This is a genomic window from Aromatoleum sp. (assembly GCF_036675785.1).
In the GTDB taxonomy this organism is placed as follows: domain Bacteria; phylum Pseudomonadota; class Gammaproteobacteria; order Burkholderiales; family Rhodocyclaceae; genus Aromatoleum.
The window spans coordinates 55,909-113,579 of sequence record NZ_JAKFEF010000077.1 but is presented as its reverse complement, the minus strand read 5'-3'; the positions used below and the strand labels follow the sequence as shown (position 1 = coordinate 113,579).

General features: G+C 68.6%; 47 protein-coding genes and 2 tRNA genes (1 of these 49 running past the window's edge). 21 read left to right on the top strand and 28 right to left on the bottom strand.

Annotated features, from left to right (window positions below):
- The 12 genes from V6M37_RS16855 to V6M37_RS16800 form a co-directional block, all read left to right on the top strand.
- A protein-coding gene (locus tag V6M37_RS16855; RefSeq protein ID WP_332675268.1) for a D-hexose-6-phosphate mutarotase crosses the window boundary here: on the top strand, positions 1–673 show its 3' portion. Its footprint begins 176 nt before the window's first position; only the last 673 of its 849 coding nucleotides appear in the window; the start codon falls outside the window, past its left edge; its stop codon occupies positions 671–673.
- A gap of 206 nt (positions 674–879) precedes the next feature.
- A complete protein-coding gene (locus V6M37_RS16850; protein WP_332675266.1) occupies positions 880–3,225 on the top strand; it encodes a Tex family protein in 2,346 nt (781 codons plus the stop codon).
- Between the two features lie 12 nt (positions 3,226–3,237).
- The gene (locus V6M37_RS16845) at positions 3,238–3,606 is read left to right on the top strand and encodes an ArsC family reductase (RefSeq protein ID WP_332675263.1); all 369 of its coding nucleotides are present in this window, start codon (positions 3,238–3,240) and stop codon (positions 3,604–3,606) included.
- Complete coding sequence (hslO, locus tag V6M37_RS16840; protein WP_332675261.1) at positions 3,603–4,493, top strand: Hsp33 family molecular chaperone HslO; 891 nt, start codon at positions 3,603–3,605, stop codon at positions 4,491–4,493. The genes V6M37_RS16845 and hslO overlap by 4 nt, the downstream gene beginning before the upstream one ends.
- 144 nt (positions 4,494–4,637) lie before the next feature.
- Positions 4,638–5,408: a septum site-determining protein MinC gene (gene minC, locus V6M37_RS16835; RefSeq protein ID WP_332675259.1), complete on the top strand. Its 771-nt coding sequence runs from the start codon at positions 4,638–4,640 to the stop codon at positions 5,406–5,408.
- 34 nt (positions 5,409–5,442) lie between these two features.
- Positions 5,443–6,258, top strand: coding sequence for a septum site-determining protein MinD (gene minD / locus V6M37_RS16830; RefSeq protein ID WP_332675257.1), 816 nt, complete (start codon positions 5,443–5,445; stop codon positions 6,256–6,258).
- 1 nt (position 6,259) lies between these two features.
- Complete coding sequence (gene minE, locus V6M37_RS16825) at positions 6,260–6,520, top strand: cell division topological specificity factor MinE (RefSeq protein WP_332675255.1); 261 nt, start codon at positions 6,260–6,262, stop codon at positions 6,518–6,520.
- Positions 6,521–6,643: 123 nt separating this feature from the next.
- A complete protein-coding gene (gene lysS, locus V6M37_RS16820) occupies positions 6,644–8,152 on the top strand; it encodes a lysine--tRNA ligase (protein WP_332675253.1) in 1,509 nt (502 codons plus the stop codon).
- Between the two features lie 66 nt (positions 8,153–8,218).
- Positions 8,219–10,138 (top strand): bifunctional tRNA (5-methylaminomethyl-2-thiouridine)(34)-methyltransferase MnmD/FAD-dependent 5-carboxymethylaminomethyl-2-thiouridine(34) oxidoreductase MnmC, encoded by a 1,920-nt coding sequence (mnmC, locus tag V6M37_RS16815; protein WP_332675251.1) that lies wholly within the window; start codon positions 8,219–8,221, stop codon positions 10,136–10,138.
- A 497-nt stretch (positions 10,139–10,635) separates the two neighbouring features.
- Complete coding sequence (locus V6M37_RS16810) at positions 10,636–13,062, top strand: PAS domain-containing protein (RefSeq protein ID WP_332675249.1); 2,427 nt, start codon at positions 10,636–10,638, stop codon at positions 13,060–13,062.
- Complete coding sequence (locus tag V6M37_RS16805) at positions 13,059–13,706, top strand: response regulator transcription factor (RefSeq protein WP_332675247.1); 648 nt, start codon at positions 13,059–13,061, stop codon at positions 13,704–13,706. The genes V6M37_RS16810 and V6M37_RS16805 overlap by 4 nt, the downstream gene beginning before the upstream one ends.
- Positions 13,707–13,909: 203 nt before the next feature.
- Positions 13,910–14,524: a phasin family protein gene (locus V6M37_RS16800; RefSeq protein ID WP_332675245.1), complete on the top strand. Its 615-nt coding sequence runs from the start codon at positions 13,910–13,912 to the stop codon at positions 14,522–14,524.
- A 57-nt stretch (positions 14,525–14,581) separates the two neighbouring features.
- On the opposite strand, the gene gltX is transcribed toward V6M37_RS16800, so the two are convergent.
- The 6 genes from gltX to V6M37_RS16770 all read right to left on the bottom strand — a co-directional run bounded on the left by gltX (position 14,582) and on the right by V6M37_RS16770 (position 18,754).
- Complete coding sequence (gene gltX, locus V6M37_RS16795; RefSeq protein ID WP_332675243.1) at positions 14,582–15,979, bottom strand: glutamate--tRNA ligase; 1,398 nt, start codon at positions 15,977–15,979, stop codon at positions 14,582–14,584.
- 135 nt (positions 15,980–16,114) lie between these two features.
- Positions 16,115–16,189: transfer RNA gene (locus V6M37_RS16790), tRNA-Val, on the bottom strand.
- A 25-nt stretch (positions 16,190–16,214) separates the two neighbouring features.
- A tRNA-Val gene (locus V6M37_RS16785) sits at positions 16,215–16,289 on the bottom strand.
- Positions 16,290–16,409: 120 nt separating this feature from the next.
- Complete coding sequence (locus tag V6M37_RS16780; RefSeq protein ID WP_332675241.1) at positions 16,410–16,880, bottom strand: hemerythrin domain-containing protein; 471 nt, start codon at positions 16,878–16,880, stop codon at positions 16,410–16,412.
- Between the two features lie 117 nt (positions 16,881–16,997).
- On the bottom strand, positions 16,998–17,462 hold the full coding sequence (locus V6M37_RS16775; RefSeq protein WP_332675239.1) for a DUF2269 family protein: 465 nt from the start codon (positions 17,460–17,462) through the stop codon (positions 16,998–17,000).
- Positions 17,450–18,754, bottom strand: a complete 1,305-nt coding sequence (locus V6M37_RS16770; RefSeq protein WP_332675238.1) for an NAD(P)H-binding protein — start codon at positions 18,752–18,754, stop codon at positions 17,450–17,452. The genes V6M37_RS16775 and V6M37_RS16770 overlap by 13 nt, the downstream gene beginning before the upstream one ends.
- A gap of 100 nt (positions 18,755–18,854) precedes the next feature.
- Here V6M37_RS16770 and V6M37_RS16765 point away from each other — a divergent pair, with 100 nt between their 5' ends.
- The 3 genes from V6M37_RS16765 to serA all read left to right on the top strand — a co-directional run bounded on the left by V6M37_RS16765 (position 18,855) and on the right by serA (position 21,333).
- Positions 18,855–19,322 carry a hypothetical protein gene (locus tag V6M37_RS16765; RefSeq protein WP_332675236.1) on the top strand — a complete coding sequence of 156 codons (468 nt, stop codon included), beginning with the start codon at positions 18,855–18,857 and terminating at the stop codon, positions 19,320–19,322.
- A gap of 214 nt (positions 19,323–19,536) precedes the next feature.
- A complete protein-coding gene (locus V6M37_RS16760) occupies positions 19,537–20,046 on the top strand; it encodes a CinA family protein (RefSeq protein ID WP_332675234.1) in 510 nt (169 codons plus the stop codon).
- Between the two features lie 60 nt (positions 20,047–20,106).
- On the top strand, positions 20,107–21,333 hold the full coding sequence (gene serA / locus V6M37_RS16755) for a phosphoglycerate dehydrogenase (protein WP_332675232.1): 1,227 nt from the start codon (positions 20,107–20,109) through the stop codon (positions 21,331–21,333).
- Between the two features lie 246 nt (positions 21,334–21,579).
- On the opposite strand, the gene V6M37_RS16750 is transcribed toward serA, so the two are convergent.
- The 12 genes from V6M37_RS16750 to V6M37_RS16695 all read right to left on the bottom strand — a co-directional run bounded on the left by V6M37_RS16750 (position 21,580) and on the right by V6M37_RS16695 (position 34,408).
- Entirely contained in the window at positions 21,580–21,804 is a 225-nt protein-coding gene (locus V6M37_RS16750; protein WP_332675230.1) for a hypothetical protein, read from the bottom strand.
- Between the two features lie 66 nt (positions 21,805–21,870).
- On the bottom strand, positions 21,871–22,353 hold the full coding sequence (locus tag V6M37_RS16745; protein WP_332675229.1) for an MgtC/SapB family protein: 483 nt from the start codon (positions 22,351–22,353) through the stop codon (positions 21,871–21,873).
- Between the two features lie 96 nt (positions 22,354–22,449).
- Positions 22,450–22,980: a hypothetical protein gene (locus tag V6M37_RS16740; RefSeq protein ID WP_332675227.1), complete on the bottom strand. Its 531-nt coding sequence runs from the start codon at positions 22,978–22,980 to the stop codon at positions 22,450–22,452.
- A 72-nt stretch (positions 22,981–23,052) separates the two neighbouring features.
- The gene (locus tag V6M37_RS16735; RefSeq protein WP_332675397.1) at positions 23,053–25,749 is read right to left on the bottom strand and encodes an ABC transporter transmembrane domain-containing protein; all 2,697 of its coding nucleotides are present in this window, start codon (positions 25,747–25,749) and stop codon (positions 23,053–23,055) included.
- 248 nt (positions 25,750–25,997) lie between these two features.
- Positions 25,998–26,447: a PRC-barrel domain-containing protein gene (locus tag V6M37_RS16730; RefSeq protein ID WP_332675224.1), complete on the bottom strand. Its 450-nt coding sequence runs from the start codon at positions 26,445–26,447 to the stop codon at positions 25,998–26,000.
- 72 nt (positions 26,448–26,519) lie between these two features.
- Entirely contained in the window at positions 26,520–27,824 is a 1,305-nt protein-coding gene (locus tag V6M37_RS16725) for a BON domain-containing protein (RefSeq protein WP_332675222.1), read from the bottom strand.
- Positions 27,825–28,057: 233 nt separating this feature from the next.
- Positions 28,058–31,018, bottom strand: a complete 2,961-nt coding sequence (locus tag V6M37_RS16720; protein WP_332675221.1) for a hybrid sensor histidine kinase/response regulator — start codon at positions 31,016–31,018, stop codon at positions 28,058–28,060.
- 186 nt (positions 31,019–31,204) lie between these two features.
- Entirely contained in the window at positions 31,205–31,645 is a 441-nt protein-coding gene (locus tag V6M37_RS16715) for a hypothetical protein (RefSeq protein ID WP_332675219.1), read from the bottom strand.
- On the bottom strand, positions 31,642–32,061 hold the full coding sequence (locus V6M37_RS16710; protein ID WP_332675217.1) for a phage holin family protein: 420 nt from the start codon (positions 32,059–32,061) through the stop codon (positions 31,642–31,644). Before V6M37_RS16710 ends, V6M37_RS16715 begins: the two co-directional genes overlap by 4 nt.
- A gap of 18 nt (positions 32,062–32,079) precedes the next feature.
- Positions 32,080–32,358 (bottom strand): hypothetical protein, encoded by a 279-nt coding sequence (locus V6M37_RS16705; protein WP_332675215.1) that lies wholly within the window; start codon positions 32,356–32,358, stop codon positions 32,080–32,082.
- A 130-nt stretch (positions 32,359–32,488) separates the two neighbouring features.
- Entirely contained in the window at positions 32,489–32,845 is a 357-nt protein-coding gene (locus V6M37_RS16700; protein WP_332675213.1) for a hypothetical protein, read from the bottom strand.
- Positions 32,846–32,974: 129 nt separating this feature from the next.
- Positions 32,975–34,408 carry a sigma-54-dependent transcriptional regulator gene (locus V6M37_RS16695; RefSeq protein WP_332675211.1) on the bottom strand — a complete coding sequence of 478 codons (1,434 nt, stop codon included), beginning with the start codon at positions 34,406–34,408 and terminating at the stop codon, positions 32,975–32,977.
- 226 nt (positions 34,409–34,634) lie between these two features.
- Here V6M37_RS16695 and V6M37_RS16690 point away from each other — a divergent pair, with 226 nt between their 5' ends.
- The 6 genes from V6M37_RS16690 (at position 34,635) to V6M37_RS16665 (ending at position 40,113) form a co-directional block, all read left to right on the top strand.
- Entirely contained in the window at positions 34,635–35,165 is a 531-nt protein-coding gene (locus V6M37_RS16690) for a DUF421 domain-containing protein (RefSeq protein ID WP_332675209.1), read from the top strand.
- Between the two features lie 199 nt (positions 35,166–35,364).
- The gene (locus V6M37_RS16685) at positions 35,365–36,624 is read left to right on the top strand and encodes a glycosyltransferase (RefSeq protein WP_332675207.1); all 1,260 of its coding nucleotides are present in this window, start codon (positions 35,365–35,367) and stop codon (positions 36,622–36,624) included.
- Complete coding sequence (locus V6M37_RS16680; RefSeq protein ID WP_332675205.1) at positions 36,621–37,361, top strand: SDR family oxidoreductase; 741 nt, start codon at positions 36,621–36,623, stop codon at positions 37,359–37,361. Before V6M37_RS16685 ends, V6M37_RS16680 begins: the two co-directional genes overlap by 4 nt.
- Positions 37,352–37,969 carry a D-glycero-alpha-D-manno-heptose-1,7-bisphosphate 7-phosphatase gene (locus tag V6M37_RS16675; protein ID WP_332675203.1) on the top strand — a complete coding sequence of 206 codons (618 nt, stop codon included), beginning with the start codon at positions 37,352–37,354 and terminating at the stop codon, positions 37,967–37,969. Before V6M37_RS16680 ends, V6M37_RS16675 begins: the two co-directional genes overlap by 10 nt.
- Complete coding sequence (locus V6M37_RS16670) at positions 37,957–39,105, top strand: glycosyltransferase family 9 protein (protein ID WP_332675202.1); 1,149 nt, start codon at positions 37,957–37,959, stop codon at positions 39,103–39,105. The genes V6M37_RS16675 and V6M37_RS16670 overlap by 13 nt, the downstream gene beginning before the upstream one ends.
- Positions 39,106–39,159: 54 nt before the next feature.
- A complete protein-coding gene (locus tag V6M37_RS16665; protein ID WP_332675200.1) occupies positions 39,160–40,113 on the top strand; it encodes a glycosyltransferase in 954 nt (317 codons plus the stop codon).
- A gap of 46 nt (positions 40,114–40,159) precedes the next feature.
- Here V6M37_RS16665 and V6M37_RS16660 read toward each other — a convergent pair whose 3' ends face one another.
- The 10 genes from V6M37_RS16660 to V6M37_RS16615 all read right to left on the bottom strand — a co-directional run bounded on the left by V6M37_RS16660 (position 40,160) and on the right by V6M37_RS16615 (position 57,649).
- Entirely contained in the window at positions 40,160–42,250 is a 2,091-nt protein-coding gene (locus V6M37_RS16660) for a catalase (protein ID WP_332675199.1), read from the bottom strand.
- 85 nt (positions 42,251–42,335) lie between these two features.
- On the bottom strand, positions 42,336–42,581 hold the full coding sequence (locus tag V6M37_RS16655) for a hypothetical protein (protein ID WP_332675198.1): 246 nt from the start codon (positions 42,579–42,581) through the stop codon (positions 42,336–42,338).
- Positions 42,582–42,609: 28 nt separating this feature from the next.
- Positions 42,610–44,070, bottom strand: a complete 1,461-nt coding sequence (gene glgA, locus V6M37_RS16650; RefSeq protein WP_332675197.1) for a glycogen synthase GlgA — start codon at positions 44,068–44,070, stop codon at positions 42,610–42,612.
- Entirely contained in the window at positions 44,067–49,361 is a 5,295-nt protein-coding gene (locus tag V6M37_RS16645; RefSeq protein ID WP_332675196.1) for a malto-oligosyltrehalose synthase, read from the bottom strand. The genes glgA and V6M37_RS16645 overlap by 4 nt, the downstream gene beginning before the upstream one ends.
- Before the next feature lie 22 nt (positions 49,362–49,383).
- The gene (treZ, locus tag V6M37_RS16640; protein WP_332675195.1) at positions 49,384–51,393 is read right to left on the bottom strand and encodes a malto-oligosyltrehalose trehalohydrolase; all 2,010 of its coding nucleotides are present in this window, start codon (positions 51,391–51,393) and stop codon (positions 49,384–49,386) included.
- On the bottom strand, positions 51,390–52,607 hold the full coding sequence (locus tag V6M37_RS16635) for a glucose-1-phosphate adenylyltransferase (protein ID WP_332675193.1): 1,218 nt from the start codon (positions 52,605–52,607) through the stop codon (positions 51,390–51,392). The genes treZ and V6M37_RS16635 overlap by 4 nt, the downstream gene beginning before the upstream one ends.
- Before the next feature lie 3 nt (positions 52,608–52,610).
- The gene (locus V6M37_RS16630) at positions 52,611–53,747 is read right to left on the bottom strand and encodes a DNA topoisomerase IB (protein WP_332675191.1); all 1,137 of its coding nucleotides are present in this window, start codon (positions 53,745–53,747) and stop codon (positions 52,611–52,613) included.
- Positions 53,731–55,986 (bottom strand): glycogen debranching protein GlgX, encoded by a 2,256-nt coding sequence (gene glgX / locus V6M37_RS16625; protein WP_332675189.1) that lies wholly within the window; start codon positions 55,984–55,986, stop codon positions 53,731–53,733. The genes V6M37_RS16630 and glgX overlap by 17 nt, the downstream gene beginning before the upstream one ends.
- Entirely contained in the window at positions 55,983–57,269 is a 1,287-nt protein-coding gene (locus V6M37_RS16620; protein ID WP_332675187.1) for a zinc-binding metallopeptidase family protein, read from the bottom strand. Before V6M37_RS16620 ends, glgX begins: the two co-directional genes overlap by 4 nt.
- Positions 57,266–57,649 (bottom strand): mechanosensitive ion channel family protein, encoded by a 384-nt coding sequence (locus V6M37_RS16615; RefSeq protein ID WP_332675186.1) that lies wholly within the window; start codon positions 57,647–57,649, stop codon positions 57,266–57,268. Before V6M37_RS16615 ends, V6M37_RS16620 begins: the two co-directional genes overlap by 4 nt.
- Positions 57,650–57,671 lie beyond the last annotated feature (22 nt).

Genomic DNA, 57,671 nt, shown 5'->3' with positions numbered 1-57,671 from the left:
CCCGATCCGCGGCGGCATTCCGGTTTGCTTTCCGCAGTTCGGCTCGCTCGGGCGGCTGCCGAAGCACGGCATCGCGCGTACGCGGAGCTGGTCGGTGGCCGAGCATCGCGCCGAAGACGACTATGCGCTCGCGACGCTGCGGCTCACCGAAGACGACGACACCTGGGCGATCTGGCCGCAGAATTTCGCCGCCGAACTCACGGTCGTCATCGAAGGCGATCGCCTCGACGTCGAGTTCGAAGTCACGAACACCGGCCACGCGCCGTTCGCCTTCACGGCCGCGCTGCACACCTACCTGCGCGTGCATGAGGTCGAAAACGCGCGCCTCGAAGGCCTGTACGGGCACGAGTACCGCGACGCGGCAGACCATGACCGCATCAAGCACGACAGCGGGGACGTCCTCGTCGTCGGCGGGGAAACCGACCGCGTCTATCACGACGTGAAGCGGCCGCTGCTGTTGCGCGACGGCAGCCGCAGCCTCGGCATCAATGCGGAAGGCTTTCCCGACGTCGTCGTGTGGAACCCGTGGGAGCAGCGCTGCGCCGAACTGCCGGACATGCCGGCGAACGGATTCCGCCACATGCTCTGCGTCGAGGCCGCGGCGGTGCGACATCGCATCGAACTCGACGCGGGCGAGGACTGGGTCGGACGGCAGAGCCTGATCGCACTCTGACCCGTAGGCGTCGTCGCGCTCGACGCCGGCCCGCTGCTCGGAGTTTTCTCGCCGATCGCGAACGCGAGGACGCGTATCCGAACATCCGCCCCGCTTCCCGCCGACCGCGCTGTCCGCGAAACCCGCCCTTGCCCGTGCCTCCCCGATTAATGCACCATCCGGACCTTTTCCCAGCCCTGCCGGATTCCGCGCCGCAGCCATCGCCCATGCTCCCCCCGATCGAACACCGCATCGCCACCGAACTCGCCGCCCAACCCCGCCAGGTCGTCGCCGCGATCCAGCTCCTCGATGAAGGCGCGACCGTCCCGTTCATCGCCCGCTACCGCAAGGAAGCGACCGGCGGCCTCGACGACACGCAGTTGCGCAACCTCGAAGAGCGGCTCGGCTACCTGCGCGAACTCGAGAACCGCCGCGCCGCGGTGCTCGAATCGATCGCAGAGCAAGGCAAACTCACCGACGCTTTGAAGGCCGAAGTCCTTACGGCCGAGACGAAGCAGCGCCTCGAAGACCTCTACTTGCCGTACAAGCCCAAACGGCGGACGAAAGCCCAGATCGCCCGCGAGGCCGGCATCGAACCGCTCGCGACCGCCCTCCTCGCCGACGCGACGCTGAACCCGGAGGCCGAGGCGGCGGCATACCTCAACGCCGACGCCGGCTTCGCCGACACGAAAAGCGTGCTCGACGGCGCGCGCCAGATCCTCATCGAGCGCTTCGCCGAGGACGCCGAATTGCTCGGCGAGCTGCGCGAGTGGCTGCACGACAAGGGCGTCGTCGCCTCCACCGTCGTCGAAGGCAAGGAAACTGAGGGCGCGAAATTCCGCGACTGGTTCGACTTCCGCGAGCCGATCGCGACCCTGCCATCGCATCGTGCGCTGGCGCTGCTGCGCGGTCGCAACGAAGGCGTGCTGCGGCTCGCTCTGACCGTCGACCAGCCGGACCCCGACGCCCCCCACCCGTGCGAGACACGGATCGCCGCCCGTTTCCGTGTGCGCGACGAAGGCCGTCCGGCGGACCGCTGGCTGCGCGAGAGCGTCCGCTGGGCGTGGAACGTCAAGATCTCGCTGCACCTCGAGCTCGAACTGATGAACGAGCTGCGCGAGCGTGCCGAGGAGGAGGCGATCCGCGTGTTCGCGCGCAACCTCAAGGACCTGCTGCTCGCGGCCCCGGCCGGCGCGCGCTGCACGATGGGACTCGACCCCGGCATCCGCACCGGCGTGAAAGCCGCGGTGATCGACCCGACCGGCAAACTCGTCGAGACCGCGACGATCTATCCGTTCGAGCCTCGCCGCGACGTCGAGGGATCGCTCGCGACGCTCGCAGCGCTCGCGAAGAAGCACGGCGTCGATCTCGTCGCGATCGGCAACGGCACGGCGTCGCGCGAGACCGACAAGCTCGTCGCGGACCTGATGCAGGCCTTGCCGCAACTGCGGCTCACGCGCGTGACCGTGTCCGAGGCCGGTGCGTCGGTCTATTCTGCGTCCGAGCTCGCGGCCCGCGAATTCCCGGATCTCGACGTGTCGCTGCGCGGCGCGGTCTCGATCGCCCGGCGCCTGCAGGACCCGCTCGCCGAACTCGTGAAGATCGACCCGAAGTCGATCGGCGTCGGCCAGTACCAGCACGACGTCAACCAGTCGCGCCTCGCAAAGAGCCTCGACGCCGTCGTCGAGGACTGCGTGAACGCGGTCGGCGTCGACGTAAATACCGCGTCGGCGGCGCTGCTCGCGCGGATTTCCGGCCTGAATACGACGCTCGCGGGCAATATCGTCGAATTCCGCAACGCCAATGGCCCGTTCCGCAGCCGTGACGCGCTGAAGGCCGTTCCGCGCCTCGGCGCGAAGACCTTCGAACAGGCCGCGGGTTTCCTGCGCATCCCCAACAGCGACAACCCGCTCGACGCCTCGTCGGTGCACCCGGAAGCCTATCCGGTCGTCGAGCGGATTCTCGCAAAGGTCGCGCGCAACGTGCGCGAACTGATGGGCAACGCGACCTTCCTGAAGTCGCTCCGCCCCGAGGAGTTCACCGACGAACGCTTCGGCGTGCCGACCGTGCAGGACATCCTCGCGGAACTCGAAAAGCCGGGCCGCGACCCGCGGCCCGAGTTTCGCACCGCGACGTTCCGCGAAGGCGTCGAAACGCTGAAAGACCTCGCGCCGGGCATGATGCTCGAAGGCACGGTGACGAACGTCACGAACTTCGGGGCATTCGTCGATATCGGCGTCCACCAGGACGGCCTGGTCCATATCTCGGCGCTCGCCGACCGCTTCGTCAAGGACCCGCACAGCGTCGTCAAGGCCGGACAGGTCGTGAAGGTCAAGGTGCTGGAAGTCGATCTTCCGCGCAAGCGTATCGCCCTGACGATGCGGATGGGCGACGAACCGGCCCACGCTACGAGCGCTGCGCCGAGCGACGGCGCCCGCCGGCGGAACGATCCGAGGGCGGCATCGCAACCGCGACGCAACGGCGCCGACGCGCGCCGCGACAGCCGCGACAGCCGCAGCAACACGGCCGGCGGCGCGATGGCCGACGCGCTCGCACGCGCCCTGCGCAAATAGGACGGAAACGCGATGAACGCGACGATCTACGGAATCAGGAATTGCGACATGATGAAGAAGACGTTCACCTGGCTCGATGCGAACGGTGTCGCCTATTCGTTTCACGATTACCGCAAGTCCGGCGTCTCGCCCGAACTCCTCGCCCGCTGGTGCGACAAACTCGGGTGGCAGGCGCTGGTCAATACCCGCGGGACGACGTGGCGCAAGCTCGACCCGGCCGAACAGGCGGTGTCCGACACGGATGAAGCCATCGCCCTGATGGCGGCGCATCCGAGTCTGATCCGCCGCCCGGTCATCGAGACCGCGTCGGGCGAAATCCTCGCCGGCTTCGACCCCGCGCGACTCGGGACGGTTTTTGGCATTTCCGGAGCATCGGCATGAAAGCAGACCCCAGCTACGTTCGCCGCTTCCTGCTCGAAGACCTCGACATTCGCGGCGCCGTCGTGCGCCTCGCCGACGTCTGGCAGGCGCTGCAAGCGGGCCGGGACTATCCGGCCGAAGTGGCCCATCTGCTCGGCCAGATGAGCGCGGTGTCGGCGCTGATCGCGGCGAACCTGAAGCAGAACGGCCGGCTGACGTTCCAGATCCAGGGCCACGGCCCGGTCCGGCTGCTGGTCGTCGACTGCAACGAGGCGCTGAACCTGCGCGGTTTTGCCGGCCTCGGCGAAGACGCGCCGCTCCCCGCCGGCGGCGGCCTGTCGAATCTGGTCGGCGACGGCATCCTGCAGCTGACGCTCGACGTTGCGGGCATGGAGCAGCCGTACCGCAGCCTCGTGCCGCTCGACGGCGACAGCATCACCGCGACCTTCGAGCATTATCTGGCCCAGTCCGAACAGCAGCCCGCCGGCTTGTGGCTCGCCTGCGACGAGCGCAGCGCAGCCGGCCTGTTCCTGCAGAAACTCCCCGGAGCCGACGCCCGCGACGAGGACGGCTGGTCGCGCGTACACCAGCTCGCACACACGGTGCGCGCCGACGAGCTCCTCGAGCTTCCGCCGGAGATCCTGCTCGGCCGTCTCTTCGCGGAAGAAAAGGTGCGCCTGTTCGACCCGCGCCCGGTGACCCACGACTTCCCGCCCGACCGCGACAAGGTCATCGGCATGCTGCGCAGCCTCGGCGAGGCCGAAGTGCGACGCATCTACGCCGAGCACGGCGAACTCGTCGTGCGCGACGACCTCTCGAACCACGACTACCGTTTCGAACCCGACGAGATCGACGCGCTGTTCGCCTCCCATCCCGACCTCGGCACGCCGCCGCGTTCCGTTCACTGAATATTTTCGCGCGCGTTCCGCCCCCCTTCGGGGCGTCGACATTCGGGCAGCGCCGCGCCGCGCGGCACGGCGGCGGGGCAAACCGAGCCTTGCCCGAATTCCTCTGCGTCATTAGACTTCGTGCCTTTTAGGGTTGCCCCGTCCATGTCCGCCGTTCCGCCCGCTGCTCGCCCGATCGAGTTCCGCAATGCAACACTCGACGCGACCATCGCGGTGCTGCGCGAAACCGAGCCACCGAAGCTTGCGGACGCCTTGCATATGATGCTCGGCGGCATGCCCGACTTTTTCGCCGGCGAAGCGGCGGTCCTCGATTTCGGCGCGCTCGCCGAATTCCCGTCGCGCATCGACTGGCCCGGTCTGACGAGCCTCCTGCGCCGCTACCGGCTACAGCCGATGGGCGTGCGCAACCTGCCGCCGGAGCTCGCGGCGATGGCGCGCCAGGCCGGACTCGCGATTCTCGACGGCGCCGAACTCGGCGAACGTCAGGACGCGCCGCGGCCGGCGCCACAGCCCGTTCCCGAAGTCTGCGCGGAGCCAGCGCCGGTCGCGACGCCCGCGTTCCAGGCCGACACGCTCTTCATCGATCGCCCACTGCGCTCGGGCCAGCAGGTGTACGCCCGCGGCGGCGACATCGTGCTGCTCGCCGGCATGAGCAACGGCGCCGAAGTGATCGCGGACGGCAGCATCCACTGTTACGGGCCCCTGCGTGGACGGGCGCTCGCCGGTGCGCAGGGCAACGTCGCCGCCCGCATCGTCTCGACGAATTTCGGCCCGGAGATCGTCTCGATCGCGGGCGTCTATCGCACCTTCGAACAAGGCATTTCCCCCGCGGTCGCCGGCCGCACCGCGCACGTCCGCCTGCTCGCTGCCGGCACCGAACACAAACTTGACATCGAACCGCTGCAGCTCGACTGAGCGCGGCACAATCTTCAGAAAAAAAGGGCAAACCGTGACTCGAGTCGTCGTCGTGACATCAGGCAAAGGTGGCGTGGGCAAGACCACCACCAGTGCGGCATTTTCTTCCGGGCTCGCACTGCGCGGCTTCAAGACCGCGGTAATCGACTTCGATGTCGGGCTGCGCAACCTCGACCTGATCATGGGCTGCGAGCGCCGTGTCGTGTATGACCTCGTCAACGTCATCAACGGCGAAGCGAAGCTGAACCAGGCGCTGATCAAGGACAAGCACTGCGACAACCTCTTCGTGCTGCCCGCGTCGCAGACGCGCGACAAGGATGCGCTCACCGAGGAAGGCGTCGAGAAAGTGCTCGCGGAGCTCGCCCACATGGGCTTCGACTACGTCGTCTGCGACTCGCCGGCCGGAATCGAGCGCGGCGCCGTGCTCGCGCTGACCTTCGCCGACGAAGCGATCGTGACGACGAACCCCGAAGTCTCCTCGGTGCGCGACTCCGACCGCATCCTCGGCATCCTGCAGTCGAAGTCGCGGCGTGCGGCCGAGGGCAAGGAAGCGGTCAAGGAGCATCTGCTCGTGACCCGCTATTCGCCGAAGCGGGTCGACGATGGTGAGATGCTGTCGTACAAGGACGTGCAGGAACTGCTCCGTGTGCCGCTGATCGGCGTGATCCCTGAATCCGAATCCGTCCTGCAGGCGTCGAACCAGGGTACGCCGGCGATCCACCTCAAGGGCACCGACGTCGCCGAAGCGTATTCCGATGTCGTCGCGCGCTTCCTCGGCGAGGAGCGCAGCTTGCGCTTCGTCAATTACGAAAAGCCGGGGCTGATCAAGCGCCTCTTCGGAGGCAAGTGACATGTCGTTTCTTGCCCGCCTCTTCGGCGAGAAGAAGAAGACCGCCGAGATAGCCAAGAACCGCCTGTCACTGCTGATCGCACATGAGCGCAGCGGCGGAGGACCGACAGCGGATTTCCTGCCCGCCCTTCAGCGCGAGCTGATCGAAGTGATCTCGAAATACGTGTCGGTCAATGCCGACGACATCAAAGTGCATCTCGACAAGCAGGACAACGTCGAAGTCCTCGAAGTCAATATCGTTCTGCCCGAGCAGAACAGATAGCTCCCGGACCGGCGCCGACCGCGCGCGAACCCGCCTCCCGCAAGGCGGTCGGCGCGCGACCCGCATTTGCCGGTCTCACCTGCGCATGCCACAATTATTCCTTTCCTTTCCCCTGACCGAGCCATGAGCGACCAGAACAATAGCCACGCCGCCCCGCAGGACGAGAACCACATCATGGCCGAGCGGCGCGAGAAACTGGCGGCTTGGCGCGCGTCGGGTCGTGCGTTTCCGAACGATTTCTCGCGCGAGAACACCGCCGGCAAGCTCGACGAACTCTACGGCGACAAGGAAGGGGAAGAGCTCGAAGCGACGGCGATCGAAGTGAAGGTCGCCGGCCGCGTCATGCTCAAGCGCGTCATGGGCAAGGCGAGCTTCGTGACGATCCAAGACCTGTCCGGCCAGATCCAGTTGTACGTCACGCGCGACGCGGTCGGCGACGAGGTCTATGCCGACTTCAAGCACTGGGATATCGGCGACATCGTCGGCGCGGTCGGCACGCTGTTCAAGACGCGAACCGGCGAACTGTCCGTCAAGACGAACGAAATCCGGCTGCTGACGAAGAGCCTGCGGCCACTGCCCGACAAGTTTCACGGGCTGACCGACGTCGAGCAAAAGTACCGCCAGCGGCACGTAGACCTGATCATGAACGAGCAGGCGCGCTTCACCTTCGTCGCGCGCAGCCGCATGGTCCAGTCGATCCGCAACTACATGGTCGGCCACGGCTTCCTCGAAGTCGAAACGCCGATGATGCATCCGATCCCCGGGGGCGCGGCGGCGAAGCCTTTCACGACGCATCACAACGCGCTCGACATGGAGCTCTTCCTGCGCATCGCGCCGGAGCTCTACCTCAAGCGCCTCGTCGTCGGCGGCTTCGAGAAGGTTTTCGAGGTGAACCGCAACTTCCGCAACGAAGGGCTGAGTCCGCGGCACAACCCCGAGTTCACGATGATGGAGTTCTACGAGGCGTACGCAAACTACAAGAGCCTGATGAACTTCACCGAAGGGCTGCTGCGCCAGGCCGCGCGCGAAGCGCTTGGCACCGAGGTGTTCGTATACCAGGGACGCGAACTCGACCTCTCGAAGCCGTTCGCGCGGCTGACGATCGTCGAGGCGATCCACAAGTACCAGCCCGGTTTCTCGGTCGCGCAACTGAACGACGCCGACTGGCTGCGGGCGAAGCTCGCCGACCTGAAGGTCGCCCCGCGCGCCGGCGCCGGGCTCGGCTCGCTGCAACTCATGCTGTTCGAGGAAACGACCGAGGCCGAGTTGTGGGAGCCGACCTTCATCGTGGACTACCCTGCCGAAGTGTCGCCGCTCGCGCGCCGTAACGACGCGAACCCGGAGATCACCGAACGGTTCGAACTCTTCATCGTCGGCCGCGAGATCGCGAACGGCTTTTCCGAGCTGAACGACCCGGAAGACCAGGCGGCGCGCTTCCTCGATCAGGTCAAGGCGAAGGAAGCCGGCGACGAGGAAGCGATGTTCTTCGACGCCGACTACATCCGCGCGCTCGAATACGGGTTGCCGCCGACCGGCGGCTGCGGCATCGGCATCGACCGCCTCGTGATGCTGCTGACCGACAGCCCGAGCATCCGCGACGTAATCCTGTTCCCGCAGATGCGGATGGAGTGACATCGCGCCACCGCTGCTGTGATCGAGGCGCCGCAAGGCGCCTCGTCGTTTCCGGAGCCTCCCGCCGTGCCGATCGAACCCGCCCGCCTTTCCTTCGCCGATGACGGCACGCCGCGCTCCGAAGCCTTCGGCGACGTGTACCACACGCGCTACGGCGGCCTCGACCAGGCGCGCTTCGTGTTCCTTGCCGGCAACGGGCTGCCCGAGCGGTGGCGCCGGCGCGGGCGCTTCACGATCGTCGAGACCGGCTTCGGCCTCGGGCTGAACTTCCTCGCGACGTGGTCGGCGTGGCGCGCGGATCCCGAGCGGTGCGAACGCCTGCATTTCGTCTCCGCGGAGCTCCATCCTTTCACACGCGACGACCTCGCGACGCTGCACGCGCGCTGGCCCGAGTTCGGAGCGCTCGCGGAGGAACTGCGCGCGCAGTGGCCGCCGCTGACGCCGGGCGTCCACCGCCTGCATCTCGACGGCGGCCACATTATCCTGACGCTGCTCTTCGGCGATGCGCGCGACCTGCTGCCGCAACTTTGCTGCCGCGCCGACGCGTTCTATCTCGACGGCTTCTCGCCCGCGCGCAATCCCGAACTGTGGTCCGACGCGTTGCTCGCGGAACTCGACCGGCTCGCGTCGCCAGACGCGACGCTGGCGACCTGGTCGGTCTCCGGCGCGGTGCGCCGCGGACTCGCGCAGGCCGGCTTCGACTGCGAAAAGGTGGAGGGTTTCGGCGGCAAACGAGAGATGTGCCGCGCCCGACGCGCGAAATCCGCCGGCCCACAACCCGACGTCACGTCCACGCGTGCCGCCCGTCATGCGATCGTCATCGGCGCGGGGCTCGCCGGCACGAGCGTCGCCGAACGTCTCGCCGCGCGAGGGTGGCGCGTCGACGTCATCGACGAGGCGAACGCGCCCGGGCAAGGGGCCTCGGGGAACCTCACCGGCGTGCTTCGGCCGCTGCCGAGCCTCGATGACAACCGGCTCGCGCGAATCACCCGGGCCGGTGCACTGTACGGACTGCGTCACCTGCGGCACCTGAGCGATCTCGGCCTGCCCGTGCGGTGGGACGCCTGCGGCGTGCTGCATCTCGCCCGCGACCCGATCCATGAAGGCAAGCAGCGACGCGTCGTCGAAGTCCAGCAGCCGCCCGCCGACTACCTGTGCTTCGTCGACCGCGACGAGGCCTCGGCGCTCGCCCGCTGGCCGCTGGCCGTCGGCGGCTGGTGGTTTCCGCAAGGCGCCTGGGTCAGCCCACCGACCCTGTGCGCGGCCAACCTCGTCGCCTGGCCGGAGCGCATCAGGAGCCATTTCGGACGGCGGATGCAGCGCATCGAACCGACCGGCGACGGGTGGACGGCCTTCGACGATCAGGGGAATCCGATCGCGAACGCGCCCGTCGCGATCCTCGCGAACGGCGCGGCGATCACCTCCGTCCCCGAAGCCCGCGCATTGCCCGTTCGCAGCGCACGCGGCCAGGTCACCCATCTCGCCGCCGCAAGCGGAAGCGCGCCGAGCATCGTCGTTTGCCGGCTCGGCTACGTGAGTCCGTCCGTCGACGGCGTTCGCTGCGCCGGTGCGACCTTCGCGATAAACGACGACGAACCGGCGCTGCGCGGCGAGGACCATCGCGAGAATCTTGCGAAGCTCGACTTCATCCTTCCCGGCTACGCCGCGGATCTCGTGCACGGCGAGATCGGCGGCCGGGTCGGCTTCCGCCCCGCGTCTCCCGACCGGCTGCCGATGATCGGCGCGATTCCTGCGGGTTCGCCCGTGAGCGGCGATACGCCGCTGGCCGCGATCCCCCGGCTTCCGGGCCTTTACGCAATCAGCGGCTTCGGTGCGCGCGGGCTCGTCTGGGCGAGTCTCGCCGGCGAGCTTCTCGCGAGCCGGCTCGAAGGCGATCCGCTGCCGCTCGAACGCGACCTGGTCGACGCGCTCGACCCGGCCCGCTTCCTCCTCAAACCGGTACGCCGCTTCGATACCGGAAACTGAGCAGCCGCGTTGCCGAAATACCCTGGTCACGGATTCTTGTACAGAGATCATGGTATTTTCGCCCTCGGTTGCCATCGGTATGATTCTCCGCAGTTCAATAACGCGCGAATCGCAGAAGACGAGCAAGCGCGACAGGGACGGCAAAAAAAACCGGCAGAGAGTCGTCGTCCAACAAGAATGTGGTCCGCGACGATACGGGTCTGATGGATCGAAAAGCGGGTCGGAGGAGACAGCCCTATTCCGCGAACGGCGCGTATCGGCAATGCCGGACGCGCCTTCGAATTTGTCAGCCGGCTAGCCCTGCCTACTGGACAGTTGCTTACGGACCTTGCATATTGCGGTTGTCTGGCCATCCTGGCACGGGTCCGGTTTTCGTGAGCCACGCACGGCGCACGACAAGTGGGGATTTAATGACTTACGAGAGGGAGCGAGTCGCACCGGCGCGACCCGATGAACCGTCCCCGCGTGGCGCATCGTCGAACCCGGTAGTCGACTCGATGCTCGTCGAAAGCAACGACGAACTGCTCGCCCTGCTCGACACGGCGGGGACCGTGCTCCGTATCAATGTGTCGCAGGCGGCGCTCTTCGGTCTTCCGGCATCCGCCCTCGTCGGAAAACCGTTCTGGTCCGAGCCGCTTTGGCACGATTGCTGCAATCTCGGCACTGAAAGCATTCGGCATGCGATCCAGGACGCCGAACGCGACGGCAAAGCCCGGCTCCGCGGACAACTGACGGGCACGACGGGCCAGGAGCGCAGCATCGAGCTGACCTTCAAGCGCATACCCGCACCGGGCGGCGACGCCTGGATAACGGTGACCGGCCTTGTCGATGTCGTCGCGTGCGATGTTGCCGACGCGCGTGTGTGTCGTCTGTCGCGACTCTATGCCGCGATCTCCGAAACCAACGCCGCGATGCTGCGAAGCGCCGGCCCGGAAGACGTTTACCGCACGGTCTGCGCGGCATGCGTCAAGCATTGCGGCTACTGGCTCGCGTGGATCGGCATCTGCGACCCGGTCAGCAATCGCATCGTTCCGGTCGAGTCCGCCGGTCGCGCGGCCGCCTGGCTCGAAGGCGCCCTCGTCACCACCGACGTCAGCTGCACCGAAGGCCAGAGCCCGTGCAGCACCGCTTATCACGAGCAGCGGGTGTGCCGGGTCTCGGACCTGCGCACCGCGCCCGACCTCGCCCCGTGGCAGCGCACGCTGGTCGCCCGCGGCCTGACCTATGCGATCGCGCTTCCGCTGCGGCGCGGCGGAGCGCCGTTCGGAACGCTCGCCGTGTATGGCGACGACGATCAGTTTGTCGACGACGAAGCGGTCAAATTGCTCGAGGAGATGGCCGACAACATTTCGTTCGCGCTCGACCACTTCGATCGCGAAGCGCTGCGGCAGCAGGCCGAACTGGCGCTGCGCGAAAGCGAGGCCCGCTTGCATGAGGCGCAGGCGGTCGGCCGCATCGGTGACTGGGAGCTCGACCGCGACGTCGGCGGCATGACCTGGTCGCCTCAGCTGTTCCATCTTTTCGAACGGCCTCTCGCGCTGGGTGCCCCCGACCTCGAGGAGGCGCTCGCGTACTACGGCGCCGAATGCGTCGAGCAAACGCGCAAGCAATTTCAGCACGCGATCGACAGCGGCGAGCGCTGCAAGCTCGAGCAGGTCGTGCACCTCGCCTCGGGCTCGACCCGCTATCACGTCACCGAAATCGTCCCGCTCAAGGATGACGCGGGGCGTGTATTCAAGCTTTTCGGCACCGTCCAGGACATCACCGAGCGCAAGCTCGCCGAGCAGGAATTGCTGAAGAAGACCCGCGAAATCGAGGACCTGTACCAAAACGCGCCCTGCGGCTACCACTCTCTCGACTCCGAGGGACGCATCATCCAGATCAACGACACGGAGTTGAACTGGCTGGGCTACACGCGCGAGGAAGTCGTCGGCAAGATCGCCCTGCCCGATATCCTGGCACCCGAATCCCGGGCGGCTTTCGAAGGAAATTTCTCGCTCTTCAAACGCGGCGGGGTTCTCAACAACCTCGAACTCGACTTCCTCCGCAAGGACGGAAGCACCTTCCCGGTGCTGCTGACCTCGACCGCCGTGTTCGATCCCGGCGGCAACTTCCTCGCGAGCCGCACCATGCTGTCCGACAACTCGGCACGAAAGCAGCTCGAGCGCGAGCGCAGCACGCATTCGGCGCGCCTCGCGGACCTGTCCCGGCACATGGTCGATGTGCAGGAGAACGAGCGCCGCAAGCTCGCCGGCGAGCTCCACGACCGCGCCAGCCCGAACCTCGCCGCGCTGCAGCTGACCCTGTCGAATATCGCGCGGGCGCTGCCGTCCAACGTGCTGAACGAAGTCGAAGCGCTGCTCGACGACGCGCAGGCCCTGCTGCTCGACACGACGACCGGCATTCGCGACATCTGCACGGACCTGCGCCCCGCGACCCTCGATTACGCGGGCCTGATTCCGGCGCTGCACGACTACGCGCAGCAGTTCGGCCACCGCACGGGGATCGCGGTCCATATGAGGACGGATTCGTTCAACGCGCAACTGCCCCCCAATATCCAGTCCCTGCTCTTCCGCATCGTGCAGGAAGCGCTGACGAACTGCGCGAAGCACGCGCAAGCCGGCACGATCCGCGTCGAGTTGACGAACAGCCCGGCGCGGGTCGAGATGACGATCATCGACGACGGCATCGGCTTCGAACTCCAACAACTCGGCGAAAGCGGAAACACGCCCGGGCTCGGCCTGATCACGATGAAGGAACGGGCGGAATTCGCGGGCGGACGCTTCACCATCAAATCGCACCCCAGCAGCGGGACGGAAATCACAGTGACCTTCGACAACTACACGGTAAATGCACAGTGGACAGCTACACCCTTGCGTCGCGCCACGGATCGCGCGGGACTGATCGGGACGGGATCACGATGACCACGCGCCTCGTACTCGCCGACGACCATCAGATGTTCCGGCACGCGCTGCGCGCGATGCTCGAAAAACAACCCGGCATGAAGATCGTCGGCGAAGCCAGCAACGGCGACGAGCTGATCGACATCGTCACCCACCAGCCGGTCGACATCGTCTGCGTCGACATCGGCATGCCCGGAATGAACGGCATCGAAGCGACGCGGCGCCTGATGGCGCTCAGGCCGCAGATCAAGGTCATCGGCCTGTCGGCGTTTTCGGACCGCCAGTTCGTGCTCGACCTGCTCAACGCCGGCGCGACCGGCTACGTGACCAAGGCCGAAGCCGGCGAAGAACTGCTGCGCGCGATCCAGACCGTGCAGCTCGGAAAGACCTACCTGTGCCCCGACGTCGCGGCCACGGTGACGAGCGCCCTGCTCGACAACTCGCCGAACGACATCTCGGCACCGCGGATCACGGCGCGCGAGCGCCAGGTGCTGCAGCTGATCGCGGAAGGTCACACGTCGGCGCGCATCGCCGATCGCCTGCATCTCGCCCCGTCGACCGTCGAGGTCCACCGCCGGAACATCATGCGGAAACTCGATCTGCATAGCGTCGCCGAATTGACGAAATATGCCATTCGCAGCGGCATCACTTCGATTACCGGCTGATATGACAATTCTGCGTTTGAATACCCCATTTTGGGGAATTAAAACACGCTAAAGGATGTATGGGCGGACGCGATCAGGACACGTAGCATTCCGTCACCCCGGGAGCACGTGGAACTGCCCGATCGGGTCGCGTAGCTCGAGCGAATACGAACCCGATGGAGGCGAGAGGGAGAGGGGACCTGCCGCGGACTCAGCAAGATCGAATGGAGAAAATCCAGGGGGACAGCTCGTTTCGACGAGACTTACGCACTTCTGCCATTAGGGAATCAAAGATGAATACTCTGCCTTCCGTACAGAAAATGACCCAGGCCGCCGCTGACAACATGCAGATGTTCCAGTCGTATGCGGACATCATGCTGAATGCCTCCGAGCGGCTGGTTTCGCTCAACATCGAGGCCGCCCGTGCGGCGTGCTCGCTCGCTTCCTCGAACGTCCCCGTCTCGGGCGACGATTTCCGCGACCAGCTCGCCTCCCGCACCGACATGCAAAACAAGGGGCTCGAGCAGGCCACCGACTACTTCCGCAACCTGAACGAACTCTGCATCCAGACCCAGTCGGAAGTCTCGGAACTCAACACCCGCCGTCTGAACCAGATGACCGAATCGATCCAGGCGCAGCTCGACAACCTCGCCAAGTCCGGCCCGACCGGCACGGCGGACTTCGTCTCCGCGATGAAAACGGCGATGAGCAACGCCGCCGCGGCTTACGAGAGTTTTGTCCGGACGTCCCGCGACGTCGCTGAAAACAACCTCGCGGCTGCGAGCAATGCTCTGCAACCGATGGTCGCCGCCAGCAAGGCATCGCGCAAGGCGGCCTGATCGAAGTCGTACCGGCTCAGTGCGAAGCCCCGGGACTCCCCCGGGGCTTTTTTTCGTTCACACGTAGCGTCCCACGCGCGCGAGCACGCGGTCCCGCCCGAGCACTTCGAGTACCGCATCGATTGACGGCGTCTGCGGCACGCCGAGCGTCGCGACGCGCAGCGGGATCGCCACCTGCGGCATCTTCAGTCCGCATTCGGCCATCGTGTCCTTGATTGCTTGGCTGATCGCCGCCTTTTCCCACGCAGCAGTGGCGAGCCGCGCCTTCAGGCTGGCGAGCGCCGCCTTCGCCGAGTCCGTGAGGTGCTGGGCGACGAGCTCCGCCGCCGGGTGGACCTCCGTGCAGTACAGTTCCGCGGCGTCGGCGAGTTCGTTGAGGTTCGCGACGCGCTCCTTGTAGAGCGCGACGATCGATTCCAGCGCGGGCCCCGCCTCGGGGTCGACGCCGCGTTTCGCCAGCCGGTTCGCGACGTCGGCCGCGAGGCGCGCGTCGTCGGCCTGCTTGATGTAGTGCGCGTTGAGCCAGTTCAGCTTTTCGGTGTTGAACTGGGCCGCCGACGGCGTGATGTGATCGAGGTCGAACCACTCGACGAACTGCTCGCGCGAGAAGATCTCGTCGTCGCCGTGGCTCCAGCCGAGGCGCGCGAGGTAGTTGATGACCGCCTCCGGCAGGTAGCCGTCGTCGAAGTACTGCATCACGCTGACCGCACCGTGGCGCTTCGACAGCTTCGTGCCGTCGTCGCCGAGGATCATCGACAGGTGCGCGTAGAGCGGCACGTCCGCGCCGAGCGCTTTCAGGATGTTGATCTGGCGCGGCGTGTTGTTGACGTGGTCGTCGCCGCGGATCACGTGCGTGATTCCCATGTCGCGGTCGTCGACGACGACGCAGAAGTTGTACGTCGGAGTGCCGTCGGCGCGTGCGATCACGAGGTCGTCGAGTTCCGCGTTCGCGATCTCGATGCGCCCCTTCACGAGGTCGTCCCACGCGACGACGCCGTCGACGGGGTTGCGGAAGCGAACGACCGGCGCCACGCCTTCGGGCGGGACGGGCACCACCTTGCCCGGCTCGGGACGCCAGCGTCCGTCGTAGCGCGGCTTTTCACCGCGCGCGCGCTGCTCCTCGCGCATGCGTTCGAGTTCGTCGGGCGCCGTGTAGCACAGATAGGCGGTACCGGCGGCGAGCATTTCCTGGATCACCGCCTTGTAGCGATCCATCCGCTGCATCTGGTAGAACGGCCCCTCGTCCGCGTCGAGCCCGAGCCAGCTCATGCCGTCGAGGATGGCCTGCACCGCCTCGGGCGTCGAACGCGCGACATCGGTGTCCTCGATGCGCAGGATGAAAGTCCCTTCGTGCCGGCGCGCGTACGCCCACGAAAACAGCGCGGTGCGGGCGCCGCCGATATGAAGGTAGCCGGTCGGGCTCGGAGCGAAACGTGTACGGACGTTGGAAGCCATCGGATACGGGACTGGGAAGGTTCGAAAGCGGCGGATTTTACGCCATCGTCCCGCCCTTCCCTACCCCGCCGCGGTCCTGACATGGAAGCGCGCAAACAAAAAACCCCGAAGCGCGAACGTTCGGGGTTTCGGACCTGGTGGGCGGTACTGGGATCGAACCAGTGACCCCTGCCGTGTGAAGGCAGTGCTCTACCGCTGAGCTAACCGCCCTGGGGCTGATATCTTCGACGCTGACTGGTGGGCGGTACTGGGATCGAACCAGTGACCCCTGCCGTGTGAAGGCAGTGCTCTACCGCTGAGCTAACCGCCCCCCGGGCGAAGAGGCCGAATTGTAGAAGGAGGTCGATTCGCTCGTCAAGGCGGCAAACATTACTGCCCTGGTTCGATGCGGGGCGATCGGGCAGTCGCCGCGCGCGCCCCGGGTCGGCCCTCATGCGGCCTTCGACAGCTCGGGCCGCCGCTCTTCCATCTGCTTCGCGACGGGCCGCAGGTCGCATTTTTCGTCGATGATCTTCGGAAACAGTTCCTCCTCTTCCTCTTTCACGTGATGCCGGACGTACTCGCCGAGCACGATGACCTTGGCGTCGAAAAGCTCGTCCTCGGGCGCCATCTCCGCGATCTGCGCGATCAGGTCTTTCGCGCTCGCGTGCTCGACCGTGGCTTCATCGAGGAGCTTGCCGAACTTCTCCGGCGAGATCTCGCGCACCGCCGGATAGAACAGTTCCTCCTCGAGCGCCGCGTGCACCGCGAGTTCGTTGCAGACGGTGATCGCGATCCGCTGCTTCTCTTCCGACGACTTCGCCTTCTCGAAATCCTTGAAGAGCTTGTCGACCTTGCGGTGGTCCTCGAGCAGCGCGCCGAGCGCCTCCTTCTGTCCGGTGGGCAAACTTGACTTGTTCATCTGCGACTCCATCGAAGTTGAGTAATCGGGCGGCCGCGGTAACGGCCGGTGAAGCGACGGGTCGGTTTTAGCAAGGGCAGTGCCCGCGGCGGCAGCCATGCCCGGCGCACGATGACGTCATTGGAGCTTCGTCACCATGAGGTAAAAGATACCGACGAATGCAAGAAATGCCGGTATGCCGAGCGCAAACCACATGCGGAACAGCCGCCAGTAGCGCGGCGGCAGAGGATGGCCGTTGCGGGCCGCTTCGTCCGCGACGTCGCGCAGGCGGATCTGGAGATGGACGACGGGCAGCCAGCAGGCGATCGCGACGACATACAGCGCGATCGACCACTTCAGCCAGAAGCTCGACAGCGACAGGCCGCCGAGATGGATCAACCAGAAGCCGGTGAGCGGCTGCAGCACCACGGTCGTGGATGTGAAGAGCCAATCGGCGATGACGACGTTGCGCGCGACCGCGGCGACAACGACCGGGTCGCGCCCGAGGGTCGACGTGAGAAGGTAGAACGCGCTGCCGATCCCCGTCCCGAACAGGATCGTCGACGTCAGGACATGCAGCCATTTCACGATCACGTATTCCATCTGCGCGACTCCAGTTCGTACAGCAGCCAGATCACGGCGAGCATGGGCACGTTCTTGGAAATCGGCCCGTACGGATGCAGCCAGAATTCGGGCAGCTTCAACGTGATGATCAGCATGTAGCCGACGATCAGCGCGACCTGCGCCTGCCACACCAAGCCCCGGCGATACGAGAACAGCGTCAGCGCGCCGAGCACGAGATCGAGCACGGCCGCGCCATAGAGGGCAGCAGGACGCAGCGCCGCGGGAACGCCGGCCTCGGCGAGCAGCGCGTAGCTCGCTTCGACCGGATAGACGCCGAGCGACACGATCGCGGTCAGGATCCAGACGAATGCGATGCTCAGGCGCAGTACCGGCAGCAGCCACCCGAGCTGCGCCCGCAGGCGGAGCGGCTCGGCGAGCGCGGGCGGAACGAAGTCGGCGACGGGCCGCGGATCGCGGCCGAGCACGTCGCGCATTGCGCGCGCGTCGGCGGTGTTGCCGCGCCGGAGCATCTGCAGCGTTTCGGTGTCGAGGAACGCACCCGGCAGATGTCCGGCGAGTGTCGCGCCGAGTGTCGTCAGGCTGTCGGGAACCGGCAGGAAGCGCGGCGCGCGGCGAATCCCGATCGCCGTCCGCAGCGACGCCAGAAACGATCGCAAGGTCAGCGCGTGCGGGCCGACCACGGCGAGGCGCACACCCGATTCGGCAAGCGTGTCGGTCGCGCCGACGAGACGGGCGACCGCGTCGGCGACGTCATCGACATGCACCGGCTGCACGCACTGGTCGCCGCGCCCGGGCAGCGGAATCAGCGGTAGCGACGCCATCGTGCCGAACATCCGCGCGCTCGCGCCGTCCAGGCCGAACACCAGCGACGGCTGCACGATCGTCGAACGCACCGGCAGGCTCCTGAGGTGGTCGTCCGCCGTGCGCTTGCTGAGGTGATAGCGGCTTTGCGCCGCCTCGTCGGCGCCGAGCGCGGAAATCTGGATCACGTGCCGCACTCCGGCCGTCGCGCACGCCGAAAACAGCGCCGATGGCGCGCGCGTATGCAGGACGTCGAAACTCTGTCCGGGCGCTTCCCTCAGGATGCCGACCGCGTTGATGACGACATCGATGCCGGCGAGCAGCGGCAGCCAGCGTTCGGGCTCGGTCGCACGGTTGAAGTCGATCGCCGCATAGTCGAACGCCGGGCGGCGCTCGCGGGCGGAATCGGGATTGCGTACCGCGCAGGTCAACCGGTGCCCGTCGGCGGCCAGCCGGTCGGCGATGTGGCCGCCGAGGAAGCCGGTCGCGCCAGTGATCAAAATCTTCATGGCCTATCCCAAACTTTTCGACCGGCCGCCGCTTCTTACGTACACCGATTTCGAATGCGCGCATCGCGGCGCGGGCAAGCCGTTCCGAATGGAGTTCCGGATGACGCACTGGTTACAGACGCTCCGCCGCGCGGCCCTCTCCGGCACCACCGCGAGCACGTTGTCGCTCGCGGCGCTGACCGTCTGCGGCGTCCGCGACTGTCGCAGCGCCTTTGCGCCGGTCAACGCGGTCAGCCACTGGATCTGGGCCCGGCGCGCGCTGCGCCAGGCGGACGGCTCCCTGCGATATACGCTCCCGGGCTACGCGATCCACCACGCGGCGTCGGTGTTCTGGGCGCTGTTCTACGAAGAAGGCGTCGCGTGGCTGCGCCCCGTCCGTGTCGCGCAGCACGTCGGCGCCGGCGCGGCCGTCGCGGCAATCGCCTGCTTCGTGGACTTGCGCATGACGCCGGAACGACTGACGCCCGGCTTCGAGCGCCGGCTCAGCAACCGGTCCCTCGCCTGGGTGTATCTCGCCTTCGGCGCCGGCCTCGCGCTGCCCGCAGTGTTGAAGGCGACACGCCGATGAGCACCCGTCCGCCGACCTTCGCATCCGGCTTCGAACATCCCGCGCGTTCCGCCGGCCTCCTCCCCGCGGCGGCGAGAGCTTTGCGAGCGCCGCCCGACGCGACGAACCGCTGCAAATCGACCGGCATGGCAATTGCTGCTACGCCGTCGAGCGGGAGCGTTCATTCCCTGCAAGGAGAGGCCGGCATCCCCGGCCGCGACGAGGAAACGCAATCATGGGATCCATTGGAGAAATTGCATCGTTCATGAAGAAGCACGAGCTGATGCTCGTGACCGCCGAATCCTGCACCGCCGGCCTGATCGCCGCGCGGCTCGCTGACATACCCGGCGCGGGCTCGCTGCTCGACTCCGCGTTCGTCGTGTACTCGCGCGACGCAAAAGAGCACTGCCTCGACGTACGCAAGGAAACGATCAACCGCTTCAACCTGACGAGCGAGGAAGTCGCGCGGGAGATGGCGGAAGGGGCGCTCGCGCGCAGCCATGCGAACCTCGCGATCGCGAACACCGGCATCACCGACGCGGTCGACAACGATATTCCGGCCGGCACGCAGTGCTTCGCGTGGATCTTCCGCCACGCGGTGCCCGACGGAAAGACGAAGATATTCACGACGACGCGGCGCTTCGCGGGCAGCCGCAACGCGATCCGCAACGCCGCCGCGGAATACGCGCTGCGCCGGATTCCGCATTATTTCGGGCTCCTGCACAACGGCGGCGGCGAAACCTGAGAAACCGGCGAGGAGTTCCGCCCGGCACGCTCGCGCCGGGCACGACCGGAGAACCACGAGATGACGATTTCACAGATGCACCGCTCGCAATTCCGCACAGTGCTGCTCGAAGGCATCCACCAGACGGCGATCGACGCGTTCGGCGACGCCGGCTGGCCCGTTGCGACGCAGACGGGGGCGCTCGTCGGCGACGCGTTGGCCGACGCGATCGCCGAGGCCGAGTTCGTCGGCATCCGCTCGCGCACGCGCCTGACGCGGGAAATCCTCGAGCGCGCGCCGAAGCTCATCGGCATCGGCGCGTTCTGCATCGGCACGAACCAGATCGACCTCGACTTCGCCGCAAAACGGGGCATACCGGTCTTCAACGCACCATTCTCGAACACGCGCAGCGTCGCCGAGCTGGTAATCGCCGAGATCATCATGCTGATGCGCGGGATCCCGGAGAAGAACGCGCTGCAGCATCGCGGCGGCTGGATGAAGAGTGCCGCGAACTCGTGGGAGATCCGTGGCAAGACGCTCGGCATCGTCGGCTACGGCCATATTGGCACGCAGGTCGGCGTGCTGGCGGAACAGCTCGGCATGCACGTCGTGTTCCAGGACATCGAGGCGAAACTCGCGCTCGGCAATGCGCGTCCGTTCGCGACGCTCGACGAGTTGCTGGCGGTCTCCGACGTCGTGAGCCTGCACGTGCCGGCGACACCGCAGACGGCGAATCTCTTCGGCGCGCGGCGCATCGCGATGATGAAACCGGGCAGCTTCCTGATCAACGCGTCGCGCGGCAACGTCGTCGACATCGACTCGCTCGCCGAGGCACTCGAGTCCAAGCGTGTCCTCGGCGCGGCGATCGACGTGTTCCCGGTCGAGCCGAAGAGCAACGACGACGTGTTCACGTCGCCGCTGACCCGTTTCGAGAACGTGCTGCTCACCCCGCATATCGGCGGTTCGACCGCGGAAGCGCAGGAGAACATCGGCCGCGAAGTCGCCGCGAAGCTCATCCGCTACGGCAACAACGGATCGACCGTTTCGGCGGTAAACTTTCCCGAAGTGTCGCTGCCGGAGCACGCCGGCCAGTGCCGAATCATGCACATCCACCACAACGTCCCGGGGATGCTCGCGAAGATCAACGAGCGCTTCTCGGCCGCAGGGATCAACATCGCGGCCGAGTACCTGCAGACGACGAAGGACATCGGCTATGTCGTCATCGACGTGGACGCGCAGGCGAGCCGCGTCGCGGTGGACGAACTGGGCGCGATCGACGGGACGATCCGCTGCCGCGTGCTTTGCTGAGGGCGGGCGGCGGAGCTTTCGAGTGCCCGTTCCGGCCGGCGCGACGGTGGTTCGCATCGGCCTTCGCTGCGCTCGCGCCGACCGACACCCTTCGAGTTCAGCGCTCGAAGCGCCGCGTCGCGATCCGCTGTGTGGCGCCGGCCTTCGCTACGCTCACGCCGACCTACGGGAACTCCTCGGGCGCGACGGCCGCCTGGCGTGCCAGCGGCCGCGCTGTTAAAGCGGCTGACGCGCCCGCCTGCTCCGCTACGTCTTGTCCGGCAAGTCCTTCCGGTCGCGGTCCGGGCGCCCTGCCCCGGTGCCCGGGGGGTTGTCGCAGGGGTGGAGGTCCACCGGCTCCCTTTTCGGGGTGATCGCCGGCGGGTCGCTGGCGGGGAAGCTTTCGTCCACCGATTCGTCGATCAGGTCTTCGACGTGCGATTCCTTCTTCTTCGGGACCGAAGGGTCGATGTCCTGCGTCTTGTTAACCATGCCCTGCCTCCTTTTTCGAATAAGCGCTCCGCAATCGACGGCTGCGCTGCCGCGCCTCGCCGTGCGTCACGGCTCGTCGCCTGAATCATTGATCTCCGTCCAGCGCTCAAGTTGCCTCAAGACTGAAAGTACCGCCCAAGTGCAGGCGGTCGCGACGACGGCGACGCCGAAGCGGCCGAGTCCGACGCTGACGCCGATCGCCGCGGTGATCCAGATCCCCGCAGCGGTCGTCAGGCCGCGGATGTCCTGTTCCTTCTCGCGCTTGAGGATCGCGCCGGCCCCGAGAAAGCCGATGCCGGTGATCAGCCCCTGGACGACGCGGGACACGGCGTCGTCGTGCATCGCGGTTTCGACCGCGCCGACGATGAAGAGCGTCGAGCCGGTCGCGACGAGGATGTGCGTGCGCAAACCGGCCGACTTTCCGGCGCGTTCGCGCTGCAGGCCAATGACCGCGCCGCATATGAGCGCGAGCATCAGCCGCACCAGCGGGCGGGCGAGTTCGTCGGGGGAGCCGAATCCCGTGACCAGCTCGGCAACGATCGGATTCAAGCCCACCTCCTGTCGCCCGCGAATTCCTCTCCGGTTGTCCCGGTCCGCGAAAGAGCAATCGACATGCCACGCAGGCACGGAGCCGGAGCCTGGCGGCTACGTCCGCGTGCGCGGTTCGAGCGCGAGCGTGGACTGCTCGGCCTCCCGCGCGTCGCGCGCCAGTGCCCGCAGCGAGAGCGCAACCGCGCCTGCAAATACTTCGTCATAGCACGGAAACGCGCCGCTCGCCGCGACGACGATGCCGTCGATGCAGACGCCGCCGGCCAGCAGGCTGTCGCCGGTGCGCAGGAGGTGCGGCAGCGCGTGCTGCAGCGTGCGTCCGTCCTTCCCGGTCGTCCAGCTGAGCTTTGCCTTCGCGCGCGCGAACGCCGCGTAGTCCGCGTCCCAGCGGCTGCGGTCGCCGAACGCTTGCTCGTGCAGGACCGCCTCGTCGAACGCGGCGACGCCGGGCAGCAGCGCGGGATCCATGATGACGATGTAAAGAAAGCCGCTGCCGACGATGCTGCGGTCCTGCATCGCGTGCTCGATCATCGGCGAAACGAGCGCGATCGCGCGGCGGGCGGTTTCCGCAGTGACGTAGTGGCTGCCGCTTTGCGCCATGGGCGCCTGCAGTCGGTCGAGGGTCATGAGCTGTCCTCCTGGTGGTGATGCGGGTGGGTCCGCGCAGGCCGGCGGGGTCGCGCGGCGCGCGCTCGAGGCCTATCCGGCATCGTCCGGCGGCGCGGCCGGCGGATCACCGGAAGGTTTGCCGTCCTGCGGTGGCGGACCGGCGCGGTGGCGGACGAGGCTCGCGATGACAAGGACGAGTTCCTCCGGATCGACGGGCTTCGTCAGGTGCACCTGGAAGCCGGCGAGCAGCGCACGCATGCGTTCGTCGCCGCCGCCGCGCGTGCTCAGCGCGATCGCGGGCAGGCGGTCGCCGAGGTCGAATTCCCGCTCCGCCTCGACGCGGCGCAGCCGCTGGATGATCTGGTAGCCGTCCTCGTCCGGCAGCGCGACGTCGCACACCATGACGTCCGGCCAGTCCGCGCGCGGCAGCCCCAGCAGCCAGTCGAGCGCCGCGGCGCCCGACGGATACGCACGCGACAGTGCCTCGTGCCGGTGCAGCACCGACTCGATTTGCTCGCGCGCGTCGGTGCTGTCGTCGACGACGAGCACGCACGCGCCCGCGATCGACGGCGTCGGCAGCGCGAGATCGGTCTTCGGCGGGGGCGTGTGTTCGAGCGCCGGCGCGGCGGCCTCGCCCAGGGCCGGCACCGCGAATTCGACGACCGCCCGCACCATCCCGTTCGAATCGGTGCGGACTTCGAGCGTCGCCCCCTGCTGCTCGACGATCGCGCGGATGTCCTTGAACTCGAGCGTCGGCGGGGGCGCCCCACGGACGGGCCCGGCCCGCGGCGCGCCGATCTCCGGGCCCTGGTGGATGACACTCACCCTCAGCCGGCCGGCGATGCGTTCGATGCGCCATTCGACCCGGCCGCCCCGCGCGCTCGACCAGATCGCGTGTTCGGCGAGCGCCCACATCGCCTGCTGCAGTGCGCCGGGGTCGCCGGTGATGCGCGCCGAGTCGGTCATGATCGTGCTGTAGAAACCGACGCCGCGCGCGTCGAGCGTCGATTTGAGGCCGTCGACGATGCCCGCGAGCAGCGCGATGAGGTTGATCGGCTGCATCGCGAGACCGCGTTCGGCGTGCTCGACTTCCTGCTGCTGGCGCTGCAGCCGCCATAGCTGCGCGTAGAGGCCGTCCTGCTTCTGCAGGTCTTCGTGCCTGCCGCGCTCGACGACGCGACCGTGTTCGAGCACGAGGATTTCGTCGGCGTCGACGACCGTGGACAGCCGGTGCGCGATGATCAGCGACGTGCGCGTGCGCGCGAGGCGGTCGAGTTCGTCCTGGATCGCGCGCTCGGAGCGCGTGTCGAGTGCCGACGTCGCTTCGTCGAACACCAGGATCGGCGGGTTCTTCAGGATCGCGCGGGCGATCGCGATGCGCTGCTTCTCGCCGCCCGACAGCATCACGCCGCGCTCGCCGACCTGCGTCTCGTACTGCCCGGGCAGGCCGGAAATGAACTCGTGCACATGCGCCGCCTTCGCCGCTTCGATGACGTCCGACAGGCTAGCGCCGGGACGGCCGTATGCGATGTTGTACGCGATCGTGTCGTTGAAGAGGATCGTGTCCTGCGGGACGATGCCGAGCGCCGCGCGCAGGCTGCGCTGCGACACCTTGCGGATGTCGACGCCGTCGATCGTGATGCGCCCCGCGCCGACGTCGTAGAACCGGAACAGCAGCCGCGCGAGCGTCGACTTTCCCGACCCGCTGCCGCCGACGACGGCGACGGCGCCGCCGGGCGGGATCGTGAAGCTCACGTCGTACAGGATCTGCCGGCTCGCCTCGTAACCGAACTCCACGTGCTCGAAGCTCACCTCCCCGCGATCGACGACGAGTTCGGTCGCCGCCGGCGCTTCGTCGATTTCCGGTTTCTCTTCGAGCAGCCGCAGCATCTTCTCGGCGTTGACGACTGCGTCGCGCGCCTGCCTGAAGACGAAGCCGAGCGAGTTCAGCGGCAGGCAGATCTGGATCACGTACGCGTTGACGAGCACGAGGTCGCCGACCGACATCGTGCCCTGCACGACGTTCTGCGCCGCGAGTAGCATCACGCTGGCCACGCCGATCGCGATGATGCCGCTCTGGCCGACATGCAATGTCGACAGCGCCTTCTGGTTCTGCACGCCGACCTCGACCCAGTCGGTGAGGATGCTGCTGAAGCGGCCGTGCTCGTAGCGTTCGTTCGTGTAGTACTTGACCGTCTCGTGGTTCATCAGGCTGTCGACGAGGCGGCCGTTCGCGTTCGAGTCCAGTTCGTTCAGCGCGCGCTGGTAGATCGCGCGGCGCTCGGTGAAGGCGACCGTGAAGGTCGAGTAGACGACGAACGTCGCGATGATGACGCCGGTGAACCAGTCGCTGTAACTGATCGTCAGGATCACGATGACCGCGACAATCTCGACGACCGTCGGCAGGATCGTGAACAGCCCGACGCCGAGCAGGAAACCGATGCCGGCCGTGCCGCGCTCGACGTCGCGCGTGACCCCGCCCATGCGCCGGCGCGCGTGGAAGCGCGACGTCAGCCGGTGGAGATGGCCGAAAACGTCGAGCAGGAAACCGGACACCGTCGTCTGCGTGACGCGCACGAAGATCACGTCGCGGATCTCGCTGAACGCGCCGGACAGAAAGCGCAGCACCGCGTAGCCGAGGAGGAGGAAAACCGGCAGCACCGCGACCTGGGCGGTCGGGCCGAGCGCGTCGACGATCGCTTTCAGCGACATCGGCACCGACACGGCGGCGAGCTTCGCGAGGATGACCAGCGCAAGCGCCGCCGCGGTGCGCTTCGGGTAGCGCATCACCGACGACGTCAGCAGCCGCGCGACGAATCCGAGAGTCGAAGGCGGCGAGGAGGGTGACGAGGGTGAAGAGGTCGACGAGGGCGAACGGGCTCGCATGGACAGGAAGGTCTATCGGGCTCGGGGAGAGCGGACCACCTTCCCGGGACCGTGCGGTTCGCCCGGAAAAGCATGCCGGGATGAAAATCCGGTACGGAAAAAAGCTGAGGCCGGCGCAGGGAACTCCCGCGCCGGCCTCGGGGGCCGCGTTACAGCACGCGGTCCTGCCAGTAGCCGCGCTGGCCGTAGTACGCGTGGACTTCGTTCGCCCACGTCGTGTCGGCCATGCTCGGCCAGTGGTCCTTGTCGAAGCCCGGCGCACCCTGCAGCCGGTCCTTGTCGACGTCGAGGATGAAGCACTTGCGATCGGTGTCGAGGATCAGCGCGCCCCACGGAATCGCGAACAGCTTGTCGCCCATGCCGAGGAAGCCGCCCGAGGACAGCACCGCGTAGGCGATGCGACCGCCCATCACGTCGAGCATGATCTCCTTGACCTTGCCGAGATCCTCGCCCTGGTTGTTGATCACGTCGTTGCCTTCGAGCGTGCTCGCGGCCATGACTTCGGGGCCGGGCCCGTTGCGCACATCGTTTTCCGCGCCGACGATGCCAGCGGAACCGCCGGTCGCAGGGGTCGTGCCGGTTGAGTATTGGCTTGCCATGAGTAGGTTCCTCCTTGTTGGGAAACGTCTCGGGGTGGAGCCCCTCCGGCGGGTAGCCGAAGGGGCGGGTGCTCACTCCTTGTCCCTGCCCTGATGGGACTTCTCGCGAGTTTTCGGCGACGTCATGCCCGTTTGCGTGCCGACGTGCGCCTGACTGCTCGACCCGGGACCGCCGGCCGCTTCCGCGGTCGTCGAGCCCGTCGTGCCGCTCAACCCGGTGCTGCCGCCGCCGGTTGTGCCGCCGGAACTGAGCTGGCCGGAGCTGAGGTCTTCCTGCCCGGAACCGGGGCGCCCGGACGGCGAGACGACGCGGATGCGGTTTTCGACGTCCTTGACGCCCCAGGTGTTGTCCGCGGCGTCTTCGATCTGGTACTTCATCCGGCGCTCGGGAACGGTGCCGTCGAGCATCACGCGGCCCTCCCGCACTTCGACGCTGACGTCGTGCACGTCGAGGTGGTGATGCTGGGCGAGGCGCTCGCAGATGAACTCGCGGATCCGCTCGTCGGAGCGCTGATAGCCGCGCGGTCCCTGGCGATTGCGGTCGAGATCCTGGCCCGCGTAGCCGCCGCCGAGCTGACCGCCGCCGTAGCCGCCGCTCGACTGTCCGCCGCTGTAGCCGCCGGCGGTCGGGCTGCCGCCGAAACCGCGACTCATGTCGCTGCTGCCGAAGCGCCCGCCCATCTCGCCGCTGCCGTAGCCGCCGCCCATGTCGCCGCCGGTGTCGCCACCGTAGCCGGGGGTGCCGCCGCCCCGCTCGCCCGCCTCTTCCCGCTCGCCGCCGTAGTCGCGGCTCATCCCGCCGCGCAGCTGCGAGGCCGCGCTGTTCGAGGTGCGACCGCCGTAAGTCGAGCGCGACGCGTCATTCGACGTCCATTGGTTCTCGGAGCCGAAGTCGTCACGGCCGAAGCCGCGCCGCAACCCGCCCTGGTAGCCGAACCGCGGCTCGTCGTATTCTTCGGGCGAAGTCCAGCCCCGGCCGCCGCCGACCGGCCGCGCGCCCTGCTCTTCGCGACCCCAGTTACCGCCGCCGTGCGAACCGCGGCCATAGCCCTGATCCTCACCGCGTGGGCCGCCGCCGTAGCGCTGCCCTTCCTGGCCGCGCGCACTGCCGCGGAAACCTTCCTCGCCGCCGTAGTCTTCCTGGCTTTGGCGCCCGTAGTCGGACGGGCCGACGAAACCGCCCGGCTGCGAGCGTCCTTCGTAGTCCTGGAAGCCGCCGGACCGGCGCTGCTGCTGCGCGTACTGCTCTTCCTCGTGCTCGGGGTATCCGCCGCGCTGGCGTCCGTACTCGGACCCGTAACCGCCGCGCATGCTTTCAGTCCGGTTCGGGTCCCGCTCCCCGTGGAACTGGGAGGGTTGTGGGTGACGTGATTTCATTGCGTCGACTCCTCCTGATCGCTGAAGCGTTGTCCGGAGGGCGAGCCGCCGATCATCGCGCGCCGCCCCCTCTTCTCCCTGACAGAGGCAAGCGCCGTGCCGCGAACGGGCCGCAACCGGCCCGCAGCCGACGGCGCGGCGAGGCGGACGAGCGCGCGCGGGGACGTGAAAAACTTACAGTTCCGTGTAGTTCTTTTCGGCGGGACAAGCGGTGAGGCCGGCGCGGAGGTCCGTCACGCGCAGGGGGCGGCGGCGGCGCTGCGCTTCTCGGCGGCCTCGAGAATCGTCCTGATCGTCTCGACGAGAAGGTGCGCGTCGACCGGCTTGCCGACGCAGCCCTGGAAGCCTTCGACGGCGAATTTGCCGCGGTCCAGATGCGCGAGCGCGGTCACCGCGAGCGCCGGGACGAACGGCAGCGCGGGGTCGCTGCGAAGTCGCTTCAGCACGTCGAAACCGCTCTCGGTCGGCATCGCGATGTCGAGCAGCAGCACGTCCGGCATATCGTCGACTTCGCGGAGCATACGCAACGCCGACGCCACTTCTTCGCCCGAATCGAACGCGCGCACACTCGCGCCGGCCTGCGCCAGGATGAGGCGCATCACTTCGCGCGCGTCGGGGTCGTCGTCGACGAGCAGCGCGTGGACGCCGTCGAGGTCGCGCGCAACCGCCGCCCTCTCGCCGCCCCGCCGGCGTTCGACTTCCGCCTGCACGAACGGGAACTCGACGGTGAACACCGACCCCGCGCCACTGCCCGCGCTCTCCGCGCGTACCGTGCCGCCATGCAACTCGACGAGATTGCGCACCAGCGCGAGCCCGATGCCCAAGCCGAGGTAGCGGCGCGTGACCGAGGTGTCCGCCTGGCTGAAGCGGTCGAACACGTGCGGCAGGAAATCCGCGTCGATGCCGACACCGTTGTCGCTGACCGACAGCACGACCGAGTCGCCGGCGCGGGCGAGCCGGATCGCGGTCTTCCCGCCTTCGAGCGTGAACTTGATCGCGTTCGACACCAGGTTGATGACGATCTGCTGCAGCCGGTCGCTGTCGCCATTGACGACGGCCGATGGGCATTCGGCCGCGAATTCCAGCTCGACGCCCTTCGCCGCGGCGCCGTCGCGCAGCAGTTCGATCGCCGCGCGCACGATCTCGACGAGATCCACCGGCCGGTTGTCGAGGTCGAGCTTGCCGCTGATGATGCGCGAGGTGTCGAGGAGATCGTCGATGAGCCGCGTCTGGTGGTCGATGTTGCGCTTGATCGCTTCGGCCGCGCGCCCGACGAGCGTCGGGTCCGGACTGCCGACCGACAACAGCACCTGGCTCCAGCCTTTCAGTGCGTTCAGCGGGGAACGCAGCTCGTGCGACACGATTGCGAGGAACTCGTCCTTCGCGCGGTTCGCCCGCTCGGCCTCGCCCCGCAGGCGGTGTTCGGCGACCAGCAGGTTCTCGAGTTCGCGCTGAGCGCGCTTGCGGTCGGTGATGTCCTTCGCGACGCCGACCAGCCCGAACACCTGCCCCTGCGAATCCCGCAGCGGGGATTTCGTGACCAGATAGGTGCGCACGCCGGCTTTCGTCCTGCGGGTTTCCTCGACCGCGATCGGCCGCCGCGTCTCGATCACGCGCCGGTCGTTTTCGAGGATGCGGCGCAACTCCTCCGTGTCCTCGAAGAGTTCCTGCTCCTTTTGCCCGAGCACTTGCGCGCGGCTCAGGCCCATCGCCTGCACCGCCGCGGGATTGACCATCATGATCCGGCCTTCGCGGCTCTTCGCAATGATGAGTTCCGGCGTGCTCGCGGCAATCGTGCGCAGCAGCGTCGTGCTCTCGCGCAGGACCGTCATCGTGCGTTCGAGCGCGCGCGTGCGCTCGCCGACCCGCCGGTCGAGCGCCTGGAACGCCTGGCGCTCCGCATGCGCACGCGCGCGACGCGCACTGACGTCGCGCAGCACGAGCACGCCGCCGGACAACCGCCCGCTCGCGGCGCGGATCGGCGTCGCGCTCGCCTCGATCCCGCACAGGCTGCCGTCGGCGAGCCGCACCGCCGGTTCGCCATCGAGCGTCACCGGCCGCAGTTCGTGGAACGCCTTGCGGAACGGCGACTCGATCGCCTCGCGCGTGCGCTCGTCGACGAGTTGCACGAGATCCCGGAGATTGCGGCCGATCGCGTCGGCGACGTCGACGCCGAGAAGCTGCGCGGCCGCCGGGTTCAGGAAGCCGACGCGGACTTCTTCATCCACCGCGATGACGGCGTCGCCGATGTTGGCGAGGGTCACTTCGAGCCATTGCTGCTGCGTGTTCGCGCGCAGCTCGGCCATCGAGCGGTCGACGTTCATTTCGTCGAGCTTGCCGGCGGTCCACAGGATCAGCGCGGCGCAGCCGACGATCATCCCGACCGCGATCACCCCTTCGCTCTCGCCGACGGCGAACCAGCCCAGGCGCAGGCCCAGCGCCTGCACCCACCCGGCCAGCAGCGGGACCGCCACCACGAGCGGCAGCAGCCGGCGGAAGATCACCGCGCCCGGCGAATCGTGTTCGAGCAGTCGCAGCAGGCGCGGCGAAGGCCGGCTGACGATCAGGCTCACGCTCGCCGCGAGCATCCCGAGGGCGACCGGCAGCGCGATGCCGACCGCGGGGATCGCGACGCTGAGCCGGACGAAGCGGAAGGTCAGCCCGACGATCGCGACGAGCGCGACGCTGCCCGCGGCGATCGCGACAAGCCGTGCGAACCGTCGAACGCGGAGGTCATCGACGGCGGCAAGCGCCAAAGCCAGCGCGACGAGGGTGTAGGACGCTGCGGTGCCGACCGGGTTCGGTGCCGGGTCGAACACCGGGATCCGCTCGAAAACGTGGCTGTCGACGCCGGACCATGTCTCGAGCTGCAAGAGCAGCGTCAGCACCGAAATCGTCGCGATCGCAAACGCGAGGACGAAGATCGCATACTGGTTGCGGCGGTCGTCGGCGCCTTCGAGGCGCCGCAACGCGAACGCGATCAGCAGCAGCTTCAGGATGCTGCTGAAGGTCATCGGCGGAAGATTCGGGCCGAGGGACGTGAGCATGGGGACGCCCGTCGTCCACCCGATGAACGCCGTCAGCGCGAGCGCCGCGACGAACCAGCTCGCATACTTCGCGGTGTTCGCGAGTCGCGTCGACCATGCTCCCTCGGGGAGCGAGGTCGGCGACGGCAAGGAAACGCCAGTGTCCATGCGGTTCGATCAGTCGTAGGAGAGAAAGACACCCGCCGGCTTCCGCGCGGCGATCGGAGACGCACTGCGCGAAGGCCGGGCGCTCGGCGCGCGGCTCGACGCCCGCCGCGCTCCGGCTCCGCGCACTGATCGGAGATAGGACTCTCGCTCCGCCGAACCATTCCCCATTGTCGAAGGGCGCGCGATCTACCCCCGGCGATCCATCCTCATCGGCGGCACAGCACGAGCGTCGCGGGTGCGCACCGGCCGGTTCGCGTAACGGCGCGCGTACTGATCGCGCCCCCAGGTCAGGAACACCGGCACCGCCTTCCACGGGTTGCCGTAGCGCATCCGCAGGCCCGTCATCGCCAGGCCCCCGAGGATCGCAGCGATCCCCTTGCGTTTCGTTTCCGGCTTGATCGCAGGCTCGTCGTTCCGCGCGAAGCGGCGCGGCCGCCTCTTCACGAGCACCGTTGCGAGAAGCCCGACGACGGCCGCGGCGATGCCGATCCCCCGCAGCGAAGTGGCCTGCGCGACGACCCGGTTCTTCGTCGCGTCGCGCCAAAGCGCGAAATCGCGCCCCACCCCGGCGCGCTCCTGCGCGACCAGGATTTCCGCTTCTTCCAGCGATCTGGAGATGATCCTCATGGCCCGGTCCTCGCGCCCGCGTCACCGACGACCGGCGTCGCCGACGGCGGCGGTTCGCCGCGCAACTGCCGCAGCGTCGCGGCGAAGGGCAGCTTCTTCACGCGCTTCCACAGCCACCATCCGGCGATCGCAGCGACGACGACATTCGCCAGCGCCGCGAGCGCGAGCACGACGGTCCACGGCACGCCGTCGGCGATCAGCCAGCCGGCGATCGCGACAACGAGCGCGAGCCACGCGGTCACGAGCAGGACGATCGCCGCGATCGCGGCGCACATCGCCTGCAGCAGTTCGCGGACCGTCTGCCGCGCATCGAGCACAACGAGCGATGCGAAAGCCGACGCCAGGCGCCGGGAGCGGTGCAGCAGGCCGGAGAGGGAGCGGTCGGTGCCGATTCCCTCGTTCGTCGTGGCCGCCATCGCGGTGCGGGCGGGCCGTCAGTGGTGCGTGAAGCGGCTGAACAGCATCCCCACACCGACGGCGATCATCACCGACGCCACCGGGTGCCGGCGCACGCACTCGCGCGCCCCTTCCAGCAGTTCTTCCTGCTGATGCATCCATTCCTGGCTGCGCTCGCCGGCGTGGCGCAATCCGCTCGACGCTGCGTGCGCCGCGCGGCCGATCGCATCCTGCGCGCTGCTCGACAGCTGCTCGATCTTCGCCGCACCCGTGTCGGCGCTCCCCGTTACGTTGGATCCCGGTGTCGTCGTCTGCATTTCCGTTCCTCCTTGTTATCGGTCCGGGCGGGTCCTTGCCCGCCCGGACCTTGTTGCGGCAGCCGGTGCAGCAAACGGCGTACCCACACGTCGTCCGCCGCACGGACGGCACGCGCTGCGGGCGTGCGGGTCATTTCCCGTGGCGCTTTTGCCGCGGCGGATGCGCGACGTCCACACCCTCCGGCGGCACGTCGGCGCCGGGGGACCGCTCCGGGTCGGCTCCCGGCCCCGGAACGTCGGACGGGATGCCATGCTGGTCGGTGTCGCGCAGCCCGCGTCCGATGTCGCGCGACGCCTGCTCGATGATTTCGCGGTGCTCGCGGTGCTCGTGTACGCCCGGCTCGTCCTTCTGCGGCGCTTCGTCCCGCTCGTGAGGCAGCGGCAGCGCGCCTTCTTTGGGGGGCTTGCGGATATTCGTGTCCTCGGCATCGAACACCGGGTCGGGCCATTTTTTCCCGGGCTCGCCGGTCTTGTCCTGCTTGCTCATCGGATCGATCCTCCTCGCGAAAGCCGACGCGTTGTCCCTGCGCCGGCGGACCGGACGAACGCCCTCGAAAGCCCAGTAAGACTTACGCCTGCGTGCAGGACTTACACGCGGCGCGCCGCCACGGCGCGCTCATTCCGCCGGGCTGCGATCGGGGTAGCGCTCCCGCTCGTCCTGCGCGCTCTCGTCCGCTTCGTCGCCCTCGGTCTCGTCCCCGGCCGGGATCTCGCCCTTTTCCGCCTGGTACACCGCGAGGCGGTTGTAGAGCGTTTTCAGGCTGATCCCGAGCATTTCGGCGGCCTTGCGTTTGACGTTGCCGCATTCGAGCAGCGTCGCCTCCATCACGCGCCGGTTCACCTCTTCGAGCGTCGTGCCGACCCGGATCGTCAGCACCGAGCTGTGCGATTTCTGCACAAAGCTCTCGGCCGCGATCTCGGGCTCGATGACCTCGTCGGCGAGGATGTACGCGCGGTGCACGTAGTTCTTCAGCTCGCGGACGTTGCCCGGCCAGTTGTGTGCATACAGCGCCGCGATCGCATCGGACGAAAAGCGTTTGTTCGTGTGCTCCTGTTCGTTCAGTTCGGCGAGGAAATGTTCCGCGAGCAGCTCGATGTCGGTGCCGCGTTCGCGCAGCGGCGGCAGATGGATCGGGAAGACGTTGAGGCGGTGATAGAGGTCCTCGCGCAGCTTGCCTTCGGCGACCGCCTTCTCCGGCGAGCGGTTCGTCGCCGCGATCAGGCGCACGTCGGTGGCGATCGGCTCGTTCGTGCCGACGCGCATGAAGGACCCGGTTTCGAGCACGCGCAGCAGCTTGACCTGCAGGTCCGGGCGCATTTCGGTGACTTCGTCGAGAAACAGCGTGCCGCGGTTCGCGCGCTCGAAGAAGCCGTGGTGCTGGCGGTCCGCGCCGGTGAAGCTGCCCTTCTCGTGACCGAAGAGTTCGCTCTCGACGAGTTGCGGCGATACCGCGCCGCAGTTCAGCGGCAGGAAGGGTTGGCGCTTGCGCCGTGACAGGTCGTGGATGGTCTGCGCGACGACTTCCTTGCCGCTGCCGCTCTCGCCGATCAGCAGCACCGACGCCGACGTCGGCGCGACGCGCGAGAGCTGGTCGTAGAGCCGGTGCATCGGTGGCGAACTGCCGAGGATGTGGCCGAAGCGCCCGAGCTTGCGCAGCTCGTTGCGCAATTCGCCGATCTCCTCGCGGAAGTGCTCGACCTTCGGGATCCGCTGCAGCACGCCGCGCAGCCGCTCGATGTCGACCGGCTTCACGAGATAGTCCGTCGCGCCGCCGCGCAGCGCGTCGATCGCGCTTTCGACGCTCGCGTGGCCGGTGATGACGACGACCTCGGTCGAGCCGCCGGTGCCGATTTCCTCCATCAGCTCCATGCCGAGCCCGTCGGGCAGCATCAGGTCGGTCAGCACGACGTCGGGCATCGAGCGCGTCAGCTGGATGCGCGCGCTGCGCAACGAGTCGGCGACCGCGATCGTAAACCCCTCCGCCTTGACGAATTCGGAGAGCCACGCGCCGGTTTCGGGATCGTCGTCGACAAGCAATACGTTCGGCAATTTTCTCTCCCGCGCGAGTAGCCCACCCGTTGATACTAGTCGCCTTTCGCCGCCCACCTTTACCGGGAATTGTAATTTTTTCAGTCACTTCCCGCCGACGACGTGGGACTTTTTCACACATCCGGGATAACTGCCCGCAGGACGCCCGCTTGCTGTGCAGCGGCATGCAGTGGAGTCCGGCGCCCCCCTCGGCCGCACGGCTCACCGGTCTGCTGGAGGATCGGAAATGGATATTTCCTGGCAGGAAGTCTTCGGCCTCACCGTGTCGCCGGTCGAACTCGTCATCCGCGGCACCGTCGTCTACCTGTTCCTGATTTTCGTGTTCCGCACCGTGTTGCAGCGCGACATTGGCGCAGTCGGCGTCGCAGACATCCTGCTCCTCGTGATCATCGCGGACGCGTCGCAGAACGCGATGGCCGGCGAACACAAGTCGGTCACCGATGGGCTGATCCTCGTCTCGACGATCCTCGGCTGGAACGTGCTGTTCGACTATCTCTCGTTCCGCTTTCCGCGAATTCGCAAGATCCTGCAGCCCCCGGTGCTGCGGCTCGTGTGCGACGGCAAAATCCTGCATCGCAACCTGCGGCGCGAATTCATCACCGAAGACGAACTGTGGGCGAAGCTGCGCGAAAACGGCATCGACAAACTCGAGGACGTCCACTCCGCGACGATGGAAAGCGACGGCACGATCAGCGTCGTCAAGCGCGAAGGGGGCCCGGAAAACGGCAAACCGCCGAAGAACCACCGGCCGCTCTAGCCGTCCCGGACGCACCCGGCGATCTCCCGCAGTAAGTTTTTCCCCGACCGCTCCGAACTTACACGCCGCATCCCCCGCCATCGCTGGCGATCGCGACTGACGACAGTATTCCGTGCGGGCACAGGGCTTGCCGAAGCCCGACGCATCGATTCGGTCGCACCGACTCCAGCGACCCGACAAAACCATAGGCGGCGCCGACATGAAAATCGCACTGATCAGCGAACACGCTTCCCCTCTCGCCACCCTCGGCAGCATCGACAGCGGCGGGCAGAACGTCTACGTGGCCTACGTCGCGCGCGAGCTCGCGCAGGCGGGGCACACGGTCGACGTCTTCACGCGGCGCGACAGCCCGGAACTGCCGCCGGTCGTCTATTTCGGCCGCAACGTCAGGGTGATTCCGGTTCCCGCCGGGCCGGCCTGCTTCATCCCGAAGGAATCGCTGCTGCCGCACATGGAGGAATTCAGCGACAACATGGTCACCTGCTGCGCCCGGGCGCGGCCCTACGACGTGATCCACGCGAACTTCTTCATGTCGGGGATCGCCGCGCAGCGGATGCGCGACGAGTACGGCTCGCCGTTCGTCATCACCTTCCATGCGCTCGGGAAAGTGCGCCGGCTTCACCAGGGCAGCGCCGACGGATTCCCGGCGTCGCGCGTGGATATCGAGGAGATGCTCGTCGCGTCGGCGGACCGGATCGTCGCGGAATGCCCGCAGGACCGCGACGACCTCGTGAACCTGTACGACGCGCGGCTCGACGACGTGGACGTCGTGCCTTGCGGCGTTGAGACCACGGAACTCGGCCCCGGCAGCCGGCACCTGCGCAAGGAGTTCGGCATCGGCGACGACGAATTCGTCGTGCTGCAGCTCGGCCGGCTCGTGCCGCGCAAGGGCATCGACAACGTGATCCGCGGCGTCGCGGCACTCGAGCGCGAGGACGGCATCACCGCGAAGCTCCTCGTCGTCGGCGGCGAGTCGGACAACCCCGATCCCGCGCTGACGCCGGAGATCGGCCGGCTACAGGCCATCGCGGAAGCCGAAGGCGTCGCCGATCGCGTGATCTTCACCGGCCGGCGCCCGCGGACCGCGCTGCGCGACTTCTACTGCGCCGCGGACGTGTTCGTGACGACGCCGTGGTACGAGCCGTTCGGCATCACACCGCTCGAAGCGATGGCCTGCGGCTGCCCGGTCATCGGCGCGTCGGTCGGCGGCATCAAGCACACCGTCGTCGACGGCGTCACGGGCTATCTCGTGCCGCCGCACGACCCGTCGGCGCTCGCCGACCGTCTCGCGCGCGTGCGGGTGAACCCGGCGCGGGCGCGGATGTTCGGCCGCGCCGGGATCCGCCGTGTGTGCAGCGCCTTCACGTGGCAGCACGTCGCCGCGTCGCTCGAGTCCGTCTATCACAGCCTTCAACCCCAGCCCGAAATCCGCTTCGACGAAAGGATGGCGCGCTTATGACTCCGAACAACTCCTCCCCGCTTCAGAACAAGACGGCGCTGGTCACCGGCGGTGGCCGCGGCCTCGGCAAGGCGCTGTGCGAAGCCCTGTGCACCGCCGGCGCGCACGTCGTCGTCTGCGATGTGCGCGCGGACAGCAGCGAACAGACCTCGTTCGAGCTCAACAAGAAGGGCTATCAGACGATCCACTGCACGGTCGACGTCACCGACGACGAGCAGGTGCTCGCGTGCCTGCAGTGCGCCCGGGAACGCTTCGGCGCGCTCGACATCCTGATCAACAACGCCGGCGTCGATTACACGCTGCCGATCGACGAGCTCGAGGTAGAGCAATGGGACCACGTCCTCGCTGTCAACCTGCGCGGCCCGTTCCTGTTCTCGAAGCACGTCGTCGGCCAGATGAAGCTGCTCGGCGGCGGCCACATCATCAACATCACCTCGACCGCCGCGAAGCGCGCGTGGCCGAACGCCTCCGTCTATCACGCGAGCAAGTGGGGGCTGCTCGGCTTCTCGCACGCGCTGCACGCCGAACTGCGGCCGCACGGCATCAAGGTCACTGCGGTCGTCGCCGGCGGGATGCGCACGCCGTTCCTGCTCGACCGCTTCCCCGATATCGACGTCTCGACGCTGCAGCCGCCCGAGTCGGTCGCCGCCGCGGTGGTCAACGTGCTGTCGCTGCCCGAAGGCACGGTCGTGCCGGAAATCACCGTGCTGCCGATGGGAGAGACTTCTTGGCCCTGAACGCGGCCGTTTTCATCGACAAGGACGGCACCCTGATCCACGACGTGCCGTACAACGTCGACCCGGCGCGGATCCGGCTGCGCGACGACGCCGGCGACGCGCTCGCGCGGCTGCAGCAGCACGGCTTCCACCTGATCCTGATCACGAACCAGCCCGGCGTCGCGCTGGAGCTCTTCGAGCACGACGCGCTCGAGGCGGTGTGGGCGAAGATCGCGCTCGACCTGTCGGCGTTCGGCGTCGTGCTCGACGCGGTCTACCATTGCCCGCACCACCCCGAGGGCCGCGACCCGCGCTACGCGCTCGCGTGCGACTGCCGCAAGCCGGAGCCCGGCCTGCTGCTGCGCGCCGCGCACGAGCATCGGCTCGACTTGCGCCGCTCGTGGCTGATCGGCGACATCCTTGACGACGTCGAAGCCGGCCGGCGCGCGGACTGCCGCACCGTGCTGCTCGACGTCGGCTCGGAAACCGAATGGCGCGCCGGTCCGCTGCGCGAGCCCGACCGCGTCGTGAAGAGCCTCACCGAAGCCGTCGACGCGATCCTCGCCGAGCCGGACCCGGTCGCGGCCCCTTCCTCCCCCGCGCAGGGCTGGTCCGCATGGACAGCGTGATCGACGCCGCGCGCTGGCGGGCGGCCCGGCGCATCCTCGCGGTGCGCCTCGACAACCTCGGCGACGTGCTGATGACGACGCCGGCGCTGCGCGCGCTGCGCGTGTCGGCGCCGGGTCGTCACATCACGCTGCTCGCGTCCGGGTCGGGCGCGGCCGCCGCACCGTACGTCCCCGAGATCGACGATCTCGTCGTCGCGGACAGCCCTTGGTTGCCCGGGGCCGAGCCCGCGCCGGACGCGATGCTCGCAACCGTCGAGCGCCTGCGCGCCGGCCGCTTCGACGCCGCGGTGATCTTCACGGTCTATAGCCAGAGCGCGCTGCCCGCCGCGTTGCTGTGCTGGCTCGCCGGCGTTCCGCTGCGGCTCGCGCACTGCCGCGAGAACCCGTACCACCTGCTGAGCGACTGGCTGCCCGACCCCGAGCCGCACGAAGTGTTGCGCCACGAGGCGCGCCGGCAGCTCGACCTCGTCGCCGCGGTCGGCGCGACGACCGTCGACGCGCGGCTGTCGTTCCGCGTCCCGCCGCGGGACGTCGTCTCCGCGCACCGCCTGTTGCGCGCCGCCGGCATCGACCCCGAGCGGCGCTTCGTCGTCGTCCATCCCGGCGCGAGCGCGCCGTCGCGTCGCTACCCGGAGGACCTCTTCGCCGCGGCGATCGGGCACGTGCACGACATCCGTCCGGACCTCGGCGACCTGCAACTCGTCTTCACCGGTGACGCGTCCGAAGCGCCGGCGGTCGAGCGCATCCGCGCGCTGATCGCCCACCCGACGCGGTCGCTCGCCGGGCAGCTCGGCCTCGGCGAGCTCGGCGCGGTCCTCGACGCCGCCGCGCTGCTGATCGCGAACAACACCGGCCCGGTGCATCTGGCGGCGGCGCTCGGCACGCCGGTCGTCGACCTCTACGCGCTGACGAACCCGCAGCACGCGCCGTGGCAGGTGCCGCACCGGGTGCTGTACGAGGACGTGCCGTGCCGCTTCTGCTACAAGAGCGTCTGCCCGCAAGGCCATCACCATTGCCTGCGCCTGCTCGACCCGGCGCGCGTCGCCGCGGCGGCGCACGAACTGCTCGCGCTCGGCGCCGAACGCTCGTCCGCGCCGCTGCCGGCGGCTCCCGCCGACGAGTGGCGGGCCGCGTGAGCGGAACCCGCCGACGGATACCGACGAACACCGGGCCGACCACCGGGAGGAACGATGTCCCCACCCCGCAAGCTGCGCATCCTGACCTGGCACGTGCACGGCAACTACCTCTACTACCTGAGCCAGGTTCCGCACACCTTCCTGCTGCCCGTGGACCCAACGCGCTCGCCCGGCTTCAACGGCCGCGCCGGCACGCTGCCGTGGGGCGACAACCTCGTCGAAGTGCCGGTCGACGCGCTGCGCTCGACGCAGTTCGACTGCATCCTGTTCCAGTGCCGCAGTAATTACCGCGAAGACCAGTTCCGGCTGCTCTCCGGCGCGCAGCAGCAGCTTCCGCGCATCTATCTCGAACACGACCCGCCTCAGGTGCACCCGACGAACACGCCGCACCCGGTCGACGACCCGTCGATGCTGCTCGTCCACGTGACGCCGTTCAACGCGCTGATGTGGGACAGCGGCCGCACGCCGGTGCGCATCGTCGAGCACGGCGTCATCGTGCCGCCGGACGTGCGCTACGACGGCCGCCTGCCGCGCGGCATCGCGATCGTCAATCACCTCGCGCGGCGCGGGCGGCGGCTCGGCGCGGACGTGTTCGAAACGGCGCGCGCGCAGGTGCCGCTCGACCTCATCGGCATGGCGGCGGAAGAAAGCGGCGGTCTCGGCGAAGTCGCGAACACCGAACTGCCCGCCTACATCGCGCGCTACCGCTTCTACTTCCACCCGATCCGCTGGACGAGCCTCGGGCTCGCGGCGATCGAAGCAATGATGATCGGCCTGCCGGTCGTCGGCCTCGCGACGACGGAACTCGTCACGGTGATCCGGAATGGCGAGTCGGGCTGGCTCGACACCGACCCGGCGCGGCTCGTCGCGCACATGCAAAGGCTGATCGACGACCCCGACGAAGCGCGCAGGCTCGGCGACGGCGCACGTGCGGTCGCGCTCGAACGCTTCAACATCGAGCGCTTCGTGCACGACTGGCTCGACGTGTTCCGCGACGCGACCGCCTGAGGGCCCCACCATTGGGCGGGCTCGCGCCCGCCCCGCCGTCACGGCGTCACGGCAGCCGGCGCACCCTCTGTTCCCTGTCCCACTGCCGCGTCTTCGCGGCCGCGATGAAGCCGCCGAGGTCCGTGGCCGCGACGACGCCGGCGTCGGGCTGCACGCCGGCCGCCTGCAGCAGCGCGCGGCCGCCCTGGTCGACCGCGATCGCCTTCAGGTGCGCGAACGCGTCGCGGACAAAGTCGAGCGCCTTCGCGTCCCCGGCGAGCTCCGCGGCGCCGTCGTCGGACAGCAGCACGGCGACCGCGTCGAACATCACCGACGGCATGCCGTCGAGCTGACCGTCGGCCGGCAGCTTCGCGCCGCCGCGGAGCATCGCGCCGCCGACTTTCGGCGCGACGATCTTGACCCTCGCGCCGGCCGCGGTAGCTGCGTTGCGTACCGCCGTAACCGACGCATCGTCCGAGCCGTCGGCGACGAGGATGCCGACGACGCGGCCTTCGAGCGTGTCCTTCATCTTGCCGATCAGCGCTACCGCCGGCGACGGGTCGAAGTCCTGCACCGGCTGCGCCGGCAGCGGCGCCGGGGGCAGCGGGTCGATCGCGAGGCCGGCGGCGACGCGCGACGCGAGCGACTCGTCGATGTTGCGCAGGTGGCCGACGATCGCTTCGCGGATGGGCGGCGTCTCGACTTTCGACAGCTCGAACACGAGCGCCGCGACGAGGTGCGTCTGCTCGGGCGCACTCTGGCTGCGGTAGAACTGTCGCGCTTGGCTGTAGTGGTCGCCGAAGCTCTCCGCCCGGATGCGGCCCTTGTCGCCGGTTTCCGAAGTCGCCGCGGAGCGGAAGCCCGCCTGCGCGGATTCGCGCGGGCCGTCGGCGTCCAGCGTGTTCGGCTCGTACGCGACGCGGCCCTTCGGCCGGTCCATCTGCATATGGCCGTCGCGCTGGTAGTTCGCGAACGGGCACTGCGGCGCGTTGACGGGGATCTGGTGGAAGTTCGGCGAGCCGAGGCGCGACAGCTGGGTGTCGAGGTAGGAGAAGAGCCGCCCCTGCAGCAGCGGGTCGTTCGAGAAGTCGATCCCCGGGACGACGTTCGCCGGGCAGAACGCGACCTGCTCGGTCTCGGCGAAGAAGTTGTCCGGCCAGCGGTCGAGCACCATGCGGCCGACGATCCGCAGCGGCACGAGTTCCTCGGGGATCAGCTTCGTCGCATCGAGGTGGTCGAACGGGAAGTCCTCGGCGTCCTCTTCGGTGAAGAGCTGCACGCCGAACTCCCATTCCGGAAATGCGCCGTGGCCGATCGACTCGAAGAGGTCGCGGCGGTGGAAGTCCGGGTCGGCGCCGGCAATCTTCACCGCCTCGTCCCACAGCGTCGACTGCAGGCCGAGCTTCGGCCGCCAGTGGAATTTCACGAACGTCGATTCGCCCGCCGCGTTGAGGAGCCGGAAGCTGTGCACGCCGAAGCCTTCGATCATCCGCAGCGAGCGCGGAATCGTGCGGTCCGACATCTGCCACATCACCATGTGCATCGACTCGGGCATCAGCGAGATGAAGTCCCAGAACGTGTCGTGCGCGCTCGCCGCCTGCGGGAAACCGCGGTCCGGCTCCATCTTCACCGCGTGGACGAGGTCCGGGAACTTGATCGCGTCCTGGATGAAGAACACCGGGATGTTGTTCGACACGAGATCCCAGTTGCCTTCCTTCGTATAGAACTTCACCGCGAAGCCGCGCACGTCGCGCGGCGTGTCGACCGAGCCGGCGCCGCCGGCGACCGTCGAGAAGCGCGCGAACAGCGGCGTGCGCTGCCCGACTTCGGTCAGGATCTTCGCGGTCGTGTATTGCGCGAGCGAGTCGCTGAGCTCGAAGTAGCCGTGCGCGGCGCTGCCGCGCGCATGCACGATGCGCTCCGGGATGCGCTCGTGATCGAAGTGCATGATCTTTTCGCGCAGCACGAAGTCCTCGAGCAGCGTCGGGCCGCGCGGATTCGCGCGCAGCGAATTCTGGTCGTCCGCGACGGCCGTGCCCTGGTTCGTCGTCAGCAGCGGAGAGCCGCCGGTCACCTGCTGATGCAGTTCGCCGCCCGAGCCAAGCTGCGCGTCGTCGCCAGCCTTTGCGCCCGCCCCGGAATCTTTCGCATCGTTCATATCGGGTTCTCCTCTGCTTTCGCTGTATGTCGCCGCCGCAACCTGCGCCGGCCACCGGTGGTCGACGCCGGCTGCCGGCCCGTTGCTATTTCGCTTTCGCCTTCGCCCTCGATTTCCGCTTCGGCCGTTTGGCTGCCGGCGGTTTTGCGCGGGACGGGGCCGCGAGCTCGCGAAGCTCCTTCGCCGCCGCAGCGCTCGATGCTGCAATCGCCTTGCCCGCCTCGCGCCTGACCGCTGCGGCCGCGTGACCCCGCGCGCTACCGAGCGCGGCGTTCGCGGCGCTCAACCACAGGCTCAGAAACGGGTTCTTCTTCGTCCACGGATTCTTCATCGACGTTCTCCAAAGAGGGCCGGGCGTATCACTGTGCAGTGAGCATCGCCCGATAGACTTCGCGATACGCGCGGGCGCTCGCGTCCCAGCCGAAGTCGCGCGCCATACCGTTGCGGCAGATCGTGCGCCACGCGTCGCGGTCGGCGAACACCGCGAGCGCGCGATCGACCGCACCGACGAGCGCCGCCGGCGTCGCCTCGGTGAACGCGAAACCGGTCGCCTCGCCGCCGGCCGTGCCGTGATCCACGACCGCGTCCGCGAGGCCGCCGGTCGCGCGCACGATCGGCGGGGTGCCATAGCGCTGGCTGTACATCTGGTTCAGGCCGCAGGGTTCGAAGCGCGACGGCATCAGGAAGGCGTCGGCGCCGGCCTCGATCTGGTGCGCGAGCACTTCGTCGAACCCGACGACGACGGCAACGCGGTCGGGCGCGGTCGCGGCCGCGTCACGCAGCGCCTGTTCGAAGCGGCTCTCGCCCGCGCCGAGCACGACGAGCTGCACCGGCCGCTCGAGCAGCGCCGGCAGCGCGTCGAGCACGAGATCGATGCCTTTCTGGTCGGTCAGCCGGCTGATCATGCCGACGAGCAGCGCGTCCTCGTCGGCCGCGAGCCCCATTTCCGCCTGCAGCGTGACGCGGTTGCGGGCCTTGTCGTCGAGCGATTCGGCGCCGTAGTTGCGCCGCAGCGCGACGTCGGTTCCCGGATCCCAGACGCGGGTGTCGATGCCGTTGAGGATGCCGACGAGCCGGTCGGCCCGCGCGTCGAGCAGCCCTTCGAGGCCGCAGCCGAACGCCTTGCTGCGGATCTCGCGCGCGTAGGTCGGGCTCACCGTCGCGATGCGGTCGGCGTAGAAGAGCCCCGCCTTCAGGAACGACAGCCGGCCCCAAAACTCGACGCCGTCGGGCTTGAGGCTCGCGGGCGGCAGGCCGAGCGCATCGGCGACGTCGAGGTCGAAAATCCCCTGGAAGGCGAGGTTATGCACCGTGACGAGGCTCGGCGCCGGCGCGGGCAGGCCGTGCGCAAGATAGGCCGGCGCCAGCGCGCAGTGCCAGTCGTTGCAGTGCAGGACGTCGGCGCGCCAGCCGAGCGGCGAGTCGTCGCTCGCGAGCCGCGCCGCAACGCGCGACAGCAGGCCGAAACGCAGCGCGTTGTCGGCGTAGTCCGTGCCGTCGACGTCGAGGTAGGGCCCGCCCTTGCGCGCATACAGCGACGGGCAGTCGACGATCAGGGCCGGGACGCCGCTCGGCAGCCGCGCGCGCAGCAAGGTCGCGGCCGGCAGCCCGAACTCCGCGCGCAGGTTCGCGACGCGCCGCGCGCCTTTCGCCGCGGCGCGCACCGATGGATAGGCCGGCAACAGCAGCCGCAGGTCGAGGTCCAGCGCCGCGAGCGCTTCGGGCAAGCCGGCGCTGACGTCGCCGAGGCCGCCGGTTTTCGCCCACGGCGTGCATTCGGGCGTCGCGAAGAGCACGCGCGGCTTCGCGAGCTTCTTCACGAGCCGGCGTCCGGCACGAGCAACGCGAACGGCAGCAATCCGAACAGCGGGACGACGTCGAGATAGCAGCGCTTTCCGGCGCGTTCGGCGTGCAGGCAGCGGCCGGAAAGCACGTCGCGCCAGCGCCTGCCCTCCCACGCACGCGACAGCTCGACGTGCGTCTGCCGCCAGATTTCCGGGTCCCGGACCCGCGCCTCGTCGCTCGCGGTCAGGCTCAGCAGCAGCCGCGAGCCGACGAAGATCACCGCTTCGTCGTCGCAGACGCGCGCGAACGCGACGACGTGCTGCGCGCCCGGGCCGTTCGTCCTCAGCGCGACGTAGCGCCCGTCGCGCATCGTGTGCTCGAACTCGCGCCGCGCCGCGAGCCCGCGCCACAGCAGGTAGAGCTTCAGCCGGCCGTCGGTGAGGTCGGTTGCCATCGCCGCGAGGCGGGCGTGCAGGTGATCGGGCGCGGCGTCGGGCGGGAGCTCGCGTTGCAGCGCGAGGAGCTGCTCGCGGCGCGTCGCGAAGTCGACCGGCCGACGGTTGTCCGGGTCGACGAGCGTGAAGGTCCAGGTTTCGCAGCCCTGGTAGATGTCCGGCACGCCGGGCGCGCCGAGCTTCAGCAGCAGCATGTTCAGGCTGTTCCACGCGCCGAAGCGCGACAGCGTCGCCTGGAACGGGACGAAATCCGTAAAGAACGCGTTGTCGGGGCCGCCGGCGAAGAGGCGCCGCACGAAGCGCGACAGCGCCTTTTCGTAGGCCGGGTCCGGGTTGATCCAGCTCGTGTGCAGCTTCGCCTCGCGCACCGCCTTCAGCATGTACTCGTCGACGCGACGCATCAGCTCGGCGAATTCGTCGGCGTCGGGCGGGAGCATCGGCCAGATGCCGAGCAGCGTCTGGTAGAGCAGGTATTCGTCGTTCGCCGACGGCACGAGTTCGTCGTTAACGCGCGACTTCAGCCGCTCGTTGATCCCCCGCCAGCGGCGCAGCGCGAGCCGCCACGCGCCGGGGATTTCGGACAGCACGTCGATGCGCGCGCGCACATCTTCCGAACGCTTGCTGTCGTGCGTCGACGACCCGAGCAGCCCGTACGGATGGCTCGCCGCAATGCGCTCGTTCGCACCGTGGAAGTCCTCGGTCGACAGGCCGAAGGTATGCGGATCGCCGCCGACGTCGTTCAGCGACACGAGTCGGTTGTAGCGGTAGAACGCGGTATCTTCGAGCGACTTCGCCATCACCGGCGCGGTGAATTGCTGGAAGCGCCGCGCGAACGTGAGCTTCATCCGGCGCAAGTCCGCGTCGGGCTCGGTCGGCGCCGAGACGAGGACGTCGCGGACGAAATGCAGCACCGACGCGTCGCCGGCACGCGTGCGCGACACCGCGTACGCGAGCGCGCGGTCGAGATAGCGCCGGTCGGTGTCGGAGACGCCATTCGGGCCGATGTAGCTGCGATAGACCGGGAAGCCGGCGACGAGATCCATCAGCGCGCCGCGCAGCCGCGTGCGGGTGAAGTCGCGCGTGCGGCGGTTGCGCTGCGCGATGTCGTGCAGCATGTAGGTCAGCCCGCCGAGCTCGCCCGGCAGCGAGTGCGTCATGATCAGCCGTTTCGCCTCACGCATCGCCTGGCTGAAGTTGCAGATCTCGTGCGTGAAGGAGCGGTAGAGGCGCGTGAAGCGCGACTCCTGCGCGGGGTCAACGAAGAGCCCGTTGCACAGGTTCGCGAAGCGGTAGCCGGTTTCGCCGTGCACGCGCCAGTCGGGCGGCGGCGCCTCGAATTCGTCGAGGATCTTCTCGACGACGACGTAGAGCGCCGGCGCCGGCGCGTCGTCGGCGCGCCCGGCTTCGCGCAGCACCTCGGCGTAGCGCGTCTGCAGGCGGTCGAAATACGCCGCCGGGTCGGACAGGCCGTCCGGGTGGTCGACGCGCAGCCCCGACACGCGGCCTTCGGCAATCCAGCGGAAGATCTGCGCGTGCGTTGCCTCGAACACCTTTTCCGACTCCATCCGCAGCGCGGCGAGCTCGTTGATGTCGAAGAAGCGCCGGTAATTGATGTCGTCGGCGGCGACGCGCCACGACGCGAGGCGATAGGCCTGCCGCGACAGCAGCGCGTCGAGCGCGTCGAAGCTGACCGGCTCGCCGACCCGTCCGTTGAAGTCCGCGATCCGCTCCGCGACCCGTTCGCGCACCGCCGGCACGCGCTCGTGCAAGGCCGCGAGCTGCTGCTTGAAGAGCTCCTTGTTGCGCCGGCGTTCGGCGACGAGCGCCGGATCGGTCGAGTCGCGCGGCGGCAGGTGGCGCAGCGCCGCGAGCAGGGTTTCGAGCTCCGCCAGGTCCGGGTCGGACGGGATCTCGGCCTCGCCGGCGACTGGCACCAGCTCGGCGAGGATCGCCGGATAGTCGATCGGGTCGATCGGGAAGCGGTGCTCGAAGTAGCGCACGCAGAACTCGCCGCTCTCGGCCGAGAACTCGAGCTTCAGCTCGCCCGCCTCCAGCACCGCGCCGTACTGGTCGCCGAGCACCGGCAGCAGCACCTTGTCGCGCAGCTCCGGGAAAGGCGGCTCCCAGTCGATGTCGAAGTGCTCCGCGTGCTCCGACCCCGCGCCGTTCTCGAGCACGTCGAGCCACCAGTCGTTGTCGGCGCCGAGCACGCCGACGTGGTTCGGCACGATGTCGAGCACCTGCCCGAGCCCGAGCTCGCGCAGCCGCGCGCAATAGCGGTCGAAGTCCTCCTCGCTGCCGATCTCCGGATTCACCGACTGGTGGTCGACGATGTCGTAGCCGTGGCGGCTGCCGGGGCGCGCTTTGAGGAACGGCGCCGCATAGACGTGGCTGATGCCGAGCTGCGCGAGATACGGCAACACCGCTTCGGCGGCAGCGAAACCGAAGTCGCCGTGGAACTGCAGCCGGTAGGTCGCGCGCGGGATGTCCGCGGTCTCGGGGTGGAAGTCGGGCGGGCCGCCGCTGACGTGGCACAGCGGGCACGGACGTTCGGCGTTCATCGCGGCCGTCACCGCGCGCCACGCCGGATCGACTTCGAGGTCGGAGAGTCCGGTCGGGAGCTTGCGCCGCCAGTTCGGGTACTCGGCTTCGCTCGTGCCGGGCAGGTTCACCGACTCGGGCTGCCCGAGCACGTCTTCGAGCTGCACCGCCGCCAGCGCCGCGGGACTGCGCGCGATGAAGCGATGCACCGCGACCGCGAGCCGCAGGTCGGGATCGGTGACCGTCGCCGGATCGGTGCCGAGTCCGTCCGCGAGCAGCGACTCGCGGTCGAGCGCCGCGAGCAGTTCGCGGCGCTCGACGTCCCGCCGGCGGATTTGCCGCTCGCGCAGTTCGGGGTCGCGGTACATGCCGTGTTCGTCGCGCATTCGCAAGTCGTGACCGGACCAGTAGCCGCGCAGCGTCGGCAGGTCGTGCGTGCCGACGGTCGCAAGCGCCGCCGGCGGCCATTCGGCCGGTGCGCGGAAGCGCACGTCGTCCCAGTGCTGTTCGAAATACAGCGGCCGATACGACAGCAGCCCGTGGCGCGCCATCGCCGCGCGAACTTCCGGCGGCACGATGCCCAGGTCCTCGCCGATCACCGCGCAGCGCAGGCGGCGGCTTTCGAGGCAGACGAGGCCGAGCAGCTCTTCGAACGGATACGCGACATAGGTGCCGACGAGCGGCTCGCCGTCGGGCGGCAGCCAGAACAGGCGCATCAGGCTCATCACGTGGTCGATGCGCAGCGCACCCGCGTGGCGCATGTTTGCGCGCAGCACCGCGAGGAAGGACGCGTAGCCCTCGGCCGCGAGGCGCTGCGGAATCGCCGGCGGAAAGCCCCAGTCCTGCCCGTTCGGATTCAGCTCGTCGGGCGGCGCGCCGGCGTGGATGTCGAGCGCATGCAGGCTCGTCCTCGCCCACGTCTCCGAGCCGCCCTCGTTCACGCCGACCGCGAGATCGCGGTAAAGCCCGACCGCCATCCCCCGCGCATGGGCGCGCGCCGCGACCCGGCGCAACTGCGCCTCGGCCTGCCACTGCAGGTATTCGAAGAACTCGACCCGTTCCTCGTTCGCGAGCGCGAAGGCTTCGACCGCCGCACCGTCGATGTCGCGGTACGCCTCGGGCCACACCGTCCAGCCCCAGATGCTGCGATCGGCGTTGTGGAAGTGCTCCTGCAGCGCGTCGAACAGCGCATGGGCGCGCAGGCTGCGGCCGCCTTCGCGCTGGAAGTCGCGGAAGAGGCCCGCGCGCTGCGTGTTGCGTTCGAGGTGGAAGTCGCGGAAGTGGCAATACAGCAGCTCGAGCGCCGCGAACTTCGCGGCGGCGACGCCCGCGTAATCGACGAGCGGCGCGGCGCGCAGCGCTTCGAGCCGCCGCTGGAAGTCCTCGTCGGCAACCTGCTGGCGCGCGGCGGCGCATTCGCCGAAATCGCGCGTCGTCTCGACCTCGATGTACAGCACGTTCAGCCATTCCCGGCTCGACGGGCTGTACGGGCTCGCGCGCTCCGGGTCGTGCGGAAACAGCGCGTGCAGCGGATTCACACCGACGAAGTGCGCGCCTGCGTCGGCCGCGAAATCGACGAGACGCAACAGGTCGCCGAAATCGCCCATGCCCCAGTTGCGCGACGAGCGCAGCGCGTACACCTGCACCGCCGGCCCCCACAGGCGGTCGCGGCTGCAGCCGGCGCCGCCCGGTGGCAGCGCGAAGCACTTGCGCGGACAGACGGCGAGGCTCGCCTCGGCGAACGCGCGCTGCGGCTGCCCCGGCTCGTAGAGGACGAGCCGGTGGATGCCGATCGGCACATCGACGCAGAGGTCGAGCACCGAGCGGACCGGCGCGTCCTTCGGGGCGCACCGGCGATCCGCGCCGCCGCCCGCGGTCTGTGCGCCTTCGGGGCCTGCGGATTGCTCCTCCTGCCTCGCACCGGTGCCGCGCAGCGGACGCGGCAGCACGACGCCGGTGCGCAGCCCGCCGTCCTCGAGCACGATGCGCCACGGCAGCACGCGGGCGGCGAGCCGCGGCGGCAGCATCACGCGCACGGCCAGCGGCTCGGCATCGAAGTCGGCGACGACGAGCGACGGCATCACGCGCTCGTTCTCGTCGGCGCGCAGCCGCGCGAGGGAGGTGGCGGCCGCGTCGTCGTCCGCGACGTCGCAGCCGAGCGCCGCCAGGATCGCGCGCTTGCAGTCGTCGGGCACGACCGTCCGCGAGCCCCAGGCATCGTGGTAGTCGAGCCCGACGCCGAGGTGCGCGCACAGCGCGTCGAGTGCGTTGGTGTTCACCGGATCGCCCTCCGCTCGCAGCGGGTCGAAGCGGTCGAGGACCGCGAGCACGGGATCATTCGCCGGGCTGATCTCATCCGCGCACCTCCGGGGGAAGCACGTAGGCGCGGACCGACCAAGGCCCGAGGCAACCGCTACCGCCCTCGCCGCTACCGCCCTCGCCGCTACCGCCCTCGCCGCTACCGCCCTCGCCGCAGCTACCGCCTTCGCCACTGCTATCGCCGTCGCCGTCGCCGACGCTCGCGAACGGCGGGACGCCCACCGCGGGGAACGGCAGCGACGCCTCGTCGGCGAGGTTTGCGCGCAGCATCAGCGCCTCGCCGCCGACCGTCGGCCAGCGCACTTCGAACGCGCCGTCGCCGACGAGCGTGCGCGCGGCGCGGCCCGACACCAGCAGCGCGACGCGCGGCACGACTTCGGCGCGGCGCAGCGCGAGCAGCTCGCGGTAGAAGCGCAGCCATCCGCGCTGCCGCTCGCCACGCCGCGCGTCCCAGTCGAGCTTGCTGTCGGCGAAAGTCGCCACCGCGCACGGGTCCGGGATGTCATCGACGCTGTCACCGCCACCGCTGAAGCGCTCGAACGCCGAAAACTCGCGCTTGCGCCCATCGCGAACCGCGCTCGCGAGCGGTTCGCCGTAGTCGCAGAAATACAGGAAGGGCGTCCCGGCGGCGGCTTCCTCGCCCATGAACAGCAGCGGCGTCGCCGGCGCGAGCAGCTGGATCGCGACGAGTGCGCGCAGCTTGTGCGCGTCGGCCAGCGTCACGAGCCGTTCGCCGAACGCGCGGTTGCCGATCTGGTCGTGGTTCTGCAGGAAGTTCACGAACGCGGTCGGCGGCAGCCCCGCGCTGGGCTCGCCGCGCGGCGCGTCGTGGAACTTCGAATATTCGCCCTGGTACGCGAACCCTTCGGCGAGGCAGCGCACGAGGTGATGCGCCGGCCGGTCCGCGTAGTCGGCGTAATAGCCGTCCCGCTCGCCGGTCAGCAGCACGTGCGCGGCGTGGTGGAAATCGTCGTTCCACTGCGCGTCGTAGCGCCCCGGCGTGCCCGGCACCGCGAGGCGGCACGCGCGGTTGTCGAGATTCTCGAGGACGAGGTGCACGTGGCGCTTGCCGGCACGCGCGCGCACCCACATCGAGATCTCCTCGAGGATGTGGCGCGGCGACCCGTCGAAGATCGTCTGCACCGCATCGAGCCGCAGGCCGTCAAAGCGATATTCGTCGAGCCAGTACAGCGCGTTGTGGATGTAGAAGTCACGCACCGTCGCGCTCGCCGAGCCCTCGAAGTCGATCGCACCGCCCCACGGCGTCGCGTGCGCGGCGGTGAAGAACTGCGGCGTATAGACGTGCAGGTAGTTCCCGTCCGGGCCGAAGTGGTTATAGACGACGTCGAGCATCACCATCATCCCGAGGCGGTGCGCCGCCTGGATGAAATGCTTGAGCTCGTCGGGCGTGCCGTAGGCCGCATCGGGCGCGTAGAGCAGCACGCCGTCGTAGCCCCAGCCGCGCCCGCCTGGAAAATCCGCGAGCGGCATCAGCTCGATCGCGGTGATGCCGAGTTCGGCCAGTTCCGGCAGCCGGCGCTCGGCGGCGTCGTAGCGGCCTTCCCGCGTGAAGGTGCCGACGTGCAGCTCGTAGATGACGGCCTCTTCCCACGGTCGGCCGCGCCAGCCGGCGTCCCATTCGAAGGTCGTCGGATCGACGAGCAGGCTCGGGCCGTGCACGTCGTGCGGATTGAAGCGCGACGCCGGATCGGGGACTTCGAGCTGGCCGTCGAGCCGGAACGCGTACAGGTCGCCCGGCTTCGCGTCGCGGATTTCGCAGCGGTGCCAGCCCTCGGACTTCGCACACGGGTGGTAGTGCTTAACGCCGTCGGCGCCGATCAGGCACACCTCCACACGCTTCTCGACCGGCGCCCACAGGCGGAAGCGGTAGCCTTCGTCCGGGTCGTACTCGCTCACTCGCTGCGGGCCGAACGGCATGCGGTGGAGATGGCGGTGGCAAGGGCTGGCGTCGCCGTGGCGCACGCCGGGCGCCCGCGCGAGAACGCCCTGAGGGCCGGGGGTTTCGCGAAACGGACTGTTCATGGCTTGAGCTGCCCCTTGCCGACGACGGCGACGCCGTTTTCGCTGACGTGGAAACCCCGGCCGCGGTCTTCGTCGAGGTCGTAGCCGATGCGCATCCCCGGCGGGACGTGGTTGTACTGGTCGATGATGGCGCGGCGGATCTGCGCGCCCGGGCCGATGACACTGCGGTCCATGATGATCGACTGGCTCACCTCGGCGCCCTCCTCGACGACGACGTCGCGGCGCAGCAGGCAGCGCTCGATCACCGCGCGCCGGATCACGACGCCGGCGCCGAGCGACGCGGTCCGGATGTGCCCGTCATGCACCTGAGCTGCCTCCGTGTGGTCGGGTGCCGCGAAAATCGGCCACTGCCCGTTCAGCATGCAGAACTTCGGCCGCTCGCCGAGCGTGTCGAAGTTCGCCTCGTAGTACGCGTCGATCGTGCCGACGTCGCGCCAGTACGCCTCCTCCTCGAACTCGCGCATGCCCTTCACGCGGTTTGTCGCGAAGTCGTACGCCATCACGCGGTTCGTCTCCGCCATCGCCGGCAGCAGGTCCTTGCCGAAGTCGTGCCCCTCCTTCTTGTGCGCGCGCCGAAGCGCATCGACGAGCAGGTCGGCACTGAAAATATAGTTGCCCATCGACGCGAGCGCATGGCCGGGACGTCCCGGCATCGGATCGGCCGTCTCCGGCTTTTCGCGGAAGTCGCGGATACGGCCCGCCGAATCGGTGCGGATGATGCCGAACGAGCGCGTCTGGTCGAGCGGCACCGGCAGCGCGGCGACGGTCGCGTCGGCGCGCGTGTCGAGGTGGAATTGCACCATCTGCCGGATATCCATCCGGTAGACGTGGTCGGCGCCGAACACGACGACGAGATCGGGCTTCACGAGATCGATCAGGTGCAGGTTCTGGTACACCGAGTCCGCGGTTCCCTGGAACCATTCCGGGCCATGCTGCATCTGCGGCGGTACGACGGTGATGAAGTGGTGCGGGATCAGCGGGCTCATCACCCATGTGCGCCGGATATGCTCGATCAGCGACTGCGACTTGTACTGCACGAGCAGGTAGATCGAGAAGATCTCGGAATTCACGAGGTTCGACAGCACGAAGTCGACAATCCGGTGCCGGCCGTTGAACGGCACCGACGGCTTCGATCGCTCCGCCGTCAACGGGTGCAGTCGGCTGCCTTCGCCGCCCGCCATGACGAATGCGAGTACGGATTTGCCGGCAATCATGTTTCACCTCCAGGTTGCATGTCCGGCGGCACCGGCCGCGCGGAGCGCGAAGTTGCGGCGGATGCGCGGCTTGCGCGTCGCCGTCGAGTCGCTTGAAAACGGTCCGTCGCCGCCCCGGGCGCCGGGCACCGCAGTCCTCGGCCGGCGGCCGCGGCTGCGCAACATCCGGCACAGCGCCTGCTCGCTGCGCGACAGGCCGCCGTCGTCGTCGTCCGCCGGCGCGAAGTCGTCGAGCACCCGCCCCTCCAGGTAGCGGTCGAAAATCACCGGGCAGATGTAGCTGCCCCGCGTCACCGCGGCGGTGTTGCCGAGCTCGGCCGCGACCGCTTTCACGCACTGCACGAGCACCCGCCCCGCGGCGCGCTCGCCGTCGACCGGCCCGACGCCGGCGAGATATTCGGCGGCCTTCAGCGTGCCGCCCCAGGTGCGGAAATCCTTCGCGGTGAAAGAGCCGATCGCTTCGCGGATGTAGGCGTTCAGGTCGACCGCCCGGACCGGGTGCGCGATGCCCGCGTCGTCCTCGTACTGGAACAGCGCCGGGCCGCGCAGCGCGAGCAGGCGCTCGAGGTTCGCGACGACTGCCCGGTCGCGCAGCGCCTTGTGCTGCGCGACGCCGTGCTTGCCGCGGTACGAGAACACGACCTGCGTGCCTTCGAGCCGCACGTGGCGCTTGCACAGCGTCGTCAGCCCGTAGCTGCGGTACTGGCGCACGTAGCTCGTGCTGCCGACGCGGAAATGGACGCGGTCGAGGAGCCGCGTCAGCACCGCGAGGACTTTGCGGCGCGGCAGCCCGGCGAGCCTCAGGTCGGCCGCGGTCGTCTCGCGCAGCGCCGGCAGCGCCTCGGCGAACTTCGCGAGCCGCCGCCACTTGCGCGTCGCGTTCGACTGCACGAAGTCCGGGTGGTAGCGGTACTGCAGCCGTCCGCGCGCATCGCGGCCGAACGCCTGCAACTCCTCGTCGGGGTCGGGACTGACGAACACGTCGGTCCACGCCGGAGGCACCGCGAGCGACGCGATGCGCGCGAGGCCGACGTGCTCGTCGTACGGCGTGCCGTCCGGCCACGCGTAGCGGAACCCGCCGCCCTCGACGGGGATGCGGCGCAGGCAGGACCCCTGCAACGCGTCAGTCCGGTTGTTCATCGCCTTCGGGCTCCGGATCCGACTCCTCCGCCGGCGCGTGCACGCCGTGCATCGCCAGACGTGCGACCAGACCGTCGAGAAACTCTGCCGCGTCCCGTCCAGGCGCCGCGGAGAAAAGCGCCAGCGACCGGCCGCCGACCGTGTAGTGCCGACCGGCCGCAAACATCGGGAACGCGTCGCCGGGCGGCAGCGCGGTGTCGACGAGCCGCGTCCACGGGCCGCAGCCGGAAACCCGCGGCAGCGTCCAGCGCACCGCCGCGTGCGATGCGTTGAGGACCAGCAGCACGAGGAGGTCGCTGCCCGGGTGCGGCACGACGATGTGCTGCGCGCGGCCGTCGGCTAGCATCCCGAAGCAGCGCAGCTCCGGATCGGTCCATTGCTCCGGCTGCAACTCGGGGCCGTCCGGCGTGAGCCACGCGACGTCGCGCGTCTCGTATTCCGCGTTCATCTCCCCGGTCGAGAAGCGCGCCGGACGCAGCACCGGCAGCGACTCGCGCAGTTCGACCAGATGGCGCACGAACGCCGTCAGGCGCTCGCCGTCGGCGTCGATCGCGGACCAGTCGACCCAGCCGATCTCGTTGTCCTGGCAGTACGCGTTGTTGTTGCCGTGCTGCGTGCGGCCGAACTCGTCGCCGGCGAGGAGCATCGGCGTGCCGTGCGCGAGCAGCAGCGTGGCGAGCAGGTTGCGCTTCTGCAGCTCGCGCAGCGCGACGATCTCGGGGTCGTCGGTCGGCCCTTCGGCGCCGCAGTTCCATGAGCGGTTGTCGTCGTGGCCGTCACGGTTGGCCTCGCCGTTGGCCTCGTTGTGCTTGTCGTTGTACGAGACGAGGTCGTGCAGCGTGAAGCCGTCGTGCGCGGTGAGGAAGTTCACGCTCGCCGACGGCCGGCGGCCGCAGTAGTTGAAGTGGTCGGCCGACGCGGTAAGCCGCGTCGCGAGGTCCGACGCCTGGCCTTCGTCGCCTTTCCAGAACCCGCGCACCGTGTCGCGGAAGCGGTCGTTCCATTCCGACCAGCCGGGCGGAAACCCGCCGAGCCGGTAGCCGCCCGGCCCGCAGTCCCACGGCTCGGCGATCATCTTCGCGCGGCACAGCACCGGGTCCTGCCGGCACGCGTAGAAGAAGCCGGAGTTGTGATTGAAGCCGGCGGCTTCGCGGCCGAGGATCGTCGCGAGGTCGAAGCGGAAGCCGTCGACGCCCATCTGCAGCACCCAGTAGCGCAGGCTGTCCATCACGAGCTGCAGCACGCGCGGATGCGTCAGGTCGAAAGTGTTGCCGGTACCGGTGTCGTTGATGTAGTAGCGCCTGTCGTCGCGGTTCAGCCGGTAGTACGACTTGTTGTCGATGCCCTTGAACGAAAGCGTCGGACCGCACTCGTTGCCTTCGGCGGTGTGGTTGTAGACGACGTCGAGGATCACTTCGAGGCCCGCGTCGTGCAGCCGCGCGACCATGTCGCGGAACTCGGCGCGGCCGCCGTCGGCGAAATAGCGCGGGTCGGCGGCGAAGAACGCGATCGAGTTGTAGCCCCAGTAGTTGCGCATCCCCTTGTCGGTGAGATGCGTGTCGTCGACGAAAACATGCGTCGGCAGCAACTCGACCGACGTGACGCCGAGCGAGCGGAGGTGCTCGATGACCGCTCGCTCGGCGAGGCCGGCGAAGGTGCCGCGCAGCCGCGGCGGCACGGCCGGATGCAGCCGCGTCAGACCGCGGACATGGGCTTCGTAGACGATCGTGCGATCCCAGGGGATCCGCGGCCCGCGCGGCAGCGGCAGGCCCGGCAGCGGCTCGACGACGCGCGCCTTGAACACGAATGGCGCGCTGTCACGCTTGTCGAAGCCCTGGCCCGGCTTCTTGCCGCGCAGTTCGTAGCCGAAGATCGGTGCGCCCCACTTCAGCTTGCCGACGAGCTCGCGCGCGTACGGGTCGAGCAGCAGCTTGTTCGGGTTGAAGCGGTAGCCGGCTTCGGGCTCGTACGGTCCACGGACCCGGTAGCCGTAGACGATGCCCGGCTTCGCGCCGGGAAGAAAGCCGTGCCAGACTTCGTCGGTGAATTCGGGCAGTTCGAGTCGCGCGATCTCGTTGCGCCCGGCCTCGTCGAACAGGCACAGCTCGACGCGGCTCGCGTGCGCCGAGAACAGCGCGAAATTGATCCCGCCGTCCATGCAGGTCGCGCCGAGCGGATACGCCAGCCCTTCTTCGAGCGGCTTGATCAGCGCCGAGAGGCCCGGTGCTCCCGAGATCATCCGGCCGCCCCCTCATCGCCGTGATCGCGGCGACCCTCTCCGCGACGTCTCCCGCGGTCCTCGGCGCCGGACATTTCGCCGGCGGCCGGCGGCACGCCGGGAATCGCGCTGCCCGCGTCGGCCGCGGTCGGCGACTCCGGCCCGGGCAAGGTGCGCTTCGCGGCGTCGGCCGCTTCGGCGCTCTCCGCATCGGCACCCTCGTCGGTGCCGTAGCCGCAGGTGCCGCCGACGCGCGACGCGGCCACGACGTCATTGACAAAGCACAGCTTGTCGAGCACCGCCGGCGCGATCACGAACGGATAGATGTCGCCCTCGCCGAAGCTGCGCCCCATGCTGTCGAGGAACTGCGACAGCGGCAGCCACTGCTCGATCAGCACTTCGCGGAACGGCAGGTCGGTGCCGGCCAAGCCCGGCAAGTCGGCCGGGCCGCCGTCGTCCTGGTCCGAATGCAGCGCGAAGCCCCAGTGCGCGGCGGTGTCGAGCGCGTCGATCACGTGCAGGTAATGCGCCCACGTCTCGGCCCAGTCTTCGAGCGGATGCATCGCCGCGTACGCGCTGATGCGCCGCTCCGCCCAGTCGGGCGGCGGGCCGTCGCGCTCGAACGCGGCCGCGGCCTCGGCGTAGTCGCGCCGCTCGTCGCCGAATCTCGCGCGGAACGGGTCGAGCCGCGGGCTGCCGGCGATGAGCCGGTCCCAGTAGAAGTGACCGACCGCGTGCCGCAAGTGGCCGAGCACGGTGCGGTACGGCTCGTGCCGGTGCACGAGGCGCCGCGCCGGGCGCGCGTCGTCGGCCTCGGCGAGGTTCAGCGTGACGACGCCGGATCCGCGGTCGGGCGCGACATGCGGGTGCCATGCGTCGCCCTCGACGAAGCGGAAGCCGAGGCCGCCGTCGCCGCCGCGCTGCGGCACCGGCAGGCCGAGCTGGTACAGCGAATAGAAGAGGCGGCGCTTCGCGCCTTCGAGCCGGCGCCAGCGCTCGCGGTTCGCCGCCGAACGCAGCGCCGGCGTGATCTCGGTGTGGCGGCAGGAACAGCACAGCTGGCCGGCTGCGCCCTCGACCATCCAGTTGCACACGCGCTCTACCGCGTAGTTGCGGCACGGCCGCCATGCGTGCGCGTCACCGTGCGGCCCGCCGAGCCGGCGCCAGCGGCCGTCCGTCTCGACCACGAACGCGCCGACGTCCATCTCGTCGGGCACGAAGCCGAGCGCGCTGCCGCAGTTGCCGCAGACGGTGTTCTCGAAGAACGCCAGATAGCCGCAGTGCCCGCAGTAGAAAGTCTTCATGGCGTGATCGACTCCGTGCGGACGACCGCCCCGCGCGTCTCGGATTTCGCGCGCGTCCAATTCTGGAACGGGTTCTGGATGAAGTATTCGAGCGGCACGATGAGCCGCCGGTCGTCCCAGATCCGCACGATGACGTAGGTCTCGGTGATCTCCTCGACGCGGCCCCATTCGTTCTCGACGATCAGCACGTCGTCGATGCGGATCAGCTGCGTCAGCGCGATCTGCAGGCCGGCGATGAGGTTGCCGACCACCGGCCGCGCCGCGAAACCAACGACGATGCCCGCGAGGCCGGCCGACGCGAGCAGGCTCGCGCCGATCTGGCGCACGTTCGGGTGCCGCCGGCTCGATCGCTGCCGGCGCGACCGGAAAGTCGATGTCATCCGGTCCTCATGGATGTGGCTC

Bases quoted from the DNA above. Each gene is read 5' to 3' on its own strand.
- V6M37_RS16805 (WP_332675247.1), top strand. From the start codon at position 13,059: ATGACCACGCGCCTCGTACTCGCCGACGACCATCAGATGTTCCGGCAC.
- V6M37_RS16800 (WP_332675245.1), top strand. From the start codon at position 13,910: ATGGAGAAAATCCAGGGGGACAGCTCGTTTCGACGAGACTTACGCACT.
- glgX (WP_332675189.1), bottom strand. From the start codon at position 55,986: ATGATCTCGGGAGCACCGGGCCTCTCGGCGCTGATCAAGCCGCTCGAA.
- V6M37_RS16670 (WP_332675202.1), top strand. From the start codon at position 37,957: ATGGACAGCGTGATCGACGCCGCGCGCTGGCGGGCGGCCCGGCGCATC.
- V6M37_RS16775 (WP_332675239.1), bottom strand. From the start codon at position 17,462: ATGGAATACGTGATCGTGAAATGGCTGCATGTCCTGACGTCGACGATC.
- serA (WP_332675232.1), top strand. From the start codon at position 20,107: ATGACGATTTCACAGATGCACCGCTCGCAATTCCGCACAGTGCTGCTC.
- V6M37_RS16770 (WP_332675238.1), bottom strand. From the start codon at position 18,754: ATGAAGATTTTGATCACTGGCGCGACCGGCTTCCTCGGCGGCCACATC.
- V6M37_RS16630 (WP_332675191.1), bottom strand. From the start codon at position 53,747: ATGAACAACCGGACTGACGCGTTGCAGGGGTCCTGCCTGCGCCGCATC.
- V6M37_RS16810 (WP_332675249.1), top strand. From the start codon at position 10,636: ATGCTCGTCGAAAGCAACGACGAACTGCTCGCCCTGCTCGACACGGCG.
- lysS (WP_332675253.1), top strand. From the start codon at position 6,644: ATGAGCGACCAGAACAATAGCCACGCCGCCCCGCAGGACGAGAACCAC.
- gltX (WP_332675243.1), bottom strand. From the start codon at position 15,979: ATGGCTTCCAACGTCCGTACACGTTTCGCTCCGAGCCCGACCGGCTAC.
- V6M37_RS16715 (WP_332675219.1), bottom strand. From the start codon at position 31,645: ATGAGGATCATCTCCAGATCGCTGGAAGAAGCGGAAATCCTGGTCGCG.
- V6M37_RS16845 (WP_332675263.1), top strand. From the start codon at position 3,238: ATGAACGCGACGATCTACGGAATCAGGAATTGCGACATGATGAAGAAG.
- V6M37_RS16780 (WP_332675241.1), bottom strand. From the start codon at position 16,880: ATGAACAAGTCAAGTTTGCCCACCGGACAGAAGGAGGCGCTCGGCGCG.
- V6M37_RS16720 (WP_332675221.1), bottom strand. From the start codon at position 31,018: ATGGACACTGGCGTTTCCTTGCCGTCGCCGACCTCGCTCCCCGAGGGA.
- V6M37_RS16725 (WP_332675222.1), bottom strand. From the start codon at position 27,824: ATGAAATCACGTCACCCACAACCCTCCCAGTTCCACGGGGAGCGGGAC.
- V6M37_RS16665 (WP_332675200.1), top strand. From the start codon at position 39,160: ATGTCCCCACCCCGCAAGCTGCGCATCCTGACCTGGCACGTGCACGGC.
- V6M37_RS16690 (WP_332675209.1), top strand. From the start codon at position 34,635: ATGGATATTTCCTGGCAGGAAGTCTTCGGCCTCACCGTGTCGCCGGTC.
- minE (WP_332675255.1), top strand. From the start codon at position 6,260: ATGTCGTTTCTTGCCCGCCTCTTCGGCGAGAAGAAGAAGACCGCCGAG.
- V6M37_RS16760 (WP_332675234.1), top strand. From the start codon at position 19,537: ATGGGATCCATTGGAGAAATTGCATCGTTCATGAAGAAGCACGAGCTG.
- V6M37_RS16710 (WP_332675217.1), bottom strand. From the start codon at position 32,061: ATGGCGGCCACGACGAACGAGGGAATCGGCACCGACCGCTCCCTCTCC.
- V6M37_RS16705 (WP_332675215.1), bottom strand. From the start codon at position 32,358: ATGCAGACGACGACACCGGGATCCAACGTAACGGGGAGCGCCGACACG.
- V6M37_RS16615 (WP_332675186.1), bottom strand. From the start codon at position 57,649: ATGACATCGACTTTCCGGTCGCGCCGGCAGCGATCGAGCCGGCGGCAC.
- V6M37_RS16700 (WP_332675213.1), bottom strand. From the start codon at position 32,845: ATGAGCAAGCAGGACAAGACCGGCGAGCCCGGGAAAAAATGGCCCGAC.
- hslO (WP_332675261.1), top strand. From the start codon at position 3,603: ATGAAAGCAGACCCCAGCTACGTTCGCCGCTTCCTGCTCGAAGACCTC.
- V6M37_RS16765 (WP_332675236.1), top strand. From the start codon at position 18,855: ATGACGCACTGGTTACAGACGCTCCGCCGCGCGGCCCTCTCCGGCACC.
- V6M37_RS16655 (WP_332675198.1), bottom strand. From the start codon at position 42,581: ATGAAGAATCCGTGGACGAAGAAGAACCCGTTTCTGAGCCTGTGGTTG.
- V6M37_RS16660 (WP_332675199.1), bottom strand. From the start codon at position 42,250: ATGAACGATGCGAAAGATTCCGGGGCGGGCGCAAAGGCTGGCGACGAC.
- V6M37_RS16735 (WP_332675397.1), bottom strand. From the start codon at position 25,749: ATGCGCTACCCGAAGCGCACCGCGGCGGCGCTTGCGCTGGTCATCCTC.
- V6M37_RS16635 (WP_332675193.1), bottom strand. From the start codon at position 52,607: ATGATTGCCGGCAAATCCGTACTCGCATTCGTCATGGCGGGCGGCGAA.
- minC (WP_332675259.1), top strand. From the start codon at position 4,638: ATGTCCGCCGTTCCGCCCGCTGCTCGCCCGATCGAGTTCCGCAATGCA.
- treZ (WP_332675195.1), bottom strand. From the start codon at position 51,393: ATGAACAGTCCGTTTCGCGAAACCCCCGGCCCTCAGGGCGTTCTCGCG.
- V6M37_RS16620 (WP_332675187.1), bottom strand. From the start codon at position 57,269: ATGAAGACTTTCTACTGCGGGCACTGCGGCTATCTGGCGTTCTTCGAG.
- V6M37_RS16850 (WP_332675266.1), top strand. From the start codon at position 880: ATGCTCCCCCCGATCGAACACCGCATCGCCACCGAACTCGCCGCCCAA.
- V6M37_RS16680 (WP_332675205.1), top strand. From the start codon at position 36,621: ATGACTCCGAACAACTCCTCCCCGCTTCAGAACAAGACGGCGCTGGTC.
- V6M37_RS16740 (WP_332675227.1), bottom strand. From the start codon at position 22,980: ATGACCCTCGACCGACTGCAGGCGCCCATGGCGCAAAGCGGCAGCCAC.
- V6M37_RS16750 (WP_332675230.1), bottom strand. From the start codon at position 21,804: ATGGTTAACAAGACGCAGGACATCGACCCTTCGGTCCCGAAGAAGAAG.
- V6M37_RS16685 (WP_332675207.1), top strand. From the start codon at position 35,365: ATGAAAATCGCACTGATCAGCGAACACGCTTCCCCTCTCGCCACCCTC.
- V6M37_RS16730 (WP_332675224.1), bottom strand. From the start codon at position 26,447: ATGGCAAGCCAATACTCAACCGGCACGACCCCTGCGACCGGCGGTTCC.